Below are 57,671 nucleotides of genomic sequence, written 5' to 3' on the forward strand. Positions count from 1 at the left end.
GGTGCATTGTCAATACCATCAAAGGCAACGGCTGCACCGCCCCATACTTCAGCACATACGCGTGTCAGCGCCGCTGTCAGGGTTGTTTTACCGTGGTCAACGTGGCCAATGGTTCCTACGTTGACGTGCGGCTTGTTACGTTCAAAAGCTTTCTTAGCCACGGCTAAATCCTCTTAATCAAGTAATTGCTAAATCAATTCTGTTTAGAAACAGCATCGGCTATGTTCTGCGGCGCTTCACTGTAGGAATCAAATTCCATAGAGTAGGTTGCCCGACCCTGTGAAGCAGAACGAAGATCAGTTGCATAACCAAACATCTCGCCCAGCGGTACCTGAGCATTGATGACTTTGCCGGACACGGTATCTTCCATACCCTGCACCAGACCACGGCGACGGTTAAGGTCACCCATCACGTCACCCATGTACTCCTCAGGAGTTACTACTTCAACCTTCATCATCGGCTCAAGCAAACACGGGCTTGCTTCCTGGGCATACTTTTTCAGCGCCTGGGATGCAGCGATTTTAAACGCCATTTCGTTGGAGTCAACCTCATGGAACGAACCGTCATACAGGCGTGCTTTCAGGCCGATCAGCGGATAGCCGGCGATAACACCGTTCTTCATCTGCTCTTCGATACCCTTCTGCACCGCCGGGATGTATTCCTTAGGAATAGCACCACCTACGACTTCGTTAATGAATTCCAGTCCTTCTTCTTCACTCGGGCTGAACTCGACAATAACATGGCCATACTGACCACGACCACCAGACTGGCGCGCAAACTTATGGTTTGCAACAACAGACTTACGGATCTTCTCACGGTAAGCAACCTGTGGCTTACCGATATTGGCTTCCACCTTGAATTCACGACGCATACGATCAACGATGATATCCAGGTGCAACTCACCCATACCAGAGATGATTGTCTGACCGCTCTCTTCATCGGTAGCGACGCGGAAAGAGGGATCTTCCTGAGCCAGCTTGCTCAGCGCAATACCCATTTTTTCCTGATCAGCTTTGGACTTGGGCTCAACAGCAACCGAGATAACCGGATCCGGGAACTCCATGCGCTCCAGAACGATTTTGTCATCCAGGCTACACAGGGTATCACCTGTAGTCACATCCTTCAGACCGATAACCGCCGCGATGTCGCCAGCAAGAATCTCTTTGATCTCTTCACGTGAGTTAGCGTGCATCTGCACCATACGACCCACACGTTCTTTTTTCTCTTTGACAGAGTTATACACACTGTCACCGGATTTCAGAACGCCCGAATAGACACGGATAAAGGTCAGCGTACCCACGAATGGGTCGGTAGCAATTTTAAATGCCAGCGCTGCAAAAGGCGCACTGTCATCTGCTTCACGCGTTGCCACTGTACCGTCTTTATCGTCCAGCTCACCCTCGATCGCCTTAACTTCTGTCGGCGATGGCAGGAATTCAATAACGGCATCCAGAACAGCCTGTACACCCTTGTTCTTGAATGCGGAACCGGCCAGCATCAGCACGATATCATTCGCCAGGGTACGGGCACGCAAGCCTGCCTTGATTTCTTCAATGGTAAGTTCTTCACCACCGAGATATTTTTCCATCAGCTCATCATTGCTTTCTGCTGCGGCTTCGATCAGTTGCTCACGCAACGCTTCCGCCTTAGCCTGCAGATCAGCAGGAATTGCTTCCAGGGTGAAAGTCATACCCTGATCAGCTTCATTCCAGATGATTGACTTCATTTCAATCAGATCAACGACGCCTTTGAAATCATCTTCAGCACCGATTGGGAAGTTGAGAACAACCGTATTTACATTGAGACGCTTTTTCAGCTGCTCTTCAACACGGAAGAAATCTGCTCCAGCACGGTCCATCTTATTGACGAAAACCATGCGAGGCACTTCGTACTTGTTAGCCTGACGCCAGACTGTTTCAGTCTGCGGCTGAACGCCTGAAGAGGCACACAGCACCACAACTGCACCATCAAGAACGCGCAAAGAACGCTCTACTTCGATGGTGAAGTCAACGTGCCCAGGGGTATCGATGACGTTGATACGGTGTTCTTCGAACTGTTTGCCCATACCACTCCAGAAAGTGGTGATAGCGGCAGAGGTGATAGTAATACCACGCTCCTGCTCTTGTTCCATCCAGTCTGTGGTAGCGGCGCCATCATGCACCTCACCCAGCTTATGAGACAAACCTGTATAAAATAATACACGCTCCGTAGTGGTGGTTTTACCAGCATCTACGTGCGCACAGATACCAATGTTACGGTATCTGGATAGCGGTGTTTTACGAGCCACGACGTTATCCTCTGAAGTTTAGAAGCGGTAGTGAGCAAAAGCTTTGTTAGCTTCAGCCATACGATGCACGTCTTCACGTTTCTTAACGGCTGCGCCGCGCCCTTCAGAAGCGTCAACCAGCTCTCCAGCCAGACGCAAGGCCATGGATTTTTCACCACGCTTACGCGCAGAGTCGACCAACCAACGCATAGCCAAGGCCATACGACGTGAAGGACGAACCTCAACAGGTACCTGATAGGTGGCACCACCGACACGACGGGATTTTACTTCCACAACGGGCTGAACCGTTTCAAGTGCTTTATCAAACAGTTCCAGCGGATCCTGTTTAGTACGCTCTTGTACTTTATCCATTGCGCCATAAACTATGCTTTCTGCAACAGATTTCTTGCCACTGACCATCAGATGGTTGATGAATTTTGCCAGTGTGATGTTACCGAACTTGGGATCCGGCAGTATTTCGCGCTTTGCAGCTATGCGTCTTCTAGGCATGATAAGCCTCAATCAATTAAAAGGTCTTCAGGTTTAGCCAGGATGTCTTTGACACCTGCCCTTACTCTTATCGTCAGTTCGGTTTAGCGCAACAGCATGCGTTTTTACAAAAGCGTGACTGTGACAACTTTGCCGTTCAACGACTTATTACGACTTAGGACGTTTGGTACCGTACTTGGAACGAGCCTGTTTACGGTCATTAACACCGGAACAGTCAAGCGCGCCACGTACTGTGTGATAACGCACACCCGGCAAGTCTTTTACACGACCACCACGAATCAGAACAACGGAGTGTTCCTGCAGGTTATGGCCTTCACCACCGATATAAGAAGACACTTCATAGCCGTTGGTCAGACGTACACGACAGACCTTACGCAATGCCGAGTTAGGCTTCTTCGGTGTGGTTGTATAAACACGGGTACATACACCACGACGCTGAGGACAAGCTTCCAGTGCGCGAACGTCACTTGGCTGTACTTTGCGCTTACGCGGCTTACGTACCAACTGGTTAATTGTTGCCATTCAGCAAACTCTCCACCTTTGGTTTTAACATATAAAAAGACTGAGCATTCCTACTCAGTCAACAAGAGGGCGGGAAGTTTACCTAATTCCCGCCCCTATCGTCAATTACTGTCTGTTTTTTAATCAGAACCAGACATTGACGCATTCAGTGCTTTGGTCAGTGCCTGCTGGACTTCTTCCGCACTCACTGTACCACTTTCAGAGCCAACACGACGCTTGCGCTTGCGCTCACTGTGGTAGGCCAGACCCGTACCCGCTGGTATCAGTCGACCCACTACAACGTTTTCTTTCAGACCACGCAGGTAATCGCTCTTGCCATTCACGGCGCCTTCGGTCAATACACGCGTAGTTTCCTGGAAAGAGGCTGCTGAGATAAACGACTCTGTTGCCAGCGATGCTTTGGTAATACCCAGCAATACACGTTCGAACCTGGCCGGGAATTTACCTTCTTCGACCAGACGCGCATTTTCATTACGCACGGCGATGTATTCAACCTGATCACCCTGAATAAAGTCAGAGTCACCGGAATCAATAATCTCAACCTTACGCACCATCTGACGCACAATCACTTCAATATGCTTGTCGTTGATGCCCACGCCCTGGAGACGATATACATCCTGAATTTCAGCAACGATGTACTTGGCCAACTCATTAACGCCGAGGATACGTAAAATATCATGCGGGTTAGATGGACCATCGGAAATGACCTCACCCTTCTCAACCGACTCACCTTCGAAGATGTTCAGGTTACGCCACTTCTGGATCATGATCTCAACCGGATCACTGCCATCAGTTGGTGAAATCACAATACGGCGTTTACCCTTGGTTTCCTTGCCAAAAGTCACTACACCTGAAATTTCTGCCAGAATGGCATACTCTTTCGGCTTACGTGCTTCAAACAGGTCGGCCACGCGTGGCAAACCACCGGTGATGTCTTTGTTAACCGTACCTTCCTGCGGAATACGCGCCAGAACGTCACCGATCTGTACTTCAGAGCCATCATTCAGGTTTACAATCGCTTTTGGCGGCAGCAGATACTGCGCTGGCATCTCTGTACCCGGGTAGCAGATATCTTTACCGTCAAAATCAACCAGCTTGATCAGCGGACGAATATCTTTACCCGCCTGAGGACGATCCTTGCCTTCGAGAATTTCAATAGTAGACAGACCCGTCAGGTCATCCGTCTGACGCTTGACGGTGATACCATCTTCCAGACCGGCAAATACGATCTTACCCTGAATCTCAGATACGATTGGATGCGTATGCGGATCCCAGTTGGCGACTATAGCACCGGCTTCAACCGTAGAGCCTTCACGGACTTTAATCATGGCACCGTAAGGCAGCTTGTAACGCTCGCGCTCACGCCCATGCTCATCCGTGATACCCAGTTCACCTGAACGCGATGTAGCTACCAGATTACCATCAGTACGCTCAACGTATTTAAGGTTATGCAGGCGTACGATACCGCCATTTTTAACCTGGATACTGTCAACGGCGGCTGCTCGTGATGCGGCACCACCGATATGGAACGTACGCATGGTCAGCTGTGTACCTGGCTCACCGATTGACTGAGCCGCGATAACACCTACAGCCTCACCCTGGTTAACCAGGTGGCCACGTGCGAGGTCACGCCCGTAACAGCTGGCACAAACACCCTGGTTGGCATCACAGGTGATGGCTGAGCGCACCAGCACTTCATCAATCTTGCTGAGCTCTTCATCTGTGTGCAGACGGTCAACCCAGGCCTCATCGATTAGAGTACCCTTCTCGATTAATACATCACCCGTGACCGGACTCAATACATCTACCGCAACAACACGACCCAGCAACTGCTCACCCAGACTGACGATAATATCGCCGCCTTCAATGATCGGCAGCACCAGAACACCGTTCTCGGTACCACAATCCACTTCAGTGATAACCAGATCCTGGGCGACGTCAACCAAACGGCGGGTTAGGTAACCGGAGTTAGCTGTTTTCAGCGCCGTATCGGCAAGACCCTTACGCGCACCGTGTGTAGAGATAAAGTACTGCAGTACGTTCAGACCTTCACGGAAGTTGGCAATGATCGGCGTTTCGATGATCGAGCCATCCGGCTTGGCCATCAAACCACGCATACCGGCCAGCTGACGTATCTGTGCCGCGCTACCACGAGCACCTGAGTCAGCCATGATATACACGGAGTTAAACGATTCCTGCTCAACCTGATTACCATTAACGTCGGTTACCAGATCAACTTTCAGGTTGTCCATCATGCGCTTCGCCAGTACTTCGTTGGCACGCGACCAGATATCCACTACCTTGTTGTATTTTTCACCGTGCGTGACCAGACCTTCAGCGAACTGACGTTCAATTTCGGTCACTTCAGCCTCAGCTTCAGCAATAATGCGCGGCTTTTCATCCGGAATAACGAAGTCATTCACACCGATTGATGCACCAGACAGCGTCGCCTGACGGAAGCCCATGTACATCAACTGATCGGCAAAGATAACCGTTTCTTTCAAGCCACAGCGACGATAAGCTTCGTTTAGCAGCGTGGAGATGGCTTTCTTTTTCATTGCCTGATCAACCAGCGCAAATGGCAGGCCATCTGGAACGATGTCAAACAACAATGCACGACCTACAGTGGTATCGCGAACCGCTGTAATCTCTTCAACATTGCCATGAATATCACGAATCATTTCGCGAATACGTACTTTCACTCGCGCCTGCAGATGTACCTTGCCAGCACCATGTGCACGGGTCACTTCTTTAATGTCACTGAACAGCATACCTTCACCGGCGGCGGCAACACGCTCACGGGTCATGTAATACAGACCCAATACCACGTCCTGCGATGGTACGATGATCGGCTCACCGTTAGCGGGTGACAGAATGTTGTTGGTGGACATCATCAAGGCACGGGCTTCAAGCTGAGCTTCGATGGTCAGTGGCACGTGAACAGCCATCTGGTCACCGTCAAAGTCGGCGTTGTAGGCCGCACACACCAGAGGATGCAGCTGAATCGCCTTACCTTCAATCAGTACCGGCTCAAATGCCTGGATACCGAGACGGTGAAGTGTTGGTGCACGGTTAAGCAGTACCGGATGCTCACGGATAACTTCGTCGAGAATATCCCAGACCAGCGCTTCTTCACGCTCAACCATTTTCTTGGCGGCTTTGATGGTAGTCGCATGACCACGCAATTCCAGCTTAGAGAAAATGAACGGCTTGAACAGCTCCAGTGCCATTTTTTTCGGCAAGCCACACTGATGCAGACGCAGCGACGGACCTACCACGATGACCGAACGACCTGAATAGTCGACACGTTTACCCAGCAGGTTCTGACGGAAACGACCCTGCTTACCCTTGATCATATCGGCCAGGGATTTCAGCGGACGCTTGTTGGAACCCGTAATGGCACGACCACGACGACCGTTATCCAGCAGGGCATCAACCGATTCCTGCAGCATACGCTTCTCGTTGCGCACGATAATATCGGGTGCATTCAGGTCCAGCAGACGCTTAAGACGGTTATTACGGTTAATCACGCGACGGTACAGATCATTCAGATCAGACGTAGCGAAACGCCCCCCATCCAGCGGCACTAACGGGCGCAGATCGGGTGGCAGAACCGGCAGTACATTCAGAATCATCCACTCCGGCTTGTTACCGGATTTGAGGAAGGCTTCCATCAGCTTCAGGCGCTTGGACAGCTTCTTCAGCTTGGTCTCGGAGTTGGTCTGCGGAATTTCTTCACGCATACGATGACACTCGCTTTCGAGGTCAATCGAGCCCAGCAGCTCCTGAACCGCTTCAGCACCCATGCGCGCATCGAATTCGTCGCCGAACTCTTCCAGGGCTTCAAAGTACTGCTCATCATTCAGCAGTTGACCACGCTCCAGGGTAGTCATACCCGGATCGATCACCACAAAGGATTCAAAATAAAGCACGCGCTCAATATCACGCAGCGTCATGTCCATCATCAAACCGATACGGGACGGTAAGGATTTCAGGAACCAGATGTGAGCAACCGGTGAAGCCAGCTCAATATGCGCCATACGGTCACGGCGCACTTTGGTCATGGTCACTTCAACGCCACACTTCTCGCAGATAACACCGCGGTGCTTCATGCGCTTGTATTTACCGCACAAGCACTCGTAATCCTTGATTGGGCCAAAGATTTTGGCACAAAACAAGCCATCACGTTCCGGCTTAAAGGTACGATAGTTAATGGTTTCCGGCTTCTTAACTTCACCGTAAGACCAGGAACGGATCATATCCGGTGATGCCAGGGTGATACGGATCGAGTCAAACTCTTCAGTTTTACCCTGATTCTTGAGCAGATTCAGCAAATCTTTCATTGTCTATAGCTCCTCACGGAGTTCTCTGGGGAAGCGCCCGCGAGGGGCGCCACCTGATGTGATCAGTTTAGGTCTCAATCGCTTTCAAGTTCGATATCGATACCGAGAGAACGAATTTCCTTGATCAATACGTTAAACGATTCTGGCATGCCAGGTTCCATACGATGGTTGCCATCCACAATGTTTTTATACATTTTGGTACGACCATTGACGTCATCTGACTTAACCGTGAGCATTTCCTGAAGTGTATAAGCGGCGCCATACGCCTCCAATGCCCAGACCTCCATCTCACCGAATCGCTGTCCACCGAACTGCGCCTTACCACCCAGCGGCTGCTGTGTAACAAGACTGTAAGAACCGGTAGAACGTGCGTGCATCTTATCATCAACCAAGTGGTTGAGTTTGAGCATGTACATGTAACCAACGGTTACCTGACGGTCGAATTTATCACCGGTGCGGCCGTCATACAGCGTCACCTGACCCGTATCATTCATGTCGGCCAGACGCAGCAAGGCTTTGATTTCACTTTCCTTGGCACCGTCGAATACTGGCGAGGCCAAAGGCACGCCCTTACGCAGGTTATTGGCCAATTCCATAATTTCGGCATCACTGAAGCTTTCCAGATCTTCACGACGACCCAGCGGCAAGCCCGCGTGTTCGGCGTTATACACCTGACCCAGGAAGTCACGAACGTCTTTGACCTTTTCAGCCTTGGCACGTTCAATATCCAGCATGGCATTAATCTTACGACCCAAGCCTTTGGCTGCCGCACCCATATGAGTTTCCAGGATCTGACCGACGTTCATACGTGACGGTACACCCAGCGGGTTGAGCACGATATCGATCGGCTCACCGTTTTCGTCATATGGCATATCTTCAACCGGCATGATGACCGAGATAACACCCTTGTTACCATGACGCCCTGCCATTTTGTCACCTGGCTGGATACGGCGCTTGGTAGCGACATAAACCTTGACGATTTTGAGCACACCGGGCGCCAGATCATCGCCAGTTTGCAACTTGCCTTTTTTGTCTTCGAAACGCTTATCCAGATTTTCGCGACGCTCTTCAAGCTGCTTTTGTGCCTGTTCCAGCATCTCCTGTACTTCAGAATCTGCAAGACGAATCTTGAACCACTCAGAATGCTTTAAGCTGCTAAGGAATTCTTCTGTGATCGTTTCGCTCTTCTTCAGTCCGGCACCACCTTCGGCTTTCAGACCGACCAGCGCTTTAGTCAGACGCTCGAAAGTCGCATCTTCAACTATGCGGAACTCATCGTTAAGGTCCTTACGGATGTTATCCAGCTCAGTCTTCTCGATGGAAACTGCACGGGCATCTTTTTCCACACCATCGCGGGTAAACACCTGCACATCGATAACCTTACCGATAGTGCCGCCCTTCACACGCAAGGAGGTATCTTTTACATCAGAGGCTTTCTCACCGAAAATCGCACGTAGCAGTTTTTCTTCCGGTGTCAGTTGGGTTTCGCCCTTAGGAGTAACCTTGCCAACCAGAATATCGCCTGGGCCTACTTCAGCACCGATATGTACAATACCGGTTTCGTCCAGCTTGCTTAGCGCGGCTTCACCAACATTAGGAATATCCGCTGTGATTTCTTCGGATCCCAGCTTGGTGTCACGAGCCACACAGGTCAGTTCCTGAATATGGATAGTGGTAAAACGATCTTCTTCAACGACACGCTCGGAGATGAGGATGGAATCCTCAAAGTTGTAACCATTCCAGGGCATGAAGGCGATGCGCATATTCTGCCCCAGGGCCAGCTCACCCATGTCCACCGAAGGACCATCGGCGAGAATATCGCCACGGGTTACACTTTCGCCCGGGCGCACTATGGCGCGCTGGTTAATACAGGTGTTCTGGTTAGAACGCACGTATTTAGTCAGCGTATAGATGTCGACACCGGCATCACCGACGGCGGTTTCATCGTCGTTGGCGCGTACCACGATACGGCTGGCATCAACAGACTCAATCACACCACCACGGGTTGCAACCACACAGACACCTGAGTCCTGCGCTACGCTACGTTCAATACCTGTACCGACCAGCGGCTTCTCGGCACGCAATGTGGGTACGGCCTGACGCTGCATGTTCGAGCCCATTAACGCACGGTTGGCGTCATCGTGCTCAAGGAATGGAATCAGTGCGGCGGCCACGGATACGATCTGACGCGCCGACACGTCCATATACTGGACCTTGTCACGCGGCATAACGGTAAATTCGTTGGCATGACGTACTTCAACCAGATCTTCTGCCAGGCAGTTTTTGTCATCCAGCTTGGCGGATGCCTGCGCGATAACAAAGTTGTTTTCTTCAATTGCCGACAAGTAATCTATGTCATCAGACACCTTCCCATCCAATACACGACGGTAAGGCGTTTCCAGGAAGCCATAATCATTAGTACGGGCATAAACAGCCAGGGAGTTGATCAGACCGATGTTCGGACCTTCAGGGGTCTCGATCGGACAGACACGACCATAATGCGTTGGATGCACGTCACGGACTTCAAAACCAGCGCGCTCACGGGTCAGACCACCTGGGCCTAACGCGGATACACGACGCTTGTGAGTAATCTCGGACAGCGGGTTGTTCTGATCCATAAACTGGGACAACTGGCTGGAACCAAAGAATTCCTTAACAGCCGCCGCAACCGGTTTGGCATTGATCAGATCCTGAGGCATCAGGTTATCAGCTTCGGCCATGCTCAAACGCTCGCGTACCGCACGCTCAACACGCACCAGACCAACACGGAACTGGTTTTCAGCCATTTCACCGACAGAGCGGATACGACGGTTACCCAGGTGGTCGATATCATCGACAATACCCTTACCGTTACGAATACCGATCAGGGTTTTCATGACATCCAGAATATCGGCTTTTTCCAGGATCGAACTACCGGTTTCAGCATCACGACCCAGACGACGGTTGAACTTCATCCTACCAACGGCTGACAGGTCATAACGGTCTTCAGAGAAAAACAGATTCTCGAACAAACCTTCTGCAGACTCTTTGGTAGGTGGTTCACCAGGACGCATCATACGGTAGATTTCGACCAGGGCTTCAATCTGATTGCGAGTGGTATCAACACGCAGCGTATCGGAAATATAAGGACCACAATCCAGATCATTAGTGTAAAGCGTTTCAAAACGCTCTATACCAACTACCTGCAGACGGGTAATTAACTCGTCGGTGATCTCGGTATTGGCTACTGCAATGACTTCACCTGTCGACGGGTCGGCCATATCTTTTGCCAATACTTTGCCTGTCAGGTATTCCGCTGGAACCTGCAACTGCTTCATACCTGCCTGGGTCATCTGACGCGTGTGACGCGGCGTAATACGACGACCGGCTTCAACAATCACATTGCCTTCGGGATCTTTGATCTCAAAAGACATGGTTTCACCGCGCAGGCGCTCAGGCACCAGATCCATCCAGATCTGCTCACCTTCAAAGTTCCAGCCGGTATTTTCGAAGAAGATTTCCAGAATTTCTTCAGTACTGTAACCCAGTGAACGCAACAGCACCGAGGCCGGTAGTTTACGGCGACGGTCGATACGTACAAACAGCGCATCTTTTGGATCGAATTCGAAATCCAGCCATGAACCACGGTAAGGAATAATTCGCGCAGAATAGAGCAATTTACCCGATGAATGGGTCTTGCCTTTATCGTGATCAAAAAACACACCCGGTGAGCGGTGTAGCTGTGACACGATTACACGCTCAGTACCATTAATAACAAAGGTACCGTTATCTGTCATCAGGGCATTTCGCCCATGTAGACTTCCTGTTCCTTGATATCTTTAACCGCTTTACTTGACGATTCACGGTCATAGATTACCAGACGCACTTTGACACGAAGTGGCGCGGCATAAGTGATACCCCGCTGCATGCACTCCTTGACATCAAAAACGGGTTCACCGAGGCGGTAACCAACGTATTCCAGTGCCGCATTTCCGGAATAGGAAACAATTGGAAAAACAGAATTAAATGCTGCCTGGAGTCCGGTCTCGTCGCGCTGTTGCGCGTCCGCTCCCTGCTGCAGAAACTTGCGGTAAGAATCCAGCTGTGTAGCAAGCAGGAATGGAACGTCCATTACCTGGTTCAGCTTGCTGAAATCCTTACGAATACGTTTCTTTTCAGTATATGAATAAGCCATCAGTGTTCCCCAGCATGTGCACCTAGTTGAGAAGCCAGCCCAGAAGGGGATCTTCCAGTCTGTAGATCCGTTATCTGTTTGCTGTCATTCAATAACGGAAAAAGGCCGGTGGCTCGCGGCCACCAGCCATACGCTTTCAAAGCAGTTTACGCTGCCTGCAGCGCATTAAAGCGATTACTTGAGCTCAACTTTAGCGCCGGCTTCTTCCAGTGCTTTCTTGAGTTCTTCAGCTTCGTCTTTAGAAACGCCTTCCTTGATCGTAGCAGGCGCTCCGTCAACCAGTTCTTTAGCTTCTTTCAGACCCAGGCCTGTAGCGCCACGAACAGCTTTGATTACGTTAACTTTCTTATCACCAGTTTCAGCCAGGATGACGTTGAATTCAGTCTGTTCTTCAGCTACTTCAGCAGCCGCAGGACCCGCAGCTACTGCAGCCGCAGCAGATACACCGAATTTTTCTTCCATAGCTTCAATCAGAGTAACGACGTCCTTTACAGACATTTCAGCTACTGCGTTGATGATATCTTCTTGAGTCAGAGACATTATATAGATTCCTGAATTACTTTCGGGCTTAGCCCATTAAACGCTTAATCAGACAGCTTGCCGTTAGGCAATCAGGCTGCCTGCTCTTTCTGATCGCGAACGGCTGCCAGTGTACGTACCAGCTTGCCAGCAGAAGCTTCCTTGAGGACGCTCATCAACTTGGCAATTGCTTCGTCGTAAGTTGGCAGGCTTGCCAGCAGGGAGATGTCAACTTTCTCACCCTCAAAGGCTGCAGCTTTCAGCTCAAACTTCTCGTTACCCTTGGCAAATTCTTTCAGAATACGTGCACCCGCACCCGGATGCTCTGTAGAAAATGCAATGATAGAAGGCCCTACAAAAGTGTCTTGCAGACACACGTAGTCGGTTCCTTCAAGGGCACGACGTGCCAGTGTGTTACGAACCACACGCAACCAGACACCGTTTTCACGGGCCAGCTTACGCAACGCAGTCATATCTGTTACAGATACACCGCGAGAGTCAGCAACAACAGCAGACACAGCTGATTTAGCAGCTTCCTGGACTTCAGCGACGATCGCTTTTTTGTCTTCGAGTCCTAATGCCACGATTTACTCCTGGATTGAGTCTTTCGACCATTTACCAAACCAAACACCTGAACCTGTTGATTCAGGCGGTGAGTACGGTGGTACTGATTCGTTTGAATCTTCACCGTCTGCGCAGGCCGGTTAGACCATTAAGAGGAACAACCTGGGTTATTCCTCACCTGCGGTCTTTGACGGTCTTCGTATTCTGTCTGACAGGTCACGAAGACCCTCAAAAACGTTACAGTTAAATCAGCCTAATGAAGACTGATCAACTGCTATACCCGGGCCCATAGTAGTGGACAGGGTTACTTTCTTTACGTAAACGCCTTTAGAGGCAGAAGGCTTAAGCTTCTTCAGATCCGCTACCAGCGCTTCAATATTTTCTTTGATGGCATCAGCCGCAAAGCCAACTTTACCCACTGAACAGTGGATAATACCGTTTTTATCAGTACGGAAACGTACCTGACCGGCCTTGGCATTCTTAACAGCCGTAGCAACGTCTGGTGTTACTGTACCAACTTTCGGGTTAGGCATCAGACCACGTGGACCGAGGATCTGACCCAACTGACCGACAACGCGCATAGCGTCAGGCGTGGCGATAACCACATCAAAATCCAGATTACCGGCTTTAACCTGCTCAGCCAGATCGTCAAAACCGACGATATCAGCACCTGCAGCTTTAGCTTTTTCGGCATTTTCGCCCTGCGCAAACACAGCAACACGAACATCTTTACCAGTACCGTGTGGCAATACAGTAGAACCACGGACAACCTGATCCGATTTACGCGGATCAACACCCAGGTTTACAGCCACATCGATAGATTCAACAAATTTAACTGTAGAAACTTCAGCCAGCACAGCAACTGCATCCTGAACCGGGTAGAGTTTGCCAGCTACCAATTTCTCACTGATCGCCTTCTGGCGCTTAGTTAGCTTAGCCATTACTCTTCACCTTCTACAATAATACCCATTGAACGCGCACTGCCTGCGATAGTACGTACAGCAGCATCCATATCAGCAGCGGTCAGATCCGGCATTTTAGCAGTTGCGATCTCTTCAACCTGAGCACGAGTCACAGTAGCAACCTTCTCAGTGTTAGGACGCGCAGAACCGCTTTTCAGACCCGCTGCTTTTTTCAGCAGGATTGAAGCTGGTGGGGTTTTGGTGATGAACGTAAAGCTGCGATCACTGTATACAGTAATAACTACAGGTGTAGGCAGACCTGGCTCAATACCCTGAGTTGCTGCGTTAAACGCTTTACAGAACTCCATGATATTAACACCATGCTGACCCAGAGCCGGACCGACTGGTGGACTCGGGTTAGCCTGACCGGCTTTAACCTGCAGCTTGATATAAGCATTAATTTTCTTAGCCATTAAGCTACTCCTTTGGGTACAAGCGCCTTACGGCTCCCCGTCGTTACACAAAACTGCCCGGTCATAACAGACCAGGCATCATAAAAACAGACTCAGGCTTTCTCAACCTGACGAAACTCCAGCTCTACCGGGGTTGAGCGACCAAAGATCAGCACAGCCACCTGCAGGCGGTTTTTCTCGTAATTAACTTCTTCAACCACACCGTTAAAGTCAGCAAAAGGCCCTTCGGTGACACGCACCATCTCGCCCGGCTCAAATACTGTTTTCGGACGTGGCTTATCGGCACCACTTTCAACACGCTGCAGTATTTCGTCTGCTTCGCGTTCGGTGATTGGCGCTGGCTTGTCGGCCGTACCACCAATAAAACCCAGCACCCTTGGCGTACTTTTCACCAAATGCCAGGTCTCATCATTCATAACCATATTCACCAGCACATAGCCGGGATAAAACTTACGCTCGGATTTACGCTTCTTACCGTCGCGAATCTCTACCACTTCTTCGGTCGGCACCAACACATCACCGAAGAGATCTTGCATACCATGCAATTCTACGCGCTCTTTAAGACCGCTCATGACCCGCTTTTCGTAGCCGGAATAGGCATGCACAACATACCAACGCTTTTTTTCTTCAGTACTCATGCGTGACCCCTAGCCAATCGTGCTGGAAACTATCCAGCCGAAGAATGTATCCATGCCCCAGAGCATAAGCGCAACCACCAACACCGCAGCTAACACCATCAGCGTAGTTTGCAATGTCTCCTGACGCGTCGGCCATACTACACGCCGCATTTCACCCTTGGCATCTTTAAACAACTTATACCAGGTACGACCTTTCGCGGTCTGTAACGCAATAAACCCGGCTGCAACGGCAAGCACCAGCAACGCCAGCACCCGATACAACAGAGACTCGCCAGAGAACATAGAGTTCCCGACCACACCTGCAACTACAATCGCTACAACAGCTACCCACTTAAGGCTGTCATATTTAGATTCTTCAGCTTGTACTTTTGTGTTCACGCTAAGAAGCCTCGGCTTAAAAAGGTAAGCTTACGCTATGTGACGCCACTTCCGACTGGAGGTGGCAGGCAGGAGGGAATCGAACCCCCAACCTGCGGTTTTGGAGACCGCTGCTCTGCCAATTGAGCTACTGGCCTACTGCATAATAGGGAGGCACATTATAGTGACCTCCCCAACAGCTGGCAAGGAAAATTCTACTAATTAGTCAAGAATTTTCGCAACAACACCCGCACCCACTGTACGACCGCCTTCACGGATCGCAAAGCGCAGGCCTTCTTCCATTGCAATCGGGTTGATCAGCGTAACAGTCATCTGCACGTTGTCGCCCGGCATTACCATCTCAACACCTTCTGGCAGTTCACATGCGCCAGTGATGTCTGTGGTACGGAAGTAGAACTGTGGACGGTAGCCTTTAAAGAATGGCGTATGACGACCACCCTCTTCTTTGCTCAGCACGTACACTTCGCCTTCGAACTTGGTGTGTGGTGTGATTGAACCTGGCTTGGCCAATACCTGACCACGCTCAACGTCATCACGCTTGGTGCCACGCAACAGCGCACCTACGTTCTCACCTGCACGACCTTCGTCCAGCAGCTTACGGAACATTTCAACACCGGTACAAGTGGTCTTGGTCGTTGGGCGTACACCCACGATCTCGATCTCTTCACCCGCTTTAACAATACCACGCTCAATACGACCAGTTACTACAGTACCACGACCGGAAATAGAGAAAACGTCTTCAATAGGCATCAGGAACGGCTTGTCAATCGCACGCTCAGGCTGTGGAATGTAATCATCCAGCGCCTCAACCAGCTTCTTGACAGCAGTAGTACCATTTCGTTGTCATCTTTACCTTCCAGCGCCATCAGCGCAGAACCGATGATGATAGGTGTATCGTCGCCTGGGAAGTCGTACTGATCCAGAAGTTCGCGAACTTCCATCTCAACCAGTTCCATCAGCTCTTCATCATCAACCATGTCCGCTTTGTTCAGGAACACAACGATGTAAGGTACACCAACCTGACGTGACAGCAGGATGTGCTCACGCGTCTGCGGCATAGGGCCGTCAGCTGCTGAACAAACCAGAATCGCACCGTCCATCTGTGCCGCACCGGTGATCATGTTTTTAACATAATCAGCGTGTCCTGGGCAGTCAACGTGCGCATAGTGGCGAGACGGTGATTCATACTCTACGTGGGACGTAGAGATAGTAATACCACGCTCACGCTCTTCCGGTGCATTGTCAATACCATCAAAGGCAACGGCTGCACCGCCCCATACTTCAGCACATACGCGTGTCAGCGCCGCTGTCAGGGTTGTTTTACCGTGGTCAACGTGGCCAATGGTTCCTACGTTGACGTGCGGCTTGTTACGTTCAAAAGCTTTCTTAGCCATATTGAGTTCCCAATCTTTCAGGTTGACCACAGGTCGTTAAATACAACAAAGGGCAGACATATCGCTATATCTACCCTTCATAAATACATGGAGCTCATGGGCGGAATTGAACCGCCGACCTCACCCTTACCAAGGGTGTGCTCTACCCCTGAGCTACATGAGCGAATACTGGAGCGGGTAGCGGGAATCGAACCCGCCTCTTCAGCTTGGAAGGCTGAGGTAATAGCCACTATACCATACCCGCCGAAGTCAGCTGATTGAGATGGTGGTGGGAGGTGGATTCGAACCACCGAAGCTCGCGCGTCAGATTTACAGTCTGATCCCTTTGGCCACTCGGGAACCCCACCACACACTTCGCGATCTCAACTGGTGCCGGCACGAGGAGTCGAACCCCGGACCTACTGATTACAAGTCAGTTGCTCTACCAACTGAGCTATACCGGCGTAACCGTCGAAGTGGTGCGTATCTTACTGATAGCTAATGACCGATGCAAGCCCTGTTTTTTAATTTTTTACATTTTTTACATTTTCTCACTGCCCCTGCAACTCCTGCAGCGCTTCAGGCAAGTTTTCGGCTAACGGCAGACGATTCTGACTGGGCAAAGGTGATACCACTGGATGTTCTGCTCCAGAGTACTGCTGGGCATACCAAAAAAACACCAGTGCATTAGCCAGAAACAGCATCACCATAACCCAGCGCCACATCACTCCCTCCTCAGCCACTGCAACCCATCCAACACCAGCGTTTTTTGCAACTGCCCGACATGGGTATGACAGTGCAACTCAGCGGCATCACCACCTGTCAGAAAGATATGCCCAATAGCATACTCCTCACAGTCAGCCTGCACTCGTTGCAGCAGAGCCGACAACAGATAGTTACCACCATTTCGCACACAGGCCGCTGTTGAGTCGCCGGGCCGGACGGAACAACTATCCGGTAGCTCTGCCCAACGAACTCCCTGTGTAGCCCCCAGCAAGCTGCTATGCAACAACCGCTGACCCGGGACTATATAACCACCCAAATGCACCCCTTTGGCATTCACAAAATCAACAGTAATTGCACTACCGGCATCCACAATACAAACACCTTGGCGCACTTGCTGCCAGGCCGCCAGCATGGCTACCCAGCGATCAACGCCCATCTGCTGCGGATTTTCATAGGCATTTGTCAGTCCACACAACTGCGCAGAAACCTGGACAAAATCAACCGGGATGCTCAAATCGGTCAATACGGCTTTGAGCCAATCATTCACAACCCCACCAGCAACAGAAGCTACCATCGCCTGCCTTGCCAAACGCCAGTCATGGGGCACCTCCACTCGACCCTCACGCACTTCGGCAGTGGCTAGCCGCCGCACTTCGGATACCCCTCCCTGGCTGCGCAAACGCCACTTTAAAAAGGTATTGCCAGCGTCTATCTCCAGTTGCCTCATACGCGTCTCAGACTAACCTCACCACCGTGCAGCGTGCGCAATTCCTGCTCTGTCTGCAGCAACAGCGCCCCGGTTTCAGTCACACCCGCAGCAATACCGTTTATATATGCCTCTGCACCGGTTTGCACCCGCACCTGCTGATTGCGAAATACATCGGCTGTGAGCCATTCATCCCTAAACGCCCTAAAGCCTTCTTGCTCAAACTGCTGCAATACCGGAATCAACTCAGCTAACAATGCTACCAGCAACTCAGTGCGGTCATGTGACCGACCTTGCTGGCACAGATCGGCCAGTGCTGATCGATACAACCCGTTTCAGCCTCTCTTAACGCTGTATTCATACCTATACCAATCACTAACTGAGACTCAACAGCTGTGTCACCCGTGACTTCAATCAATACACCGGCCAGCTTTTTACCATTGACCAGCAAGTCATTAGGCCACTTCACTCCTATGTCTGCATAACCCGCCTTATCCAGCACCCGTTTCAACGCCAGTCCCACAGTAAGACTCAGACCTTCAAGCGCTGTCACGCCACAGCGAAAACGCCATGCCAGCGAGAAATACAAACCTGATGCAAACGGACTAACCCATTGACGCCCACGACGCCCTCGGCCAGCCGTCTGCTGCTCGGCCACATAAAGCCCACGATGCACGCCATGCCGCAACCCCTCCAGAGCCAACTCATTAGTTGAGCCAGTAGACAAACGCAGATCCACCTCCTCCAAAAAAATGGATGAGGTGGATTCCAACAGGCTTTTTAACCTGTCTAAATCGATTAAATCAACGCCACCGGGAATACGGTAACCGCGTCCGCGTATACTGAACACTTCAAGCCCGAGAGCTTCCAGCGCTTTAATCTGCTTCCATACCGCGGTACGGCTAATTTGTAAAGCTTCGCCCAACTCACGCCCGGAATGAAACGCTCCGTCAGACAGCAAGGTCAGTAGTGTATATCGGGTCACTGCACAGCCTCTGCGTTATCGGCACGTTGATAAACGATAAAGCTATAATCATAAGGGTTAGGCCCATCCGCACTAAAGTCCTGACGCAGCATTTCCTGCCACTGATCTGCTTCCAGTACAGGAAAGAACGCATCACCCGCTATACTGGCATGTACTTGGGTTACATACAGACGATCGGCCTGTGGTAGAGCCAGCGCATAAATTTCTGAACCACCGATCACCAACACCTCTTCGGAGCCATCCACCAGAGCCTGCTGCTCAGCCAGCTCCAGCGCCTGATCCAGCGTATGCACAACTTTAATACCCGGCAACTGGTAACTGCTATCACGCGTGATGACTATATTGGTACGCCCAGGTAAGGGACGTCCGATAGATTCATAGGTTTTGCGCCCCATGATAATCGGCTTTCCCTGGGTAATTTGTTTGAAATATTTTAGATCTTCAGGCAAATACCAGGGTAGTTTATTGTTGACGCCAATCACCCGATTTTGCGATTGAGCCACGATGATGGATAACAGCATAATTCTCCTTAAATCGCTATGGGTGCCCGTATGCCGGCCTGAGGCTGATACCCTTCCAGCTGGAAATCTTCATAGCGGTAATCAAACAGTGAAGCTGGGCGCCGTAGAATGCGCATTTCAGGCAACGGCCCAGGTGTCCGAGAAAGCTGCTCAGCTACAATCGCTGGATCATTCAGGTGGTTAGAGTAAAGGTGCACATCACCAAATGTCAGCACGAATTCTCCCGGCTCCAGATCACACTGCTGTGCCAGCATCATCGTCAGCAAGGCATAGGAGGCAATATTAAACGGCACACCCAAAAAATAATCAGCACTACGCTGATAGAGCTGACAGCTCAAACGTCCTTTGGCAACATAAAACTGAAACAACGTATGACACGGAGGTAAAGCGGCCTTTCCCCGTCGTACATTTTCCTGAGGGCTTAACGACTCATCCGGCAGATCCGCCGGGTTCCAGCCACTGACAATCAAACGACGCGAGTCCGGTTTAGTACGGATCATCTCTACCAGGCTGCTGATCTGATCGACACTACGGCCATCCGGACAAGCCCAGGAACGCCACTGTTTTCCGTACACGGGTCCTAAGTCACCATCTTCCAGCGCCCACTCATTCCAGATGCTGACACCACGCTCTGCCAGCCAGTTGTTATTCGTATTACCGGAAAGAAACCACAGTAGTTCATATATAATCGACTTCAGATGCACTTTCTTTGTTGTCAAAAGCGGAAAACCCTGTTGCAGATCGAAACGCATCTGTCGTCCAAATACCGACCGCGTTCCGGTTCCGGTTCTATCACCCTTATCCACACCGTTATCGACAATATCCTGCATAAGATCGAGGTATTGCTGCATCAGCCGATCACCTTTTTACTCTATATTGATCAAATATGTCCATTTTAGCGCTTAATACCCCGATAGGCATAGAGCAGCATAAATGCACCAGCCAACCACATGGGTAAAGATAATACCTGCCCCATAGTCAACCAATCGAAGGCAACAAAACCAAGTTGCGTATCAGGCTCACGTACAAATTCCACCAGCATGCGGAAGCTCGCATAAAGCAGCAGAAACAAACCGGAAACAGCCATACGGGGTCGCGGCCTGGATGAAAACCACCAAAGCAGAGAGAATAATACTACCCCTTCCAACAGCATCTGATAAAGCTGTGACGGATGGCGGGCCAAACCATCTCCTGCCGCGGGAAAGATAACACCCCAGCTCTGATCGGTGGCTCTCCCCCAGAGCTCTCCACCAATGAAATTACCCAAACGCCCGGCCCCCAGACCAATTGGTATCAGGGGGGCCACAAAATCTCCCATATCAAACAGATTTTTCTGATAGCGGCGTGAAAAAATAATCAGAGTGATAATGACGCCGATCAATCCCCCATGAAATGACATCCCGCCTTCCCAGATGGCAAACAACCAGAGTGGATTGGTGAGGAAAAAATCGAAATTATAGAAGAGCACATACCCGGCTCGCCCTCCCAAAACCACACCCATTGCACCCCAAAAAATAAAATCCGACACCTGTTGCTCAGTCCAACCTGAATCAGGCTTGGCGGCACGCCGGTTACCTAACCACCAGGCCGCCGCAAAACCTATGACGTACATCAGACCGTACCAATGAATCTGAACCGGACCCAATTGCAACGCTACCGGGTCAATCGAATGCATCCACATAGAATAACCGCTATAAATTACTTAAAAGAAATCGCAGACCTACCAGCAGCAGGAATACGGCAAAACATTTTTTCAACACAGTCTGCGGCAGGGTATGTGCCAAGCGTGCGCCAAGCCTGGCAAAGGGCGTACTACTGATAACAATCCCTGCAAAGGCCGGCAGGTAAACATAACCTAAACTCCAGGCCGGGAGTTCAGGATGATCCCAACCCACCCACACATTGGTCATAGAACCCATTAACGCAATAGGCAGACCGCAAGCGGCGGAAGTCGCTACTGCGACACGCATTTCCTGACCCCGCCAGCTAAGATAAGGAACGGTTAACGTACCACCACCTATACCGAAGATGGAAGAAGCCCAACCAATAACACCACCGGTCAAAACCAACTCCTTATTCTGAGGTGCTGCTGGCCCTTGGGGTGGTTGAAGGTTAAAGGCCATCTGCACAGCTACCAGGATAACAAACACACCCAGGGTTATTTGTAACAGGTAACCCGGTAGCATTACGGCGGTATTCACACCGAACACCGCCCCGACAAGGATACCTAGGCAAGTGGCTTGAACAGCGGCCAAGCAACAGCACCGCGTTTCTGATGTGCCCGCACTGAGCTAACCGAGGTAATACAAATTGTGGCCAGTGACGTAGCTACCGCCATGTGCGTTAGTACGGCAACCGACTCGCCCTGAAGTTCAAAGCTGAACACCAGCACTGGCACAATCAACAAGCCTCCACCAATACCAAATAAGCCAGCGGCCAGACCGGCAAAAGCCCCCAGCACCAAATACAGGATCAAGGTCATTAACATTTATTTATCCTTAGCAGGAAGGGGTTTTCTGATCCGGCATAAGCGGCCGTGTCAGACGCGTCAGGCCAAAAGCTTTCAGTGATTGGCGCAACTCTTGATGTATCTCTTCAGCATCATGCAACGAGCGCACAGACAACAGCAACTGGCGGGCACGCGCAAAGCTGACACTACGAATAGCAAACTTAATTTTTGGCAGATTGTTGGCATTCACTGACAGCACATCATAACCCATGGCCATGAGTAACAATGCACCCCCTGGATCAGCCGCTATTTCACCACAAATGGACACATGTTTACGTTCTTTGTGCGCTTCATGCACAATAAAATCCAGGGCTTTCAGTACAGCCGGGTGATAAGACGCATAAAGTCCAGCAACCCGGGGGTTGTTACGATCGACCGCTAACAAATATTGTGTCAGATCGTTAGAGCCCACCGAAATAAAATCGACTAAGCGTGCAAAACGACGCGTCTGATACACCGCAGCAGGCACTTCAATCATCACACCAACCGGTGGTTTGTTGATATGATAACCTTCTTCGCGCAGCTCTTCACATGCCCGATCAATCTGCCGTAGCGCTTCATCCACTTCACTCACACTGGTCACCATAGGCAACATAATGCGCAGATTATTCAACCCTTCTGATGCCCTTAGCATTGCCCGAACCTGCACCATAAATATTTCCGGATGATCCAGAGTGACGCGAATTCCGCGCCAGCCGAGCGAAGGATTTTCTTCTTTAATCGGAAAATATGGCAGTGCTTTATCCCCGCCTATATCGAGTGTGCGCATGGTTACCGGCATAGGTGCAAACGCCTGTAACTGGGTACGATAACTTTCCAGCTGCTCCTGCTCACTGGGAAACGAATCACGAATCATGAAAGGAATTTCAGTGCGGTACAAACCGATCCCTTCCGCCCCCTGTTCCAGTGATCGCGGCACATCAGCTGCAAGACCTGTATTTACCCACAGGGGTAAACGATAGCCATCTTTGGTAATTGCTGGTAAATCCCGCAGCACTCGCAGCTCATCTTCCACCACTTTTTCATCTACCACGATGCGGCTGAATGCTTGTACCAGTTCAATAGATGGGTTGATATAAATTCGACCACTATAGCCGTCAACAATTACCGCCGCGCCATTAAGACGCCGGTAGGGCAGATCCACCACACCCATGACGGTCGGTATCCCCATCGATCGAGCCAGAATCGCCGCATGTGAGTTACCTGAACCTGTGATAGAGATCAGTCCGGAAAGCTTACCCTCCGGTACCAGGCCCAGCATCGCCGGTGTCAGCTCATCCGCCAGGAGTACGGCATTCTCAGGGTATTCCAGATTACGACCATTATTGTCTTCCTGCAGGTGCTGTAAAATCCGCTTACCCAGGTCTTTAATATCCGTAGCACGCTCACTCAGGTAGGGATCATCCATCGCCGAAAACGCGCGGACATGCTCCAGAATGACTTCACGCAAGGCGCCCTGTGCCCAGCTCCCCTGTTGAATTTTGGCACGCATTTCCATTGGCAGGCCGTTATCATCCAACATACGCAGATAAACATCGAAGAGTGCTCGTTCATCCTTGCTGAGTCGTCCAGCCAGATTTTCAGCCACCAGACCTATCTCTTTGCGAACGGCAATCAGTGCTTGCTCCAACTGTTCCAGTTCCAGCGCCACATCATCAGATTGCTTATCCGGCACGCTATCCAGATCAGAGGGCAATGAAGCCACCACTATCTCACCGATTACCACCCCACCAGCGGCAGCCACACCATCGTAGCGCAAATCGTTGCGCAACTGCTTGGCTACGCCTTTTTCACCGGCCATCTGAATAGCACCGGTAGCGTGTGCATGCGCAATAATACCAGCCAGCTGTGCCGATAGCGTTACCAAAAAGGCTTCTTCACTTTCATCAAAACGACGCCGTTCCTGCTGCTGTACCACCAGCACCCCCAATACTTTGCGCTGATGCATAATGGGTACACCCAGGAAGGCGTGAAAAAGCTCTTCACCCGTTACATCCAGATAGTGGAAGGCTGGATGGCTTGAGGCATCTTCAAGATTAATAGGTTCAGCACGCTTGGCAACCAAACCAACGATGCCTTCATCCTTTGCCAGACTGACCTCATCAACCGCGGCGGCATTTAACCCCTTGGTTGCACGCAATACATAGCGCCCACTCTCCTGATTGAACAAGAACACCGAACAGACCTCGGTTTTCATGGCTTTCTGTACACGCCCCACAGTGATTTGCAGCACGGCATTCAAATCAGGTGCCGTACTGACATCCTGTACTATCTGTCGTAACACCTTAAGAATGCTCATACTTAAACCTACCTGACTGGATCTGAGTTAACTACGGCTGCAATACTTTTGACAGTTTAGGCGATAATTCTTTCATCGCTTTTCGATAGACTTCACGCTTGAACGAAACCACCTGCCCTAATGGATACCAGTAGCTTACCCACTGCCAACCATCAAACTCAGGTTTTTCGGTCTGATCAATCCTCACCGCACTGTCATGACTCAGCATACGCAACAAATACCATTTTTGCTTCTGCCCAACACACATAGGTAGCGAGTTGCGCCTGATCATGCGTCGCGGCAAACGATATCTCAACCAGCCTCGCGTTACGGCCAAAAGCTCAACATCGGTTGATTGCAGCCCTACTTCTTCTTCTAATTCCCGGTACATCGCCTGTTCGGGTGATTCATCCTGCTGGATCCCGCCCTGGGGAAACTGCCAGGCATCCTGCCCAACGCGTCTTGCCCAAAGCACCTGCCCCAGCGAGTTCACCAGAATGATACCGACATTTGGCCGAAACCCCTCTGCATCAATCACAATCTACTACCCGACTCATCATTCTGTTGGCTTTTATTGTTCCACAGTTAGACGCTCGGGCAAATAGCCAGTTTCGACTGATTGCATCCACAATGGACTTCAGATTAAGCTATCACGCTTTCATTCAGGTTACACAGGAGCATTAGGCGTGAGACTGGCGATTTTTGATTTGGATAACACTCTGTTGAACGGCGACAGTGATCACGCCTGGGGGGAGTTCCTCTGCGATGAGGGGCTGGTTGACCGCGAGGCTTACCGTGAAGCCAATGATCGCTTTTACCAGCACTACCAGCAGGGCACACTGGATATTGAAGAGTTTCTTGGCTTTGCACTGCATCCCTTAACCCGCTTTTCCCGCGAACATCTGCAACAACTACATGATCGCTTCATGCAAGAGCGCATTGAACCCATGATGTTGCCCGCAGCTAAGGCGCTGCTGGACCAGCATCGCCAGGCGGGCGATTTTTTGCTGATCATTACCGCCACCAACAGCTTTATTACCGCCCCTATCGCCAGAAGACTGGGTGTTGATGATCTATTGGCAACCGAGCCCCAAGAAATTAATGGAGAGTACACAGGTCATGTTGCAGGCACACCGTGCTTTCGCGAAGGCAAGGTAGTGCGCTTGCAGGCCTGGCTTGAACAAACCTGCAACTCACTCAAGGGGAGTTATTTTTACAGTGACTCCTGTAACGATCTGCCTTATTGGAAGCCGTAGACCATCCTGTTGCCGTTAACCCAGATGAAACGCTACTGGCCGTTGCCCAAGAGCGCCACTGGCCAGTACTGGATCTGCGCTGATCTCTGCCCCAGGCTATCAGCCTGCAGGCAATACGCGCAAAAAGCAGGCTTTCAGATATTCAGTTTCCGGAATGGCTGGATGGATCGGATGGTCGGCACCTTGATGCCCTTGGGTAAACAGCTGTGCTGAGCGGTCCAACTCACGCGTGTTACCGCGCAGTATGTCCACCAGGCTTTCACGCGTCAGATGCATGGAGCAGGAGCCCGCAATCAGCACACCATCACGACCCAGCAACCGCATAGCAAAGTTATTAATTCGGGAATAAGCACGCTCGCCATTGCGGATGTCCTTACGCTTCTGAATAAACGCCGGGGGATCGGTAATCACAATATCAAAGCGCTCACCTTCAGCAATCAACGCTTTGCAGATATCAAACGCATCACCACGCAAACCCTTGAAGCGCATTTCACCCGCATTAAGACGCGCATTTTCAGCGGCCACATCCAGTGCTGTCTGTGACGCATCGACACAGACCACTTCCGCCGCACCCGCAGCCAGCGCCTGGGCACCCCAGCCACCGACATAACTGAACAGATCCAGCACACGCTTGCCTTTGGCCAGTTGCATCATCCGCGCACGGTTGTCGCGGTGGTCATAAAACCAACCGGTTTTCTGTCCATCCAGTACTGGAGCTACCAGGTTAACCCCATTTTCAATTAATGGCGCAAACTCCGGCACTTCGCCCTGCAGCACTTCAACATAACTATCCAGCCCCTCCATCGCCCGCATTTTACCGTCATTGCGAAACAGGATTGCCTGAGGCTGGAACACCTTATTCATCGCATCAACGATCTCGTCACGCACGGCTTCCATACCCGCCGTAGAGATCTGCACCACAAAGATATCAAAAAACCGGTCAATCACTAATCCCGGCAAGCCATCTGATTCACCATAAACCAAACGGTAACAAGGCTGTGAAAAATGCATTTCACGTAGTCCAAGCGCGACCTTTAGACGATGCACCAACAGTGAGCGATCCAGCGGATAACGAATATCACGACTGACTAAGCGACCACAGATCAGGTTTGACGGGTTAAGATAAGCAATACCCAGCGCCTTGCCCTTGGCATCCTGAACCACGACCTGCTCGCCAGCCTCGTAGTTTTTCAGTGGCGACTGACGGGTGTCAATTTCATTGCTGTATATCCATAAATGGCCGGCTTTGAGACGACGCTCAGATCCAGCATTTAGGATCACTGACTGAAAGTTCATTAAAATTACTTATCCAATAATGACGACCCCGGCTGTTGCCGGGGATCTGGGTGGGCAAAAAGCGTTAGAGAGGCTCAGCTTTCCGCTTCACAATGCTCAGCATAACCATCGGCATCCAACAGATCGGTCAGCTCTTCAACATCAGTCAAACGCAAGCGTATAAACCAGCCATCGCCGTAAGGATCACCATTCACCAGTTCCGGAGCATCCTCAAGATCCTCGTTCACAGCAATCACTTCGCCCGTCAGCGGCGCATACACATCCGATGCGGCCTTGACCGATTCCACCACACCAATATCATCACCGGCAGAGACCTGATCACCCACTTCGGGCAGTTCAACAAATACGACATCGCCCAGAAGTTCCTGGGCATGATCCGTAATACCGATAGTGACGGTGCCGTCACCTTCATTGCGGATCCATTCATGACTGGCAACGTAGCTGAGTTCGTTCGGAATATTGCTCATGTTTTCCTACCTGTTTCAGGAATAAACTTTTTGACCTTGGCGGACAAAAGGCGGCTTGACGACGCGCACTTTGACCCGTTTCCCACGCATATCCACCTCGGCTTCACCGGATGCAGCTGCGGGTATTCTTGCTAAAGCTACAGCATAGCCCAGCGTGGGTGAAAAACCACCACTGGTTATACGGCCTTCAGCATCAGCATCGGTAATCACCGACTGACCATTACGTAATACACCCTTGCCCTGTTCCAGCGCCAGACCAACCAACTTAGTGGCTGGGCCTGCTGCACGTTCTGCAGCCAAGGGATCACGACCAACAAACCAACGCTCTTCAGGTTCCCAGGCGACGACCCACCCCATATTGGAAACCAGCGGACTGACATGTTCATCCATATCCTGGCCATACAGATTCATGCCCGCCTCAAGGCGCAAAGTGTCGCGCGCCCCCAGACCACAGGGAAACACACCGACTTTAGCCAAAGCTTGCCAAAAGACTTCAGCCTCTTCCTCAGGCAACATGATCTCCAGGCCATCCTCGCCGGTATAACCCGTACGGGCAATAAACCAACCTTCCGATTCCTGCCCCTGAAACACCTTCAGGCCATCAATCAGGCTTTTACGAAACTCACTGACAACCGCTTTAACCTGCGATAAGGCTTGCGGCCCCTGAATAGCGATCATCGCCAGATCCGGTTGTTCCGAAAGTGCCACATCCATTTTCATTACCTGATCGGACATCCAGCGCAGATCTTTTTCACGGGTTGCGCAGTTGACCACAACCCGAAACCACTCGCCAGACACGCCCGGATCGGTCATCAAATACACAATCAGATCATCAATAACACCACCCTGCTCATTCAGCATAGCACTGTAGAGTGCCTTGCCCTTGTGCATCAGCCGGGCAACGTCATTGGTGAGCAGGCGGCGCAAGTAATCCCGCGCATCCGATCCGGTGATATCAACCACCGTCATGTGCGAGACATCAAACATACCGGATTCACGGCGCACCCGATGGTGTTCTTCAACCTGGGAGCCGTAGTGCAGGGGCATATCCCATCCGCCAAAGTCGACAATTTTGGCGCCCATGGCGAGGTGTTGATTATAAAGAACGGTTCTATTACCCATTGGAAAGCTCATCTATACAACATTCAGCAGGCGAAACAGAGACACAAACGCCTGAATGCAAAAAAAGGGAACCTAATGTAGCGACAAACTCTGATCAGTTCAATGCCTGTCTGATCCTTTACGCAGCAGAATTATCACGTCGGGCCATACGCGGCAGATCAGAATCCAATCCCATCGCCATACTTGCCAGATGATTTTTCAACGGCGACAAGTGATTAACCAGATTCATACCACTGCCACGCAACAAACGAATCGGCGCAGGTCGCTCACCAAATAAGCGCCGAAACATCTCCATGGTGGCGGACATGCGCAAATTATCACTGCGACGCATACGTTGATAGCGGCGCAACACACTCAGATGACCCAGTGTTTCACCCTGAGCATGAGCATCGATAAGCACTTCAGCCAGCGCCGCCACATCGAGAAAGCCCAGATTGACACCCTGCCCTGCCAGCGGATGAATGGTATGTGCCGCATCACCAGCCAACACCACACCCGGCACAACATAACTATGCGCATGACGCTGGCGTAAGTTGATCGCCTGACGCGGATCAGCCGCAAGCACACGACCCAGGCAGGTATCAGAAGCCCGACTCAATGCATCACAAAACGCTTCATCGTCCAGTGCCAGCAGAGCGCGCGCATGCGCAGGTGACGTTGACCAGACAATCGACACACGGTCAGGCGTTTCTGATGCCAACGGCAGGAAGGCCAGCGGCCCATCCTCTGTAAAGCGCTGCCAGCACTGCCACTGGTGTGAAGCTTCGGTGGTGACGCTAGTGACCAGTGCGTGATGACCATAATCCCAAGCCGTTGCGGGGATACCGGCCAGTTGACGAGTAAGTGACTCTGCTCCATCAGCCCCTATTAACAAGGGCGCATAAAGTGGCTCACCCTGGCTTAGCGTCAACCAGCGACCTCCCAGAGCATCTGGAGCCGACAGGGCTGTCATCTGCACAGCATTACGCACTTCAATACCTGGCTGCATCAATAAACACTGGTACAGTGCGGCCAGCGTCACCCGGTTCTCAACAATGTGTCCCAAATAAGGTTCATGCAGATCAGCAGCACTGAAATGAATATGTCCGCGACCCAAACCATCCCACACTTCCATCCCTTGGTACGCGGCTGCCCTTGTCGCTTCGATGACTGGCCAGGCACCGATATAGGACAGCAGCGCCTGGGATGCCAGAGTCAGCGCACTGACTCTGGCATCATAGCCCTGTGACTGTAACTCAGGAAGCTCATCCAGCAGTTGTTGTGGGGCTTCAGTACGTGGTTCAAGCACAACAACACGCATACCAGCTTGCGCCAGCAGGCACGCCAGAGCGGCACCGACCATCCCCGCTCCGTTAATTACTACATCGACACTATTATCTTCAGGCTGCTGCATCAAAGAATCCTCTATCGGGGCAACTGCAGAGCTGGCGAATCCAGCCCCATAGCCGTGCGCGCAAACAGGGTTTTGCCCAGCGGACAAACATCCAGCAACTGCAACCCCATTGAACGACCCAGACTTAATAACGGGTTAGGATTGGAAAACAAGCGCATGGTTTTATCACTGAAGCCAATGGTACGTAACTGATCAGCCTTACGCCGCTGCTCGTATAATTGTAAGCGTGCAAGATCCCCAAGGGACACACCCATCTGCCGTGAGGCAATCAGGTTCTCAGCCAGATCCGTAACGCCACGTAACGCCAGGTTATAGCCCTGCCCGGCAATCGGATGCAAAGCGTGTGCGGCATTACCCAGCACCACTAGCCCTGCACGCACTTGCTCCTGGGCCAGCGTCAACTTCAGGGGATAATGGTAGCGTTCACCAACCCGCACAAAACGACCGGCACGGTAACCAAATACCTGCTGCAACTGCTGTAAAAAGGCCGCATCACTCAGCGCCAGCACGCGCGCGACCTCATCGTCCGGCAAGGTCCAAACCAAACCGCAGCGATACTCTCCATCCAGTGTTTCACCGGGTAACAATGCCATAGGACCAGAATCAGTGAAACGCTCATAAGCAATGTGTTGGTGGGGTTGGTCGAGGCTGATATTGGCGACCAGGGCATGCTGGCCATAGCTATGTTCATCGCAGGATATACCCAGCGCTTCTCGCAAGCCTGAACGTCCACCATCAGCAATTACGGCAAGCTCCGTTTGCAGCTCCAACGGCCCATCAGGGGTCTTCACACTCAACAGACTGTAATCTTCACAGGGTGTGAACGACTGAATCTCAGCCGGACAGATAAAATCAAGACAGCCTGAGTCATCCTGGCGAATATGATCCAGCAACACCTGGCCCAACCAGTGATTCTCAACCACATAGCCCAGAGCGGCGACCTTCTCATCAACCGCATGCAGACGCGTAACACCAAAGCGCCCACGATCAGAAACATGAATATGCTCAATCGGTGTCAGGTGTTCACGCAATCGCTGCCATACACCGGTGGCCTGATAAAAGGAACGCGCACCATAAGCCAAAGCGGTGGAGCGTGCATCGTAACTGGGCTGGAAACGGTTTTCACCCGGTGGAGGCAAGGGCTGCAATTCAACCAGGGCGATTTTAAGTTGCAACGCCTGAGCTACCGGCAACAAGGCACAAGCCAGACTCGCTCCCACCATACCACCACCCGCAATCACCAGATCATAGTGTTTTCTCATTCACCGTCTCCACGGCGCATCAGCGCCTCAATCCCGGCTATTGATTTGGGCACTCCGGCAGTCAGCACCAGATGCCCGGATTCAGTTACCACCACATCATCTTCAATACGTATGCCTATACCACGCCAGCAGGAATCAACCTCTTGATTGTCAGGAGCAATATACAATCCAGGTTCCACAGTCATGACCATACCCGGCTGCAAAGGCCGCCAGGCATCGGCATCTTTGTAGCGCCCGACATCGTGCACATCCATACCCAGCCAATGGCCGATACGATGCATATAAAAAGGTTTGTAAGCTTCAGACTTAATCAGAGCGTCTAGCTCACCTTGTAACAAGCCCAGCTGCAGCAACCCCTGAGTCAGCAGCCGCACCGACAACTCATGAATATCACCCCAGGGCACACCTGGACGGATAGCATCAATACAAGCTTCCTGTGTATCCAGCACCAACTGATACAGCAGTTTCTGTGCCTCACTAAAATGTCCATTTACCGGAAAGGTCCGGGTGATATCACTGGCATAATTATCCAGCTCACAACCCGCATCGATTAATACCAGATCGCCATCCTTTAGCACGGCATTATTATCAATATAGTGCAGAATACAGGCATTAACACCGCCACCCACAATCGGGGAATAAGCCTGAAAGCGCGCACCTGCCATAGCACAATGCTGCTGAATGATAGCCTCTAACTGATACTCCATCATTCCGGGGCAGCATAGCTGCATTGCGCGACAATGGGCTTGAGCCGACAGCTCTGCCGCTTGCTGCATCACCTGTAACTCGGCCTCTGATTTGAATAAGCGCAACTCATGCAGCCACTTATCCAACACCAGAGTTTGCTCCGGCAGACTGAACCCCAACCTGACCTTGGCACGCAACGTATTCAGCCAGCTCGCCACTTTTGCATCCAACCCGGCATCACTGCCCTGAGCATAGCATAGCGCCGCCTTGCCATTGATCAATGCCGGCATCTGCTCATCCAGCTGATCCAGGTTAAATGCCTGATCCATACCAAAATCATGAATACAGCCTTCGGGGCCAGCACGGTAGCCGGTCCATATCTCCATGGTGGCATCACGCGGCGGGCAAAATAAAATCGACTCACCCTCTGAGCCACCCGGCATCAACACTAACAAAGCATCCGGTTCATTAAATCCGGTAAGGTAATAAAAGTCGCTATCCTGTCGAAAAGCATACTCCGCATCCCGATTGCGGGTTTTCATGCTTGCTGCGGGCACCAGGGCAATGCTGTTTTCGGGCAACTGCCGCAGCAGTTGTTTGCGGCGCTGACGAAACTCATCTATGCAAATTTTCATTATTACCTACTCACACTCGGGTGATACTCAATGTAACTGTTTACGCTTATCCGCTGGATCAGGGTCAACATCAGGATTGCATTCAGCGAATATATACAAAGCGGCCATACGCACATACTCTTGCAATTCCAGCAATCCAGACTCATCTTCATCATCCAATTCATCCGGATCTGTCGATACCTGGGCTATTTCAGCAAAATCCTGCAGCCCTTCTTTAAGTGCATCAGACATAGGCTGTTCACCAAGATACATACCAAAGCCGGCCAAAAAGCCACTACACCAGCTGCTTAAAGCATCAACTCGCTGACTGATTTCCTGCTCATCATCCGGCAGCAACAAACGAAAGCCAAGATCTTCATCCAGTAGCTGCGCCAGCGTTATATGATAGAGTGATGCAAATAGCAGCTTGCCTTCATCTTGCACCAACTGATCGACGTTCATCAATTCACACAGCACACGCAGGAGTGTATCCGTATCAAAACGCGCACCGGCAGACAATTGACCGGCCATCAGCCCGTGTAGCTCAGCCGGTGATAGAGTCAACACCCCTTCACTGATCATCAGGTCAGCAATGGCATCAAAATCAGGGAGGTCAGGCAGCGTTTTTTCAGCAGTCATTTCAATATCCATCAGAGAAATAAATAAATCAGAGGCTGGCTATGCTAGCATTTACTGTAGAGGGTATGAATAGCCTGTCTAAATGACCAGAATGCGCGTCAAGCTCGGTAGTTTATCCGCAAAGGATGTCAAGGTTTGCCACAGGCTGTTAATATAAAACATGATGGTTGTCAGGAAGCGCCCGGACATGAGTGAACATCTTTTTAATGCACTGGAACACAAAGTTGATCAACTGATCGCTCGACTCAACGAACTGGAAAAAGAAAATAAACGCCTGCACGAGTCAGAACAGCGTTTAAAAGAAGAGCGCACCCAGCTGATGCAACTGAACACACAAACCCAAAGTAAAATTGAGGCCATGATTTCCCGGTTGAAATCCTTGGAGCACGGATCATGACAACAGCGAGAAGTGTTACTGTCAGACTACTTGATAAAGAATACACTATCAGCTGCCCAGATGGCGCTGAAGCTGAACTGTTGGCATCAGCCGATTATCTGAATGATAAAATGCGCGAGATCAAAAACACCGGGAAGATTGTCGGGCTTGAACGCATTGCAGTGATGGCTGCACTGAACATGTCGCACGAATTGTTGAAAAACAAGGAATCTCAGCGGCAGAGTGTGGATACACACTTGCGCCACCTTGGCAGTAAAATTGATAATGCATTGAACACATCCAGCTCGGGTAGCTGACAATCACGGCTAATCTGGTATAATGCAATTGTCTCCTGAGGTGTTTGAGAGCTGGTTAAGTCCCTCGAGCCTATATCCTTCTAAACGGGAGTGTCACTTTGATGTTGTGTGCATGTCCGCTTGCCGGAAAGCCTAATATGTCAGAAACTGCTCCCTCTCTGAACCTCACGGTTCAGGGCCAGAACCAGTAAACGGCACCTTGGGAGACCCTCATCATGCCAGATGACCGTAAAGCCTTACGCCAACAAATCAGACGCCAACGCCGATCACTCTCCGCCACAGAACAAAAACAGCACGCCAAACAACTTTGCCTCAACCTTAAACAACAACTCTGGTTTCGACGTGCGCGAAAAATCGCTCTCTATTTGCCCAATGATGGCGAGATCAGCCCGAACCGCTTATTCGCTTATGCTGGCAATTAGGAAAAACTGTTTACCTGCCGGTACTTCATCCGATACATCACAACCGCTTATGGTTTTTACCCTACAGGGTAGACAGCCCCATGCGCTTGAACAGCTACGGTATTTCCGAACCTAAACTACAACACACACCCAAGACACCTGCCTGGGCGTTGGACCTGGTTTTTCTTCCACTGGTAGCTTTTGACACTGAAGGTGGGCGACTAGGGATGGGGGGCGGCTATTACGACCGGACTTTCGGCTTCAAGCTGCGATCCAAAGGAGTCAGAGGACCAAAACTAATAGGCCTGGCACACGAATTACAAAAAGTGAGCAGCCTGGCAATGCAAAGCTGGGATGTTCCGTTAACAGGTATCGTGACAGAAACAGGTATTTATCGCTTCAGCTATTAAAGACCTGCTGAACTACAGCAGCAAACTCAATACCACTCTGAGATACACCAGTCATTACAGTGCCAACTACAAATACCAGCACTAACACCAGCACCAGATCAGGACTCCGTCTCATCTTGTTTATCTCTTTTATTAATTGATTGCAGTGTATTAGTTAAACAGTCATTTAAGCTGACTATAAAAACACCAAACGGGTGTTTACCACGCAAGCACAGTGTTTCATAAATAGAAAATATTTCAAGTCTATTACAAGATTTTTTTTGTTTTTTTACTGGATGTTATATGACTGAGTTAAGCCCATATCTTGAACAACCATCCAAACCCTATGAATTAAATGTATTTTCACAGCAGTAACATCAGCCAAAATGGGATAGTTAACATAGATAATAAGGTTTGCGCAGTAATGATAGCCGCCATAAGTGACGCATCACCACCCAGCTGGCGCGCAAGAATATAGGCAGATGTAGCTGTAGGGATGGTAGCAAAGGTAATAAATACCCCCGCTGCCAGGGTCGATAAACCCAACAACAGCGCAATCAGCGCAGCAAATAAGGGGAAGATCAGTAGTTTAATCACAATAGCAAAGAGCATCCCTCGCCCTGAACGACGCAAGGCCGACAGGTTCAGAGCGGCTCCAACCGACAGCAGCCCCAGTGGCAGCGCCATTTGTGACAAGAGCACAAAGAAGGGCCGCATCATCTCAGGCAAGCCCCCCGCCAGGTTAATAATGACACCCAATACTGATGCTAATATCAGTGGATTTGTCAGCAGTGTTTTCAGCACACCACCGAATGTTGGCTGGCGATCTGCATTATGAGCGAACACCAACACACAGAGCAGATTCAGCACAGGAATCATTACCGCTGCTACCACGGCGGCTAACGCTATCCCGGCAGAGCCAAACTGGGCCGAGGAAACCGCCAGGGCCACAAACGTATTGAAACGCATACTGCCCTGATAAAAGGACGTAAAAGCCGCACTCTCCAACTGCAAGAAACGTCGCAGAGCATAACAAACCAGCGTTCCTGCACTCAACAACAGCAGCACGGCCAGCATCAATACCAAAGACTCCTGACCTGACAATGAAGCCTGGCTCAGACTGTGGATCAGCAAAGCTGGAAACAAAAAGTAGTAAGTCAAGCGCTCAGCTGGCAGCCAAAACCCATCACCAGGGAAGCCAAAACGACGCATGCCCGCGCCGGTAAGCAAAAGTGCAAACACCGGCCAGAGCACCGTTACTACTGATAACATAAGTATTCCTGATATTTTTAAGACCAGCAGCAGCTGATTGACATTTGTCCAAAGTACAGTTTTATAATCTTATAAAATGTGCTTGAATTAAATTAACAATAACTTAATTAGAAAGCAGCCGGATACCCGGTTACTGGCTCAAGGACCTCTGTCAATGCTGAGAAATATACGCATATCCATCCGTCTTTCGTTGGGTACAGCCATCATGTTGGCATTGGTCATTGCCATCATTATTCCCACCGTCCTGAACCTGCTAAGTAATATCACACAACGCGCCGAAAGCCGTCAACTCGAAGATCTACATAACGCACTGCAGGCATCCATTGATCAAACAGCCGAACAGGCGTTACGCATCACCACCGCCGCCACAAGTGGCGTTGGTATTTCTGAAGCCTTCGCTAACCGCGACAGAGCACTGCTACAACAACTGACACAGCCGGTGTTTGAAGCGCTACAAGAAACGTATAACATCCGCCAGTTTCAATTCCACCAGCCACCCGCCACGTCTTATCTGCGCCTGCATCAATTGGATAAATATGATGATGACCTCAGCAGCTTTCGCCTGACAGTACTTGAAGCCAACCAGCAGCAGCATGCTCAAAGCGGTCTGGAAAGCGGTGTTGCTGGCATCGGTCTACGTGGTGTCATTCCTGTCTATCATCAACAACGCCATATAGGCTCAGCTGAAGTTGGGCTTTCATTTGGCCAGGACTTTTTTAACACCTTTACTGAACGTTTTGGTGCACAGGCCGCACTGCATATCCCAGCCGACAGTGGCTTCAATACCTTCGCCACCACGATTGAAAATAATACTTCCCTGTCTCAGACACAACTAAATCAGGTTATGCAAGGTCAGGTCTACACTAGCAAAGTCGACAGAGGTGAACAGAGCTGGGCTGTTATGGCGCGCCCGATCATGGACTTCTCTGGCAAGCCCTTAGGTGTCGTTGAACTGATGATTGACCGTACTGAATATGTGCAGGGCTACCAACAGGCACTGATACGTATCGTCGTAATCGGCATAGTGTCAGTCTTGCTGGGCCTGCTGATGGCAACATTACTGGCTCGCAGCATTATCAAACCTTTGAAAACAACGGCTGACAGCTTACGCAATATTGCCGCTGGTGATGGTGATCTGACTGCACGTCTGGATGAAACTGGCCGTGATGAGTTGGCAGACCTGGCCAGTTCATTCAATCATTTTGTTGAACATATCCACAGCCTGATCAAACAGGTTGGTGCTGCGACAGTTCAACTGTCTGCCGCAGCCGAAGAGCTGTCAGCCTCCAGTACAGACACCTCACAGCAAGCTAAAAAAGTGCAGTCTGAAACCCTGCAAGTCGCTACCGCAATGAATGAGATGACCGCCACAGTCACCGAAGTTGCCGACAATGCTGACCAGACTTCGCATGCCGCTGGCGCAGCCAATGAACTGGCCTTGTCTGGCAAACAAAAACTGGTTAACACCCAACAGTCGATTCAAGGGCTGGCTAGTGACATCGAGGCAGCCGCTCAAATCATAAATCACTTGTCTAATGATAGCCGGGAGATTAGTAAAATTCTCGATGTGATTCGTGACATATCCGACCAGACCAACCTGCTGGCATTAAATGCCGCCATTGAAGCCGCACGCGCTGGTGAACAGGGACGTGGATTTGCGGTGGTGGCCGATGAAGTACGCAGCCTCGCCAGTCGTACCCAGAACTCAACGGTGGATATTCAACACATGATTGAACGTCTGCAATCCGGAGCCGAAAAAGCGGTGAATTCAATGGAGTTAAGCCGTAGCAAAGCCACCACCAGTGTGACCAGTTGCAACGATACCAATGAAGCACTGAGTAGTATTGCTGGCGCGATAGAGACCATTAACAGCATGAACATTCAGATTGCTGAAGCAGCTCGTCAGCAGTCCCAGGTTGCCGATGAAATAAACCACAATATCAGCTTTATTACCGATGCGGCTGAAATGACCTCAAGCAGTACTGATCAAGTCAATACAGCAGCGGACGAACTGGCCAAGCTCGCCAGTGACCTCCAGGGCCGGATTGGACGTTTCAAGGTTTGACTATGCACCGGGGCGGGTTAACTAACGACTAACCCGCCCCGGTTAAGTTTTTTCTATACCTGTAGAAATCAGCTGTGCTGATCTCGGCCAGACAATAACTGCTGACCAACTGCAACGGCTTTACGAACTTGATCCGGCGCAGTGCCACCGATATGGTCTCTGGCGGAAACAGAACCTTCCAGTGTCAGTACACTAAACACATCCGCTTCAATCACGCCCGAGAACTGCTGTAATTCAGACAGTTCCATCTGCCCAGATCCTTACCCATGCGTATACCATAAGCCACCGACAAGCCGACAACTTCATGCGCATCACGGAAAGCAACACCTTTACGCACCAGATAATCGGCCAGGTCCGTAGCTGTAGAGAAACCACGCAAGGCCGCCTCGCGCATAACCTCTTTACGCGCCTGCAGAGCTGGCACCATATCGGCGAAGGCACGCAAACACCCCTTGACCGTATCGACAGTATCAAACAGCGGCTCTTTGTCTTCCTGATTATCCTTGTTGTATGCCAGGGGCTGAGACTTCATCAATGTCAGCAAGGAGAACAGATGGCCATACACCCGACCACTTTTCCCGCGAACCAGCTCTGGCACATCCGGATTTTTTTTCTGCGGCATAATCGACGATCCGGTACAAAAACGGTCGGGCAGATCAACAAAATTGAACTGTGCCGACGCCCAGAGCACCAGTTCTTCTGACATACGGGTCATATGCATCAACAAAACACTTGATGCGGCACAGAACTCTATAGCGAAATCTCGATCCGACACTGCATCTAAAGAATTACCCGCTGGTGCGGAAAACTTCAGCAGTTCAGCGGTATAGTGACGGTCAATCGGGTAGGTAGTGCCCGCAAGAGCTGCTGCGCCCAAGGGCAAAATATTAATACGCTTACGGCAATCGACAAAACGCTCATAATCACGGCTGAGCATTTCAAACCAGGCCATCAGATGGTGTCCGAAGGTCACTGGTTGCGCCGTTTGCAGATGAGTAAAGCCTGGCATAATGGTATCCGCTTCGCGCTCAGCCAACTCCAGCAACCCCTGCTGCAATCGCGACAGTTCATCCAGAATCAAATCGGTTTCATCGCGTAGATAGAGGCGTATATCCGTCGCCACCTGATCATTACGTGACCTGCCGGTATGCAGCTTTTTACCGATCACACCGATTTTGTGTGTCAGCGCCGCTTCGATATTCATATGGACATCTTCTAACGCCACCGACCACTCGAACTCACCCCGCTCTATTTCAACACGAATTTCACCCAGCCCACGCAAAATGGCATCACACTCTTCCTGAGTGAGTACACCCACCTGTGTCAGCATTCGCGCATGAGCAACGGAACCCTGGATATCTTGTTTGTAGAGACGCTTATCGAAATCCACAGAGGCGGTAAAACGCGCCACAAAGGCATCGGTCGGCTCGGAAAAACGGCCGCCCCACTGCTGATTGGTTTTGTTGCTCATACTGATACTCTCCATGAACAGGCCATGAACTGGCGAATGGCTGAAAATCCCGCCATTATACCAAGCTTGGCCACGGATTACCGTGGGGTTTATCGCCCGTTGGGGTTAATCTGCTACAATCTGTGTCTGATTTTTTGCACTCACGGCAACAGGACTCCATTATGAGCAGAACCATCCGTATCGCAACACGCCGAAGCCTGCTGGCTCTCTGGCAGGCTGAATATGTCAAAGCTGAACTTGAAGCGCACCACCCGGCATCCAGATCGAGCTGGTCACTATGGTGACTCAGGGCGACAAAATTCTGGATACGCCTTTAGCAAAAATCGGTGGTAAAGGCCTTTTTGTTAAAGAACTGGAAAATGCCATGCTGGAGAATCGCGCTGATATTGCTGTGCATTCGATGAAAGATGTTCCTATGGAGTTCCCTGAAGGGCTGGGACTTGCCGTGATTTGTCCACGCGAAAAACCCACTGATGCCTTTGTCAGCAACCACTTTGACTCACTGGATGATCTACCTCAGGGCGCTCATGTCGGCACCTCATCATTGCGCCGTGAAGTACAGGTGCGCGAGCGCCGCCCTGACCTGAAAGTCAGTAGCTTGCGTGGCAATGTGCAGACTCGCCTGGGCAAGCTGGATGCGGGTGAGTTCGATGCCATTATCCTGGCGACCGCTGGTCTGGTAAGGCTCAAGCTGGAAAGCCGCATTCGTAAAGAGATGCCAGCTGAAGAGTGCCTTCCAGCAGGTGGGCAGGGTGCAGTCGGTATTGAATGCCGAAGTGATGATCAGGAACTGATCGACCTGCTCCAGCCACTACACGACACTCAAACAGCCAGTCGCGTACTGGCAGAGCGCGCTATGAATCGCCGTCTGGAAGGTGGATGCCAGGTACCTATCGGCTGTTATGCGGTGCTGCAGCAGAATAACACCCAGCTTTGGCTACGTGGATTGGTCGGTCTGCCGGATGGCAGTCGCGTACTACGGGATGAAATCACCGGACCGGTAGAATCAGCCGAAGCCTTAGGCATTCAACTGGCAGAGCAACTGCTTGCAGCGGGTGCTGATGACATATTAAAGCATGTCTATACAGAACGCGGTTAATGGCCTGCAGGGGCAGCGCTTACTGGTAACACGAGCGCTGCATCAGAGTCAGGCACAGCAGACTTTGATTCAGTCGCTCGGCGGTGAAGCCGTTTGTCTGCCGCTTATCCAGATCGAGCCGGTCAGTGAATCAGATTCAGTCTATACTGACACCAAGCAGCGCATCCTGGATCTGGATCTGTATCAAAAAGTCATTTTTGTCAGTCCTAATGCTGCCAGGCTGGGTGTTGAGCTGATTGAAGACTTCTGGCCGCAGCTGCCAGTGGGTATCGACTGGATAGGTATCGGTCGACAGACAGTCAAGCAGCTTGAACAGCAGGGTATTCGTGCCTGGTCCAGCGATCAGGGCTATGACTCCGAGGCACTGCTGAGTAGCGACAGGTTTCAGCAGGTCGGAGGTCAACGCATTTTGATACTGCGGGGAAACGCTGGTCGTGACCTGATGAGAAGCACGCTGACAGAACGCGGGGCCAAAGTTGACTATGGTACAGTTTACTATCGACGCCTGCCCAGTTATTCTGAACAGACATTAAAGCAGAAACTGCTGGATGAACCCTTATCGGCGCTGCTCATTACCAGTGGCGAAAGTCTGCTGAACCTGCAGACCCTGATTACAACCCATTCAGCAGACCGGTATCAAGCGCTGCTCAACACGCTTTTAATAGTGCCCAGTGAACGCATTGCTGTCATTGCACGGGAGCTGGGATACAGGCGGGTCAGAGTTGCTCAGGGACCGGATGATGACTCAATGGTCCGGGCCACTCTCCCCGGAAATGACTTGGAACAGCTGGCATGACAAATAAATCTGATAAAACCGACCAGAATAGCAATCCTGAAACGCCTGTACCTGAAACTGAACAATCTGCGACGGAAACTTCAGTTGAAGCTAATACAACCAGTGCGATGGACAGTCCTGCTGCCGAAAGCAGAGCAACCGAAAGCACGGCCACTGAAAGCACAGCCACTGAACCCGAGATCAACCAAGCCACATCCGCTGCAGCCTTGAACAGCCCCGCACCAGAGGAGGCACCACAACCGCCGTCTCCCTGGCCTGCAAGAGCCGCACTGGTGATCGCTCTGGCCGCATTGGGCTTATCCGGCTATCTGTTTTATCAGAATCAACAACTGCAGAATTCAACCATTAATTTGGCCGCCGAGGTCGAAACCCGACTGGCCAGCAATGCCACTGAGGTTGCTCGCACGGTTTCGTCTGTTAGTGAGCAGGCCGCCAACATTAATCAGCAACTGGGCCAACTGCAGGAGCTAACTGCTGCCAGCCAGCGCAATGTTGACGGCTTGCAGGAACGCTTGACCCAGAGCATACGTCAGGTTCAGGCACAGCAGGTCATTTCTGAAAAAGACTGGTTACTGGCCGAAGCTGAGTACCTGCTACGCCTTGCCAATCAACGTGTGCTGATGGAACAGAGTGCTACAGGCGCGCTGGCCCTGCTCAGGTCCGCCGACGAAATACTCCGACAGGCTGATGACGCTGCACTCTATCCTGTACGTGAGGCACTGGCACAGGACATCGCCGCACTGGATGCCGTCCCGCGCCTGGATACAGAAGGTGTATTCTTGCGCCTTAGCGCATTGAATGCACGAGTGTCTGACCTGCGCATGACGCCCGTATCAGATCGACGCCAATTACCTGACATGTTAGAAGAAATGACACCTGAAGCGGTGCGTGACACTTGGGGTGCCGGGGCCAAAAACGCACTATCCAATGCCATGTCCAAGCTGGACCAACTGGTTGTGATCCAGCAGCGTGATGAACCGGTTGAACCCTTACTTTCCCCGGAACAGACCTACTACCTGCAGCAAAATCTGCACCTGATGCTAGAACAAGCACAGCATGCACTGCTGCAGCGCCGCCAAGGGGCTTATTCGCATAGTCTGGAAAAAGCCAGTCAATGGATAGCGGACTACTTTGAGCCCAGTGATGCCACCACCCAGTCATTGTTGCGCGGCTTAGATGAACTCAAGCAGATTGACGTTGCCCCCGAGGTGCCTTCTATCAATGCCTCACTGGATGCCTTGCAAACCCACATCAGTGAACTGCGCCGCCTGAAGCGTGAAGGAGGCAACTGATGAAACGCCTTTTTATCCTGTTACTGCTGGTATTGGTGGTTGGTGCCTGGACCGGTCAGATGATGGTAACCGATTCAGGTTATGTTTTACTGGCCTATAACAACACCACTGTTGAAACCACTCTCTGGGTCTTTCTGATTGGTCTGTTGATCGCCTTTTTACTCTTACACGTAATTTTCAACCTGATCTTCAACACTCGTCTGCCCAGCGGACGCTTTCGCCAATGGCGTGTTACCAGGAAACAGCAGGCCGCACGTAAAAAAACCCTGCAAGGCCTGCTGGCTCTGTCTGAAGGCGAGTGGTATAAAGCACAGAAAGTGCTGACCCGCAGTGCCGAAGACTTTGATCTACCAGCAATCAACTACCTTGCAGCTGCTCGAGCCGCACATGAAAACGGCGACCAGGCCGGTGCAGATGACCTGCTGAAAAAAGCACTGAAAACCACGCCTGAAGCCGGTCTGGCGGTAAGCATTACCCAGGCCCAGATTCAGGTTGCCCGTGGACAATTAGAGGCCGCTCTGGCCAACTTATTAAAGTTGCGCCGCAAACAGCCGCAAAACAAACAAATTTTAGCTCTATTGGCTGATGTCTCGACCCAGCTGCATGACTGGCAGGGTGTTGCTGATATTCTTCCAGATCTACGCCGCAGTAAAGCACTACCGCTGGAAAACCTGAATCGCCTTGAGCGAGAGACACTGTTACATCTGCTGTACAAACAGAAGACGCCAAGCGCTGGAGGCTCTGTACCAGAACCTGAACAACAGGTTCGTCAACTGCAAAGTATCTGGGTCAGCATGCCTGAAACTGCATCGGGTTACGATGAGGTGGTGGCAGAGTATGCCCATCAGTTGATGGCTGCAGGCGGCCATAAGGCTGCTGAGTCGCTGCTGAAAAAGCGTTTGGAGTCTCGCTGGAGTGAAGCGTTGATTCCTCTGTACGGCCTGATTGACAGTCCCAAGCCGCGTAAACCATATCAGCAGGCACAACAATGGTTATCAACTTATGAACAGAGCCCCGGGCTGTACATCGCCCTGGCCAGACTGGCAGCAAAGTGCCAGCTATGGAGTGAAGCCGTTGGGTTTTATGAGCAGAGTCTGAGTCTTGATCCTGATCTGGACACCTGTGCCGAGCTTGCCCGCCTGCTACGACAGCTGGATCAACCCGATAAAGCGATGCAAGTCATGAATCAGGGTATCCGTCAATTAACCGAGAAGCTGCCTGATCTACCCCTGCCACAACCGGCACTCAAGGCAGATTAATCCCCACAATAGCCCAGGGTTGTATCTGAATACATCAGATACAACCCTGGATCTACACCTCTACCTGGGTATAGAAATATCAGCCGGTCGCTTTGGGGCGAGGTGCGTAGGCGAATACATCGGCATGTATCTGGCGTTCACTAACACCCTTGGCTTCCAGTGCATCCACTAGGCATATACCATACCTGGTGAACCACAAGCATAAATATCTGTTGTAGCAGCTGCTATTAAATCAGCCGCCACAACGTCGGGTAACAGCCCACAGCGACCCTGCCAGGTATCCTCCGGTTCGGACAATACAGCGGTATACTGCAGGTTGGGGTACTCGCTGGCCCACTGGCGCGCCAGACTATCCAGGTAAAGATCATCAGCAACACGTCCACCCCAGTAGACATGGATAGACTGCGTCACCTGATTCACCAACAGATGTTCAACCATGCTTTTGATTTGGGCAAATCCGGTACTACCGGCAACAAAAAAAAGGGTCCGCTCTGGCACTAATGCAGTCGCAGAAAGATGGCATTGACCCATGGCCATGCACAGCTCCACTTCCGACGCCTGCTCCAGATGGGCAACGAGTGCACAGTTCATTTCACTATCCGGCATATGACGGATATGTAACTCTAATGCATCAATATTCTCTGGAGCTGATGCGATAGAAAAGAACGCACTGCGACCATCCGGCAAAAACAACTCAAGATACTGACCGGCACGAAAAGTTACTGACTCAGCAGCTGACGCTTGCAGCGCAATCCGAACCCGATAGACATCCCGGTTCAGGCGTTCATTACTGATTATTTTTGCCGTATATCTATTCAAAATTCTCTCCAGGCACTATGCCTAAACTGTCCCATATTTCATCCACATGTGCCTTGACCTCTGCAGACATCTGAATCGGCTCCCCCCACTCACGCTGGGTTTCACCCGGCCACTTGTTGGTTGCATCCATGCCCATTTTTGATCCCAGACCGGAAACTGGTGACGCAAAATCCAGGTAATCAATTGGCGTATTTTCGATCATGACCGTATCTCTGGCAGGGTCCATACGTGTAGTCATAGCCCAGATAACATCCTGCCAGTCTCGCGCATTAATATCATCATCACAGACAATCACAAACTTGGTGTACATAAATTGACGCAGAAACGACCATACACCCAGCATCACCCGTTTGGCGTGGCCAGGGTACTGTTTTTTCATCGTCACCACAGCCAGGCGATAGGAGCAACCTTCAGGTGGCAGGTAGAAATCCACTATCTCGGGAAACTGTTTCTGCAGAATTGGTACAAATACTTCATTTAGTGCTACACCCAACACCGCAGGTTCATCCGGTGGTCTACCGGTATAGGTACTATGGTAGATTGGATTTTTACGATGCGTAATACGTTCCACGGTAAAAACCGGGAAGTGATCCACTTCATTATAATAGCCAGTGTGATCTCCAAACGGTCCTTCTGCGGCAGTTTCATCCGGATCGATATAGCCTTCCAGAATAAACTCAGCGCTCGCCGGTACCTGCAGATCATTGCCAATACACTTCACCAGCTCGGTCTTTCCACCACGCAGTAAGCCAGCAAAGGCATACTCTGACAGCGTGTCCGGAACCGGTGTTACCGCCCCAAGAATGGTGGCAGGGTCTGCACCCAACGCCACAGCAACCGGAAAAGGCTGTCCGGGGTGCTGCTGTTTCCACTCGCGAAAATCCAGCGCGCCACCACGGTGTGCCAACCAGCGCATGATGAGTTTATTTCTACCAATCAATTGCTGTCGGTAAATACCGAGATTCTGACGACTTTTATTCGGTCCACGGGTAATGACCAACGGCCAGGTCACTAAGGGTCCGGCATCGCCTGGCCAGCAGGTTTGAATTGGCAAACGATACAGATCAACGGCATCACCTTCGGTGACCACCGCCTGACAAGGTGCGGATTTAACCAGCTTCGGCCCCATATTCAGTACTTGCCTGAATACTGGCAGTTTATCCCAGGCATCCTTGAAGCCCTTGGGCGGCTCAGGTTCTTTTAACTGCGCCAGCAATAGACCCACATCTCGCAGGCCGATACAGATTCTTGCCCCATACCCAAAGCCACCCGTTCCGGGGTACCGAACAAGTTTGCCAGCACCGGGATATCAAAGCCGATGGGATTCTCAAACAACAGCGCAGGTCCGCCTGCACGCAGAGTTCGATCCGCAATTTCGGTCATCTCCAGCACAGGGCTGACAGGCTGGGTAATGCGCTTGAGTTGGCCTCTGGCCTCAAGCATCTGGATAAAATCACGAAGGTCTTGATATTTTGGCGTGGACATAACTAGGTCTTACCGGACACTGACACCCAGACAGCAAAGCTGCCTGGGTGTCTGGGTGAAAGAGTTCTAACTGATACGCTAAACACTCTTTTGCAGATCGTTTACTTACGCTTCATCGACTGGAAAAACTCATCATTGGTCTTAAAGTCTTTCAGCTTGTCGATCACAAACTCTGTAGCGGCGGAGTCATCCATCGGATCCAGCAATTTACGCAAAATCCAGATACGCTGCAGCTCATCTTCTGTGGTCAACAGATCTTCACGACGCGTGCCTGAACGGCGGATATTAATCGCCGGGAACACGCGTTTTTCAGCAATACGACGGTCTAAATGTACTTCGGCATTACCGGTACCCTTAAACTCTTCGTAGATCACTTCATCCATTTTTGAACCGGTATCCACCAGCGCTGTTGCAATGATTGTCAGGCTGCCACCTTCTTCGATGTTACGTGCAGCACCAAAGAAACGCTTGGGGCGCTCCAGCGCGTGAGCATCAACACCACCTGTCAGCACTTTACCGGAAGATGGAATCACGGTGTTATATGCTCGGGCCAGACGGGTAATGGAGTCCAGCAGAATGACGACATCTTTTTTGTGCTCTGTCAGGCGCTTGGCCTTTTCCAGCACCATTTCTGCTACCTGTACGTGACGCGAAGGCGGTTCATCAAAGGTTGAAGCAACAACTTCACCGCGCACAGTACGCTGCATATCAGTCACTTCTTCCGGACGCTCATCTATCAACAACACAATCAGGTAACAGTCTGGGCTGTTGCGGGTAATGCTGTTGGCAATATTCTGCAACATCAGCGTTTTACCAGCTTTAGGTGGCGATACGATCAACGCACGTTGACCCTTGCCCATAGGCGAAACCAGGTCGATAACGCGGGCGGTGATATCTTCAGTACTGCCATTACCGACTTCCATGCGTATGCGCGACTGGGCGAATAGCGGCGTCAGGTTCTCAAACAGTATTTTATTCTTGGCATTTTCAGGACGGTCAAAGTTGATTTCGCTGACTTTCAACAACGCAAAATAACGTTCACCATCTTTCGGTGGCCTGATTTTTCCAGCGATGGTGTCGCCTGTACGCAGATTAAAGCGACGAATCTGGCTGGGTGATACATATATATCATCGGGTCCGGCCAGGTACGACGAATCAGCCGAACGTAAAAAACCAAAGCCATCTTGAAGTATTTCAAGAACGCCATCGCCATATATATCTTCACCACTGACAGCATGCTTTTTCAGGATGGCAAAAATCACGTCCTGTTTGCGGGAACGGGCCATGTTCTGGATGCCCATGCTGTTTGCTATTTCCAGTAGGTCTGGAACACTTTTGAGTTTTAATTCAGATAGATTCATAGTTTTTTAGGATGCAGCCAAACGAAGGCTGATTATTGAATGGAAAGCCGGAGGATTTAGTTGGAAAGAGATTGTTTCAGTAGATCAACAGATCGCACTGTAACACCCTGCCGGGATCTGACAGGATCATCAGCCAAGCACAGAATGAATATAAAGTGTTTAACGACGCCTGTCCAGTATCCTTGGATATTATCCTTAAGCAGTTGATCCAGAGCAATCTCATTGAAAAGGGTGGATAGCTCCAACCCTTTCACCGTGATGCTCACTCAGAGATTAGCATCGATAAATGCAGAAAGCTGGGACTTGGACAAGCACCCACTTTAGTCGCTTCCACACTGCCGCCTTTAAACAGCATCAGCGTGGGGATACCACGAATACCAAACTTGGGAGGGGTGTCATTGTTTTCATCGATATTGAGCTTGCAAACTTTTAACTGCCCAGCATACTCTTTGGCAATCTCTTCTAATACAGGGGCAATCATTTTGCAGGGGCCACACCATTCTGCCCAGTAATCTACCAGAACGGGGCTGTCTGCTTTTACCACTTCTTCTTCAAAAGTGGCATCGGTGACATTGATAATGTTTTCACTCATGTCTCTGTTTCTCCATTGCACCGGGTGCTTTGTAATAGCTGTTATATGAGGATCATAACACCAGCCGTGTATACTTGTGAACTTATCCGCATGGCATAGATACGCCAAGAAAAGTATTTTTCGGCTTCTTATGCGCCAGCACGTCTGGCAAAATAACGGCCATTCGCTATAAAAATGTGACGTGGAGCGCTTAATGGAAGTATACGAACAGCCGGACCGGCCCGATCAACCCGAAGAGGGGGCTCTGCTGGCGGCAATCGATATAGGCTCCAACAGTTTTCATATGGTGGTTGCCCGACTGGTAGACGGAGAGTTAAAACCCGTCGATGTCATGTCAGAAAAAGTTCAACTGGCTGCCGGACTGGATGAAGCCGGCACCCTCTCAGAGGAAGCCCAGCAACGCGGGATCGATTGTCTGCGACGTTTCGCTGAACGGGTCAAAGAGCTGCCCCGATCAGCCATACGAGCCGTTGCCACCAATGCCCTGCGTGAGGCCGCTAATCGCCACGAGTTTGCCAACCGTGCCGCCGCCGTAATGGGACTGCCCCTTCAGGTTATTTCCGGCTATGAGGAAGCCCGTCTGATTTATCTTGGCGTGGCGCATACCCTGGCTGATGATACCGGGCGGCGACTGGTCATCGACATAGGCGGCGGTAGCACTGAATGCATCATCGGTGAGCGCTTTGAGTCACGATTACTTGAAAGTCTGCAACTGGGCTGTGTCAGCTTCTCTGAAGAATTTTTTCCCGGCGGACAGTTAACCGACAAGGGATTCCAACAAGCCAAAATGGCCGCCATGCAGGAGTTGCTGTCAATCCGGCGCAACTATCGCCGCATGGGCTGGCAAAGCTGTGTCGGCTCATCCGGCACGGCTAAAGCCATCAAACAGGCCTGTATAGAACTTGGCTTTTCCTCAGGCCCTATCAGCGCCGAAGCGCTCAATCAGCTCAAAGCCTATCTATTGAAGTTCAGCCATACAGATGAAATCAGCCTAAACAGCATCAAACCGGAACGCAAAGCGGTATTGCCTGCAGGCACGGCCATCATGTGCGCGATTTTTGAGTCACTGGATATTAGCACCATGGAATATTCAGACGGTGCACTTCGCGAGGGTGTACTTTACGATATGGCTGGTCGCCTGCGTCATGAGGACGTACGCGAGCGCACCATCAATGCACTCATGAAACGCCATCATATTGACAGCCGCCATGCCGCCAATGTTGAAGCCACTGCACTGATCTTGCTAGCCCAGGTGAGTGACAGCTGGCAGCTTCAGGAACATGAGTTTCACGACATGCTCTGCTGGTCAGCACGTACACATGAAATCGGCCTGACAATTTCCCACAACCGTTTTCATCGCCACAGCGCCTATTTACTGCAAAACTGTGACCTGCCTGGGTTCAGCAACACAGAACAGCAACTGCTCGCCTTTTTGGCCAGAGCCCACCGCCGCAAACTACCCAAGGATGAGTGGAAACTTCTACCTGAAGATAAGCAATTGCCTTACATACGCTTGAGCCTGCTGCTTCGCCTTGCAGTTATCCTGCACCGCAGTCGCAGTAAAGCCCGCTTGCCCGCATTCAAACTGCAGGCCGATAATCAGAAAATCACCTTGTCATTCCCTAATGAATGGCTGCAGCACCACCCCCTCACTCAGACAGACCTGGAGAGCGAAGTGGATTATCTGAAGAGCATCGACTACAAACTGAAGTGCAGTTGAGTTCCAACCAGGGGGCTTGCAGATATAAAAAAAGGGTGATCAGTCGATCACCCTTTTTTTATATACCGGAGTTACGTCAGCCGCGTGCGCATGAGTGGGCAGAAGCGACGATGTTACAGAGTAATACCCTTACAGTTCAGGACCCGCTTTAACGATCTCTTCTGAAATACCGTTAAACTTGGTGAAATTATTCACAAACTGCCCAATCAGATCTTTCGCAGCCGCATCATAAGCCGCCGGATCAGCCCAGGTTTCACGTGGATTCAATAACTCACTGTTTACACCTGGTACAGCGACAGGCACAGCCAGATTGATACCCGGTAACTGCTGAGTTTCACAGTCTTTCAGCGCACCACTTTGAATCGCACTGATAATAGCCCGGGTTGTCGGGATACTGAACCGCTCACCGGTACCATAAGAACCTCCGGTCCAGCCCGTATTGACCAGATAAACCCGTGAGCCATAATCGCTGATACGCTTCATCAGCAGATCAGCATAAACATGGGCCGGACGCGGGAAGAAGGGCGCACCAAAGCAGGTTGAGAAGGTGGATTTAATCCCGCCACCTGAACCCATTTCGGTAGAACCAACCAGGGCCGTATAGCCTGACAGAAAATGGTAGGCGGCGGCTTCCTTAGTCAGTACCGACACAGGTGGTAGCACCCCTGTCAGGTCACAGGTCAGAAACACAATTGAATCCGGCTCTTCCCCCATATTGGTTGCAGAGCGTTTATCAACATGCTCCAGCGGGTAGGCACAACGACCATTTTCAGTCAGCGACGTGTCGTTATAATCAGCTTTGCGGCAAGCGTTCAGGGTAACGTTTTCAACGATGGCACCAAAGCGAATCGCATCCCAGATAATCGGTTCGTTCTTTTTGCTCAGATTGATGGTCTTGGCATAACAGCCACCTTCAATATTAAACACAACCCCCTTGCCCCAGCCGTGCTCATCATCACCTATCAGGTAGCGCTCAGGATCGGCAGACAGCGTGGTTTTACCGGTACCGGACAAGCCAAAGAACAGCGTAGTTGAACCATCTTCACCTATGTTAGCTGAACAATGCATCGGCAGCACATCATGCTCTGGCAGCAGGAAGTTCTGTACCGAGAACATGGCCTTTTTCATTTCACCTGCGTAACGCATACCGGCGATGAGCACTTTGCGCTCAGCAAAGTTGAGTATGACGCAACCATCACTATGGGTACCATCACGCTCCGGATCACAGACAAAGCCTGCCGCATTAATGATCTGCCATTCAGGCTTATCTTTAGGGTTGTACTGATGCGGACGGATAAACAGGTTCAGGCCGAACAGATTCTGCCAGGCCGTCTGTGTAGTCATTTTGACTGGCAAGTAATAGTTGTGGTCAGATCCAACGTGAACCTGAGAGACAAAGCGCTCTTCGCCTTCCAGCCAGTTTTCCACGCGCTGCCAAAGGGCATCAAACTTGTCAGCATCAAACGGGCGGTTAACCTGCCCCCAGTCGATAGAGGCCGACGTAGAGGGTTCCTTAACAATGAAACGATCCATCGGTGAACGACCGGTACGTTTTCCGGTAGTTACGACCAATGCACCGGTATCAGCCAGTACGCCTTCCTGGCGCTGCAGAGCACGCTCCACCAGTTCAGCAGGGCTCAGATTCTGATGTGCAATTGTGACAGTGTCTGTAGTCATTACGCTTTCCCTTGGCTTGATGCCAACAAATTACTGAATAGCAAATGCGAGCCCTGATCGGATACGCCACAGGTATCTGAGGTACGTCGCAGTGTTAATATACCGGCTTGCATAAATTATTATTGCTTATAAGGACGCCTATTATTGCATAAAAAAACCGCTATGTGGACAACCGGAAACGCTTCGCATTAACAGTTTTACTAAAGTCGCAACGTTACGTAATTCAGTGCAGGGTTTCTCCAGCCGGACGCTGATCTTCAGTTAATGCCAAAATATCCTCACGATCAAACTGATAGATCGCATTACAAAACTGGCAATCAACACTGATATGGCCACCCTGCTCCCCCGCCGCAGCCAGTAATTCATCACGACCGACCAGTTGCAGTGCCCGCCCACAGCGCTCACGAGAACAATCACAATAAAACTCCAGACTCTGTGCATCATAAAGACGGCACTTCTCCTGATGAAATAAGCGGTACAGCATTGACTCATTATCCAGTGTCAGCAGTTCTTCTTGTGTTAACGTATCAGCAAGTACACTAATACGGTTCCAATCTTCTTCACTTTCACCTCCCGCCGCCGGCAACACCTGTAACAGCATACCCGCCGCACGTTCACCATCACACGCCAACTGAATACGGGTAGGTAGTTGTTCTGAGCGACTAAAATAGTCTTCCAGGCAGGCTGCAAGTGACTCTTGCTCCATCGGCACAACACCCTGATAACGCTTCCCATTGGCAGGTTCAATCGTCAAGCCCAAACGCCCCTGAGAAAAAAGCTCAGCAAAACTCTGCGCATCGGGCAACTCACCGTCAATCCGCGCAATGCCGCGAACCTGCTGATGGTGACTACACTCAGCCATTAACAGGCGTAGAGCCCCTTCCCCTGGGCCTGCAATATCAGGCGACCATCAAACTTTAGCGTTGAGCTTAGCAGAGCGACGGCAGCCAGCATTTCACCCAATAGCTTCTGTACTTTTAGTGGGTAGGTGTTGCGCTCCATCACCGCTGCATAACTAGTCTGCAAACCGGCCACAACTCCGCGAACGTCGGCTTCATCAAAAAGGACTCGCTGGATTTTATCCGCTGAACTCATAGACTATTTTCCACTCTTGCTACGACGCCAGACTTTTAGCTGACATCTATGACTGTTACTATAGAATTTGATTTTATCACAACCCAGAAAGATAAACGCATGACATCACCCCCCCTGTGTTTGGCAGTCAATGGCGTCCGGCTCCATTGATTTTAATGCATTTAGCGGCCTTACTGCTGATACTCAGCTTTATATATCCCGCTGGTTTTCAACTATGGCGACAAGTTGACAACAGTGTTTTTTTTGCGCTCAACGGCACCCTGTCAGAGGGTGGCACCTGGGCGTGGATCTGGGCGTGGGCCAATACACGCTACAAAGATATGCTCTTGGCCGTAGTCATGCTGCTATTCCTTGTATTCCCCGGGTTCGGCTTCAAACGGTCGCAACTGCAGCAAGCGTTGGTAGGTTTTCTGGTGCTGATGTTTGTACTGGTGCCTTTGCGTTATTTTTTCTACGAATTTGCTAAACAACTGGATCTAAGCGGACCCAGTCCCTCTATGGTGCTATCTCCAGCTTACTTACTCACTGAACTGTTTCCAGTCATACCGGCCAAGGATGGTTCCAGTCGCAGCTTTCCAGGCGATCATGCCACCGTGCTGATTCTCTGGGCAGCCTACCTGATCATGAATACCCGCTGTCTTGGCAGCTATCTCGCTGTACTGCTGGCTACCCTGATGATCTTGCCACGGATGGTCGGTGGCGCTCATTGGTTCAGTGATGTGGCGGTAGGTGGATTTGCTGTAGCCTTACCTGTGCTTGCCTGGGCCTTCTACTCCCCGCTCTTACTGGGACTCACACGCTGGATGGAGAAAGCTTTTCTGCCGCTATTCCGTCTGCTCGGCCGAATACCCTTGCTGAATCGGCTGCCATTTTTCAATCCTTGATTAAAGGATCTAATCCCAGCTGCCCTTGATACGCAATAATTCACGGCGGCTCTTTTTGTCGGGGCGGTGTTCAGGGGCGCTGCCAAGCATCTTACGCTGTGCGGCATGCGCCTCACGCTGAGCCACGCTCTGCTCTGTTTCACGATAGAGTGCCTGCGCTTCAGCGGCACCACGACGCTGATCTGACAAGGCCAGCACAGCCACCGTTTTTTCTTCATAGCCTTGGCGCAAGGTAATTTCCGCTCCCACTTCAACCATTTTGCTACTTTTAGCGCGAACACCATCATAGTGCACCTTTCCGCCCTCAATCATCTGCTTGGCCAGCGCCCGTGTTTTATAAAAACGCGCAGCCCACAACCACTTATCCAGGCGAATTTTCTGATCGGAATGAGAATAGTGTTGGGTCATTTTTCGGGCATAACCTCGATAAAGTGATCTATAAAAGGAAACTCTGTAATAGCACGGGGTTCAGACTGACTGTCTGGTTGTACAATGGATAGTAAATAACGAATGCCATAGGTCTGAGCTGAACGCAAAACCGCCAGACTATCATCTACTAAAAGTGTACGCTCGGGGTTAAACGGCTCTACTTGCTGTAACTGATGCCAGAAGGCCTGATCCTCTTTAGGATAACGAAAATCATGAGAGCTGATCACGCGATCAACCAGGGTATCAATAGCCGTTTTTTCAATTTTCAACGACAGGCTCCCCCGATGGGCATTGGTCACTATCACCGAACGGATACCCGCATGACGTACAGCCAGCAAAAAGTCTTCGACATGCGGCCTGAAACGGATACGCTCAGCTATTTCACGTTTCAGGGCGGTGATGGGCACACCCAGTTGCTCCGTCCAGTAATCCAGGCAGTACCAGTTTAGTGTTCCCTGCTCCTTACGAATACGCTCATGCAACCAGGCTCGCGCCTCGCCCGCCTCAAGCTGATGTATTTCAGCGTAGCGCAGCGGCAAAAACTCCAGCCAAAAGTAGCTATCAAAGTGCAGATCCAGCAGTGTGCCATCCATGTCCAACAGCAAGGTATCAATTTCTTTCCAGTCCAGCATCATCCCGCCTGTTTCTCTTTTATACTGTTTAGAGTATGAACGCTTGCCTGGCGCTTTTAAAGTCTACGACCCATGCATTACTAATAGGAACACCATGTACCACACACTCTTACCGTCTCTGAAACAGTTAGCCTGTGATGCTGGCGATGTCATCATGCAGATCTATCAGGATCAAAACCATTGGAATACACAACAGAAAAGTAATGACACACCGGTAACAGCCGCCGACCTGGCCGCACACAAGCTATTGGTGCAGGGCCTGCAACAACTCACCCCCGACATACCGATACTCAGTGAGGAAGCTGAAATTCCTGACTGGCAACAACGGCAACACTGGTCTCGCTACTGGTTGCTCGACCCGCTTGATGGCACCCGGGAGTTTTTGCAACGTAACGGTGAATTTACTGTCAACATCGCTCTTATTGATGCCGGCCAGGCACAACTTGGGTTAGTGTATGCTCCCGACAGCGAAACTCTGTACTGGGGGAGCGCCGCTACCGGAGCGTGGAAAAGCCAACGTTCAGGACCCGGCTTGGCGATCAATACGCGCCCAACTGCAGATAAACTGACGCTATTGACCAGCCGCCGTCACAGCCAGCATGAGTCAGCCGCCATTGCCCAACTTTTGCCAGCCGACTCAACCAACAACATAACCACCCTATGCCTCGGCAGCTCGCTAAAGCTGTGCCGAATTGCCGAGGGGCAAGCCGATTTATACTTACGCTTATCCCCCACCAGCGAGTGGGACACAGCCGCAGGCCAGGCCATACTGGAAGCAGCCGGTGGTGAATTGCTGCAGTTGCCTGAACTCAATCCACTGCCATACAACAGCAAAGCGTCATTGGAGAATCCCGGCTTTATTGCCAGCGGCCAAAAGCGCTCTAACTGGCGGTCTATATCCCTGCCCGACTGAGGAGCACTTTAGGGTCATCCCTTGAATTTCACAGACTCACCCCAAGATAAAAGAGTGAAGGTAGGTGATTAAAGACCTATTCAGCTTTTGTGGTTCACACCTTTACAGCACAAAATACACACTTTTTGTATCATGATAGATGCAAATTTCGGTGCTATGATTAAGCAACATTAAGCCACATTGATTTAAACCTGTCAGATAATAAGGTACATATATTATGAGTTTCGAACTACCCGCACTTCCCTATGCCAAAGACGCACTGGAACCCCACATCTCTGCTGAGACCCTGGAATACCACCATGGCAAGCACCACAACACCTATGTGGTCAAACTGAATGGACTGGTTCCCGGTACAGAATTTGAAGGCAAGTCACTGGAAGACGTGATCAAAGCTGCACCAGCCGGCCCTGTTTTTAATAATGCTGCGCAGGTTTGGAACCACACCTTCTACTGGAACTGCCTGTCTCCAAACGGTGGCGGTGCTCCAACGGGTGCTTTGGCAGATGCCATCAATGCCAAATGGGGTTCTTTCGAGAAGTTCCAGGAAGAGTTTAATGATCGTGCGGTTAACAACTTCGGTTCCAGCTGGACCTGGTTGGTTAAAAATGCCGACGGATCACTGGAAATCGTCAACACCAGCAATGCCGGTACGCCGATGACCAATGGCCAGACCGCCGTGCTCACCGTTGATCTGTGGGAACACGCCTACTATATCGATTACCGCAACCTGCGCCCTGACTACCTGAAAGGTTTCTGGGCTCTGGTTAACTGGGATTTTGCCAACCAGAACTTTGCTGGCTAATCACAACAGAAGGTGGATTCAAGACCGCGCCTGGCGCGGTCTTTTTGTATATGATGACAGGTAACTCCAGACAGGTAACTTCTGCACAGCAGGACTGCCACCCAGAGCTTTTGCAGTTGGTGGAGCGCCACCGCAAACATCAATTTCAAAAACCAATCGCCGACTTTAATCAGCGTGCTTTCCAGCAGGCAGAGCAGCAATGGCTTGCGCATGGCGGACCGCTAATTCTGGATTCAGGCTGTGGTGTCGGTGACTCTACACGTTTTCTGGCTGAGCAGCATCCGGATCACCTGGTCATGGGCCTTGACCGGTCTGTACATCGCCTGCAGCGTCAGCGTCCTGACTTGCCTGCTAATGCGCTACTGCTACGTACTGATCTGGTAGACTTCTGGCGTCTTGCGGCCTCGGCCGGCTGGCAGCCCGACAGACATTTTCTCTTCTACCCCAACCCCTATCCAAAACCCTCTCAGTTAAGCCGCCGCTTCCATGCACACCCAGTATTTCCGGCTATGGTCACTCTGAGCAAGCAGCTTGAAGCGCGCAGCAACTGGAAAATTTATTTGCAGGAACTTCAGACCGGACTAGCCGCCTATGGCATCCACAGCCTGATCGAGCCCATAGAGGCTGACAGCCCTGCCGTATCCGCATTTGAGCGTAAGTACCGAGCCAGTCAGCAACCTCTATGGAAGCTGATTACTCAATCTTGACACCCGCCAGGCGCTGTTCAATCAGACTCATACGCTGACGCGTCTGAGCGATAAACATATCGGCGGCATGATAAGAGCCAACATCACCGCCACCATTACGGTTAAAGGCTTCACTGACCGCTTCCTGACGTGTATCCAGCCAGGTATTCTGCTCATCGATTTCTCTTACTCTCGCCATATCGGGCAAATAGTCGAGGAACTCATGAAACAGCACATAGAGTTGCGCATCATATAGATAGGCAATATTGGTGATGGTACGCCCCATCTCCCGCTCATCAGACTGTTCACGCAACTGCGTTTCCAGATAACGGATAGGCTGAGTGTAATTTGGCGACCAGTCCAGTGATGTAATTAAGGGTGGCTCCGTCACTTGCGCTGTTGCTGCTGATGCTGTGGGCTCAGGAGCACTTCGGCCAAAGCCGGGAACCTGTATGTTACTGCAAGCCGAAACCAGAAACATGGCTGTCAGCAGACTGCCTGTCCGGATAAGTGAAGCCGGTGTTTTCATACTAAGAAATCCATAATACCAAGAGATTAGGTGCCATCCGCGCCAAGCATCAGCAGCGGTTCCAGATAAGGCCAGACATTGTCCAGAATCAGTGGCTGTGCCGCCGCATTGGGATGATGCCCATCAGACTGCATCAGATTCCAGTCCAGTGCAACATTTTCAAGCAAAAAGGGAACTCTGGGCACCG

General features: G+C 50.9%; 47 protein-coding genes, 5 tRNA genes, 1 other RNA gene and 10 pseudogenes (1 of these 63 running past the window's edge). 15 read left to right on the top strand and 48 right to left on the bottom strand.

The features are described 5' to 3' along the window. The 28 genes and pseudogenes from LH51_RS20235 to LH51_RS17395 all read right to left on the bottom strand — a co-directional run. Positions 1 to 161 (bottom strand): GTP-binding protein (locus LH51_RS20235; protein WP_235263814.1); only part of this gene is annotated, 161 nt, incomplete at its 3' end. Positions 162 to 193: 32 nt separating this feature from the next. Further along, positions 194 to 2,287: an elongation factor G gene (gene fusA, locus LH51_RS17275; RefSeq protein WP_036524669.1), complete on the bottom strand. Its 2,094-nt coding sequence runs from the start codon at positions 2,285 to 2,287 to the stop codon at positions 194 to 196. An 18-nt stretch (positions 2,288 to 2,305) separates the two neighbouring features. Then, a complete protein-coding gene (gene rpsG, locus LH51_RS17280; protein ID WP_036524672.1) occupies positions 2,306 to 2,776 on the bottom strand; it encodes a 30S ribosomal protein S7 in 471 nt (156 codons plus the stop codon). Positions 2,777 to 2,923: 147 nt separating this feature from the next. Continuing rightward, positions 2,924 to 3,298 (bottom strand): 30S ribosomal protein S12, encoded by a 375-nt coding sequence (rpsL, locus tag LH51_RS17285; RefSeq protein ID WP_036524675.1) that lies wholly within the window; start codon positions 3,296 to 3,298, stop codon positions 2,924 to 2,926. Between the two features lie 119 nt (positions 3,299 to 3,417). Further along, positions 3,418 to 7,641, bottom strand: coding sequence for a DNA-directed RNA polymerase subunit beta' (gene rpoC / locus LH51_RS17290; RefSeq protein ID WP_036524678.1), 4,224 nt, complete (start codon positions 7,639 to 7,641; stop codon positions 3,418 to 3,420). Between the two features lie 74 nt (positions 7,642 to 7,715). After that, positions 7,716 to 11,815, bottom strand: a pseudogene (gene rpoB, locus LH51_RS17295) (DNA-directed RNA polymerase subunit beta). Positions 11,816 to 11,989: 174 nt separating this feature from the next. Continuing rightward, entirely contained in the window at positions 11,990 to 12,355 is a 366-nt protein-coding gene (rplL, locus tag LH51_RS17300) for a 50S ribosomal protein L7/L12 (protein WP_036524681.1), read from the bottom strand. 71 nt (positions 12,356 to 12,426) lie between these two features. Beyond that, positions 12,427 to 12,918, bottom strand: a complete 492-nt coding sequence (rplJ, locus tag LH51_RS17305; RefSeq protein ID WP_036524683.1) for a 50S ribosomal protein L10 — start codon at positions 12,916 to 12,918, stop codon at positions 12,427 to 12,429. A gap of 228 nt (positions 12,919 to 13,146) precedes the next feature. Next, a complete protein-coding gene (gene rplA, locus LH51_RS17310; RefSeq protein WP_036524686.1) occupies positions 13,147 to 13,839 on the bottom strand; it encodes a 50S ribosomal protein L1 in 693 nt (230 codons plus the stop codon). Beyond that, positions 13,839 to 14,273, bottom strand: coding sequence for a 50S ribosomal protein L11 (rplK, locus tag LH51_RS17315; RefSeq protein ID WP_036524689.1), 435 nt, complete (start codon positions 14,271 to 14,273; stop codon positions 13,839 to 13,841). Before rplK ends, rplA begins: the two co-directional genes overlap by 1 nt. A gap of 92 nt (positions 14,274 to 14,365) precedes the next feature. Continuing rightward, positions 14,366 to 14,911, bottom strand: coding sequence for a transcription termination/antitermination protein NusG (nusG, locus tag LH51_RS17320; RefSeq protein ID WP_036524692.1), 546 nt, complete (start codon positions 14,909 to 14,911; stop codon positions 14,366 to 14,368). A gap of 9 nt (positions 14,912 to 14,920) precedes the next feature. Then, positions 14,921 to 15,289, bottom strand: a complete 369-nt coding sequence (gene secE, locus LH51_RS17325; protein WP_036524695.1) for a preprotein translocase subunit SecE — start codon at positions 15,287 to 15,289, stop codon at positions 14,921 to 14,923. A 62-nt stretch (positions 15,290 to 15,351) separates the two neighbouring features. Beyond that, a tRNA-Trp gene (locus tag LH51_RS17330) sits at positions 15,352 to 15,426 on the bottom strand. Between the two features lie 64 nt (positions 15,427 to 15,490). Next, positions 15,491 to 16,683, bottom strand: a pseudogene (tuf, locus tag LH51_RS17335) (elongation factor Tu). Positions 16,684 to 16,771: 88 nt separating this feature from the next. Continuing rightward, positions 16,772 to 16,846: transfer RNA gene (locus tag LH51_RS17340), tRNA-Thr, on the bottom strand. Positions 16,847 to 16,852: 6 nt separating this feature from the next. Continuing rightward, positions 16,853 to 16,927: transfer RNA gene (locus LH51_RS17345), tRNA-Gly, on the bottom strand. A 19-nt stretch (positions 16,928 to 16,946) separates the two neighbouring features. Beyond that, a tRNA-Tyr gene (locus LH51_RS17350) sits at positions 16,947 to 17,030 on the bottom strand. A gap of 20 nt (positions 17,031 to 17,050) precedes the next feature. After that, positions 17,051 to 17,126 (bottom strand) — tRNA-Thr (locus LH51_RS17355). Positions 17,127 to 17,213: 87 nt separating this feature from the next. After that, positions 17,214 to 17,387 carry a hypothetical protein gene (locus LH51_RS20930; RefSeq protein WP_160173756.1) on the bottom strand — a complete coding sequence of 58 codons (174 nt, stop codon included), beginning with the start codon at positions 17,385 to 17,387 and terminating at the stop codon, positions 17,214 to 17,216. Then, positions 17,387 to 18,115, bottom strand: coding sequence for a type III pantothenate kinase (locus LH51_RS17360; protein WP_036524696.1), 729 nt, complete (start codon positions 18,113 to 18,115; stop codon positions 17,387 to 17,389). Before LH51_RS17360 ends, LH51_RS20930 begins: the two co-directional genes overlap by 1 nt. Further along, positions 18,112 to 18,363 carry a hypothetical protein gene (locus LH51_RS23135; RefSeq protein WP_235263806.1) on the bottom strand — a complete coding sequence of 84 codons (252 nt, stop codon included), beginning with the start codon at positions 18,361 to 18,363 and terminating at the stop codon, positions 18,112 to 18,114. The genes LH51_RS17360 and LH51_RS23135 overlap by 4 nt, the downstream gene beginning before the upstream one ends. After that, the gene (locus LH51_RS17365) at positions 18,354 to 19,079 is read right to left on the bottom strand and encodes a biotin--[acetyl-CoA-carboxylase] ligase (RefSeq protein WP_235263807.1); all 726 of its coding nucleotides are present in this window, start codon (positions 19,077 to 19,079) and stop codon (positions 18,354 to 18,356) included. Before LH51_RS17365 ends, LH51_RS23135 begins: the two co-directional genes overlap by 10 nt. After that, positions 19,076 to 19,600, bottom strand: coding sequence for a dihydrofolate reductase (locus LH51_RS17370; RefSeq protein ID WP_200882060.1), 525 nt, complete (start codon positions 19,598 to 19,600; stop codon positions 19,076 to 19,078). The genes LH51_RS17365 and LH51_RS17370 overlap by 4 nt, the downstream gene beginning before the upstream one ends. Before the next feature lie 8 nt (positions 19,601 to 19,608). Next, complete coding sequence (locus LH51_RS17375; protein ID WP_036524699.1) at positions 19,609 to 20,451, bottom strand: thymidylate synthase; 843 nt, start codon at positions 20,449 to 20,451, stop codon at positions 19,609 to 19,611. A 44-nt stretch (positions 20,452 to 20,495) separates the two neighbouring features. Then, a complete protein-coding gene (gene lgt / locus LH51_RS17380; protein ID WP_036524701.1) occupies positions 20,496 to 21,281 on the bottom strand; it encodes a prolipoprotein diacylglyceryl transferase in 786 nt (261 codons plus the stop codon). 10 nt (positions 21,282 to 21,291) lie between these two features. Next, positions 21,292 to 22,088 (bottom strand): annotated as a pseudogene (locus LH51_RS24960) (sulfite exporter TauE/SafE family protein). A 10-nt stretch (positions 22,089 to 22,098) separates the two neighbouring features. After that, complete coding sequence (gene ptsP, locus LH51_RS17390; RefSeq protein WP_235263808.1) at positions 22,099 to 24,408, bottom strand: phosphoenolpyruvate--protein phosphotransferase; 2,310 nt, start codon at positions 24,406 to 24,408, stop codon at positions 22,099 to 22,101. 31 nt (positions 24,409 to 24,439) lie between these two features. Continuing rightward, positions 24,440 to 24,925: an RNA pyrophosphohydrolase gene (locus tag LH51_RS17395; protein ID WP_036524704.1), complete on the bottom strand. Its 486-nt coding sequence runs from the start codon at positions 24,923 to 24,925 to the stop codon at positions 24,440 to 24,442. A gap of 148 nt (positions 24,926 to 25,073) precedes the next feature. Between LH51_RS17395 and LH51_RS17400 the strand changes: the two are divergent. Next, a pseudogene (locus tag LH51_RS17400) lies at positions 25,074 to 25,726 on the top strand (HAD family hydrolase). 16 nt (positions 25,727 to 25,742) lie between these two features. Here the strand turns inward: LH51_RS17400 and LH51_RS17405 are convergent. The 7 genes from LH51_RS17405 to LH51_RS17435 all read right to left on the bottom strand — a co-directional run bounded on the left by LH51_RS17405 (position 25,743) and on the right by LH51_RS17435 (position 33,123). After that, positions 25,743 to 26,939: a class I SAM-dependent rRNA methyltransferase gene (locus LH51_RS17405; RefSeq protein WP_036524706.1), complete on the bottom strand. Its 1,197-nt coding sequence runs from the start codon at positions 26,937 to 26,939 to the stop codon at positions 25,743 to 25,745. A 74-nt stretch (positions 26,940 to 27,013) separates the two neighbouring features. After that, complete coding sequence (gcvH, locus tag LH51_RS17410) at positions 27,014 to 27,406, bottom strand: glycine cleavage system protein GcvH (protein ID WP_036524709.1); 393 nt, start codon at positions 27,404 to 27,406, stop codon at positions 27,014 to 27,016. 15 nt (positions 27,407 to 27,421) lie between these two features. Continuing rightward, positions 27,422 to 28,528 (bottom strand): glycine cleavage system aminomethyltransferase GcvT, encoded by a 1,107-nt coding sequence (gene gcvT, locus LH51_RS17415; RefSeq protein WP_036524819.1) that lies wholly within the window; start codon positions 28,526 to 28,528, stop codon positions 27,422 to 27,424. Positions 28,529 to 28,646: 118 nt separating this feature from the next. Next, positions 28,647 to 29,921, bottom strand: coding sequence for a UbiH/UbiF/VisC/COQ6 family ubiquinone biosynthesis hydroxylase (locus tag LH51_RS17420; protein ID WP_036524711.1), 1,275 nt, complete (start codon positions 29,919 to 29,921; stop codon positions 28,647 to 28,649). An 11-nt stretch (positions 29,922 to 29,932) separates the two neighbouring features. Continuing rightward, positions 29,933 to 31,183, bottom strand: a complete 1,251-nt coding sequence (gene ubiH / locus LH51_RS17425) for a 2-octaprenyl-6-methoxyphenyl hydroxylase (RefSeq protein ID WP_036524713.1) — start codon at positions 31,181 to 31,183, stop codon at positions 29,933 to 29,935. Then, complete coding sequence (gene pepP, locus LH51_RS17430; protein WP_036524715.1) at positions 31,180 to 32,505, bottom strand: Xaa-Pro aminopeptidase; 1,326 nt, start codon at positions 32,503 to 32,505, stop codon at positions 31,180 to 31,182. The genes ubiH and pepP overlap by 4 nt, the downstream gene beginning before the upstream one ends. Positions 32,506 to 32,532: 27 nt before the next feature. Beyond that, entirely contained in the window at positions 32,533 to 33,123 is a 591-nt protein-coding gene (locus LH51_RS17435) for a UPF0149 family protein (RefSeq protein ID WP_036524821.1), read from the bottom strand. A gap of 187 nt (positions 33,124 to 33,310) precedes the next feature. Between LH51_RS17435 and LH51_RS17440 the strand changes: the two genes are divergently transcribed. The 4 genes and pseudogenes from LH51_RS17440 (at position 33,311) to LH51_RS17450 (ending at position 34,627) form a co-directional block, all read left to right on the top strand. Next, positions 33,311 to 33,520, top strand: coding sequence for a TIGR02449 family protein (locus LH51_RS17440; RefSeq protein ID WP_036524718.1), 210 nt, complete (start codon positions 33,311 to 33,313; stop codon positions 33,518 to 33,520). Beyond that, positions 33,517 to 33,816, top strand: a complete 300-nt coding sequence (locus LH51_RS17445) for a cell division protein ZapA (protein WP_036524721.1) — start codon at positions 33,517 to 33,519, stop codon at positions 33,814 to 33,816. The genes LH51_RS17440 and LH51_RS17445 overlap by 4 nt, the downstream gene beginning before the upstream one ends. Before the next feature lie 29 nt (positions 33,817 to 33,845). Further along, positions 33,846 to 34,026: non-coding RNA, 6S RNA (gene ssrS / locus LH51_RS20240), on the top strand. Between the two features lie 5 nt (positions 34,027 to 34,031). After that, positions 34,032 to 34,627 (top strand): annotated as a pseudogene (locus LH51_RS17450) (5-formyltetrahydrofolate cyclo-ligase). On the opposite strand, the gene LH51_RS23750 reads toward LH51_RS17450, so the two are convergent. Together LH51_RS23750 and LH51_RS17455 are read right to left on the bottom strand one after the other, a co-directional pair. Further along, a complete protein-coding gene (locus LH51_RS23750; protein ID WP_268746595.1) occupies positions 34,617 to 34,742 on the bottom strand; it encodes a hypothetical protein in 126 nt (41 codons plus the stop codon). The pseudogene LH51_RS17450 and the gene LH51_RS23750 sit on opposite strands and share 11 nt — an antisense overlap. Positions 34,743 to 34,969: 227 nt before the next feature. After that, a complete protein-coding gene (locus tag LH51_RS17455) occupies positions 34,970 to 35,878 on the bottom strand; it encodes an AEC family transporter (RefSeq protein ID WP_036524724.1) in 909 nt (302 codons plus the stop codon). Positions 35,879 to 36,032: 154 nt separating this feature from the next. On the opposite strand from LH51_RS17455, the gene LH51_RS17460 reads away from it, so the two are divergent. Continuing rightward, a complete protein-coding gene (locus tag LH51_RS17460) occupies positions 36,033 to 37,943 on the top strand; it encodes a methyl-accepting chemotaxis protein (RefSeq protein WP_036524726.1) in 1,911 nt (636 codons plus the stop codon). A 68-nt stretch (positions 37,944 to 38,011) separates the two neighbouring features. On the opposite strand, the pseudogene argH reads toward LH51_RS17460, so the two are convergent. After that, positions 38,012 to 39,414, bottom strand: a pseudogene (gene argH, locus LH51_RS17465) (argininosuccinate lyase). A 161-nt stretch (positions 39,415 to 39,575) separates the two neighbouring features. Here argH and hemC point away from each other — a divergent pair. The 4 genes and pseudogenes from hemC (at position 39,576) to LH51_RS17485 (ending at position 43,860) form a co-directional block, all read left to right on the top strand. Continuing rightward, positions 39,576 to 40,513 (top strand): annotated as a pseudogene (gene hemC, locus LH51_RS17470) (hydroxymethylbilane synthase). Next, positions 40,491 to 41,309, top strand: coding sequence for a uroporphyrinogen-III synthase (locus LH51_RS17475; RefSeq protein ID WP_036524729.1), 819 nt, complete (start codon positions 40,491 to 40,493; stop codon positions 41,307 to 41,309). The pseudogene hemC and the gene LH51_RS17475 overlap by 23 nt, the downstream one beginning before the upstream one ends. Then, a complete protein-coding gene (locus tag LH51_RS17480) occupies positions 41,306 to 42,601 on the top strand; it encodes a uroporphyrinogen-III C-methyltransferase (RefSeq protein WP_036524732.1) in 1,296 nt (431 codons plus the stop codon). The genes LH51_RS17475 and LH51_RS17480 overlap by 4 nt, the downstream gene beginning before the upstream one ends. Continuing rightward, positions 42,601 to 43,860 (top strand): heme biosynthesis HemY N-terminal domain-containing protein, encoded by a 1,260-nt coding sequence (locus LH51_RS17485; protein ID WP_036524735.1) that lies wholly within the window; start codon positions 42,601 to 42,603, stop codon positions 43,858 to 43,860. Before LH51_RS17480 ends, LH51_RS17485 begins: the two co-directional genes overlap by 1 nt. Before the next feature lie 168 nt (positions 43,861 to 44,028). Here LH51_RS17485 and LH51_RS17490 read toward each other — a convergent pair whose 3' ends face one another. The 4 genes and pseudogenes from LH51_RS17490 to trxA form a co-directional block, all read right to left on the bottom strand. Next, on the bottom strand, positions 44,029 to 44,679 hold the full coding sequence (locus tag LH51_RS17490; protein ID WP_052063905.1) for an NAD(P)H-flavin reductase: 651 nt from the start codon (positions 44,677 to 44,679) through the stop codon (positions 44,029 to 44,031). Then, positions 44,672 to 46,164: pseudogene (ubiD, locus tag LH51_RS17495) on the bottom strand (4-hydroxy-3-polyprenylbenzoate decarboxylase). Before ubiD ends, LH51_RS17490 begins: the two are co-directional and overlap by 8 nt. 101 nt (positions 46,165 to 46,265) lie before the next feature. Continuing rightward, the gene (gene rho / locus LH51_RS17500; protein ID WP_036524738.1) at positions 46,266 to 47,525 is read right to left on the bottom strand and encodes a transcription termination factor Rho; all 1,260 of its coding nucleotides are present in this window, start codon (positions 47,523 to 47,525) and stop codon (positions 46,266 to 46,268) included. 266 nt (positions 47,526 to 47,791) lie between these two features. Next, a pseudogene (gene trxA / locus LH51_RS17510) lies at positions 47,792 to 48,117 on the bottom strand (thioredoxin TrxA). Between the two features lie 193 nt (positions 48,118 to 48,310). Between trxA and ppx the strand changes: the two are divergent. Then, positions 48,311 to 49,837 (top strand): exopolyphosphatase, encoded by a 1,527-nt coding sequence (gene ppx / locus LH51_RS17515; RefSeq protein ID WP_052063906.1) that lies wholly within the window; start codon positions 48,311 to 48,313, stop codon positions 49,835 to 49,837. A 129-nt stretch (positions 49,838 to 49,966) separates the two neighbouring features. Here the strand turns inward: ppx and LH51_RS17520 are convergent, their stop codons facing one another. Together LH51_RS17520 and hslO are read right to left on the bottom strand one after the other, a co-directional pair. Beyond that, a complete protein-coding gene (locus tag LH51_RS17520) occupies positions 49,967 to 51,514 on the bottom strand; it encodes a phosphoenolpyruvate carboxykinase (protein WP_036524741.1) in 1,548 nt (515 codons plus the stop codon). A gap of 223 nt (positions 51,515 to 51,737) precedes the next feature. Further along, positions 51,738 to 52,609 (bottom strand): annotated as a pseudogene (gene hslO / locus LH51_RS17525) (Hsp33 family molecular chaperone HslO). A 155-nt stretch (positions 52,610 to 52,764) separates the two neighbouring features. On the opposite strand from hslO, the gene LH51_RS17530 reads away from it, so the two are divergent. Next, complete coding sequence (locus LH51_RS17530; RefSeq protein WP_052063907.1) at positions 52,765 to 53,493, top strand: phosphatase PAP2 family protein; 729 nt, start codon at positions 52,765 to 52,767, stop codon at positions 53,491 to 53,493. A 9-nt stretch (positions 53,494 to 53,502) separates the two neighbouring features. On the opposite strand, the gene hslR is transcribed toward LH51_RS17530, so the two are convergent. Further along, on the bottom strand, positions 53,503 to 53,901 hold the full coding sequence (gene hslR, locus LH51_RS17535; protein ID WP_036524748.1) for a ribosome-associated heat shock protein Hsp15: 399 nt from the start codon (positions 53,899 to 53,901) through the stop codon (positions 53,503 to 53,505). Beyond that, positions 53,898 to 54,554 (bottom strand): GMP/IMP nucleotidase, encoded by a 657-nt coding sequence (gene yrfG, locus LH51_RS17540; protein WP_036524751.1) that lies wholly within the window; start codon positions 54,552 to 54,554, stop codon positions 53,898 to 53,900. Before yrfG ends, hslR begins: the two co-directional genes overlap by 4 nt. A 94-nt stretch (positions 54,555 to 54,648) precedes the next feature. Here yrfG and cysQ point away from each other — a divergent pair, with 94 nt between their 5' ends. From cysQ to trmB, 3 genes are all read left to right on the top strand, one after another. Continuing rightward, positions 54,649 to 55,467, top strand: a complete 819-nt coding sequence (gene cysQ / locus LH51_RS17545) for a 3'(2'),5'-bisphosphate nucleotidase CysQ (protein ID WP_036524754.1) — start codon at positions 54,649 to 54,651, stop codon at positions 55,465 to 55,467. 217 nt (positions 55,468 to 55,684) lie between these two features. Then, complete coding sequence (locus tag LH51_RS17550; RefSeq protein ID WP_036524756.1) at positions 55,685 to 56,269, top strand: superoxide dismutase; 585 nt, start codon at positions 55,685 to 55,687, stop codon at positions 56,267 to 56,269. A gap of 50 nt (positions 56,270 to 56,319) precedes the next feature. Then, a complete protein-coding gene (gene trmB, locus LH51_RS17555) occupies positions 56,320 to 56,976 on the top strand; it encodes a tRNA (guanine(46)-N(7))-methyltransferase TrmB (RefSeq protein ID WP_235263811.1) in 657 nt (218 codons plus the stop codon). Here the strand turns inward: trmB and LH51_RS17560 are convergent. Then, complete coding sequence (locus LH51_RS17560) at positions 56,963 to 57,484, bottom strand: hypothetical protein (protein ID WP_036524759.1); 522 nt, start codon at positions 57,482 to 57,484, stop codon at positions 56,963 to 56,965. The genes trmB and LH51_RS17560 overlap by 14 nt on opposite strands. Before the next feature lie 26 nt (positions 57,485 to 57,510). Next, a protein-coding gene (locus LH51_RS17565; RefSeq protein WP_036524762.1) for an arylesterase crosses the window boundary here: on the bottom strand, positions 57,511 to 57,671 show its end. 454 nt of this gene lie beyond the right edge of the window; 161 of the gene's 615 nt are visible here — the last part of the coding sequence; its start codon lies off the right edge, out of view; its stop codon occupies positions 57,511 to 57,513.

The sequence above is a fragment of the Nitrincola sp. A-D6 genome (assembly GCF_000764495.1).
Lineage (GTDB): Bacteria > Pseudomonadota > Gammaproteobacteria > Pseudomonadales > Balneatricaceae > Nitrincola.

Bases quoted from the DNA above. Each gene is read 5' to 3' on its own strand.
- gcvH (WP_036524709.1), bottom strand. From the start codon at position 27,406: ATGAGCAATATTCCGAACGAACTCAGCTACGTTGCCAGTCATGAATGG.
- LH51_RS17370 (WP_200882060.1), bottom strand. From the start codon at position 19,600: ATGCTGTTATCCATCATCGTGGCTCAATCGCAAAATCGGGTGATTGGC.
- rpsL (WP_036524675.1), bottom strand. From the start codon at position 3,298: ATGGCAACAATTAACCAGTTGGTACGTAAGCCGCGTAAGCGCAAAGTA.
- LH51_RS17375 (WP_036524699.1), bottom strand. From the start codon at position 20,451: ATGCAGCAATACCTCGATCTTATGCAGGATATTGTCGATAACGGTGTG.
- nusG (WP_036524692.1), bottom strand. From the start codon at position 14,911: ATGAGTACTGAAGAAAAAAAGCGTTGGTATGTTGTGCATGCCTATTCC.
- hslR (WP_036524748.1), bottom strand. From the start codon at position 53,901: ATGACCCAACACTATTCTCATTCCGATCAGAAAATTCGCCTGGATAAG.
- lgt (WP_036524701.1), bottom strand. From the start codon at position 21,281: ATGTGGATGCATTCGATTGACCCGGTAGCGTTGCAATTGGGTCCGGTT.
- LH51_RS23750 (WP_268746595.1), bottom strand. From the start codon at position 34,742: ATGAGACGGAGTCCTGATCTGGTGCTGGTGTTAGTGCTGGTATTTGTA.
- LH51_RS17435 (WP_036524821.1), bottom strand. From the start codon at position 33,123: ATGACTGCTGAAAAAACGCTGCCTGACCTCCCTGATTTTGATGCCATT.
- LH51_RS17560 (WP_036524759.1), bottom strand. From the start codon at position 57,484: ATGAAAACACCGGCTTCACTTATCCGGACAGGCAGTCTGCTGACAGCC.
- pepP (WP_036524715.1), bottom strand. From the start codon at position 32,505: ATGAAAATTTGCATAGATGAGTTTCGTCAGCGCCGCAAACAACTGCTG.
- LH51_RS17420 (WP_036524711.1), bottom strand. From the start codon at position 29,921: ATGCAGCAGCCTGAAGATAATAGTGTCGATGTAGTAATTAACGGAGCG.
- LH51_RS17550 (WP_036524756.1), top strand. From the start codon at position 55,685: ATGAGTTTCGAACTACCCGCACTTCCCTATGCCAAAGACGCACTGGAA.
- LH51_RS17480 (WP_036524732.1), top strand. From the start codon at position 41,306: ATGACAAATAAATCTGATAAAACCGACCAGAATAGCAATCCTGAAACG.
- LH51_RS17460 (WP_036524726.1), top strand. From the start codon at position 36,033: ATGCTGAGAAATATACGCATATCCATCCGTCTTTCGTTGGGTACAGCC.
- ptsP (WP_235263808.1), bottom strand. From the start codon at position 24,408: ATGAGCATTCTTAAGGTGTTACGACAGATAGTACAGGATGTCAGTACG.
- LH51_RS17440 (WP_036524718.1), top strand. From the start codon at position 33,311: ATGAGTGAACATCTTTTTAATGCACTGGAACACAAAGTTGATCAACTG.
- rplK (WP_036524689.1), bottom strand. From the start codon at position 14,273: ATGGCTAAGAAAATTAATGCTTATATCAAGCTGCAGGTTAAAGCCGGT.
- LH51_RS17445 (WP_036524721.1), top strand. From the start codon at position 33,517: ATGACAACAGCGAGAAGTGTTACTGTCAGACTACTTGATAAAGAATAC.
- cysQ (WP_036524754.1), top strand. From the start codon at position 54,649: ATGTACCACACACTCTTACCGTCTCTGAAACAGTTAGCCTGTGATGCT.
- LH51_RS17405 (WP_036524706.1), bottom strand. From the start codon at position 26,939: ATGAACTTTCAGTCAGTGATCCTAAATGCTGGATCTGAGCGTCGTCTC.
- rplA (WP_036524686.1), bottom strand. From the start codon at position 13,839: ATGGCTAAGCTAACTAAGCGCCAGAAGGCGATCAGTGAGAAATTGGTA.
- LH51_RS20930 (WP_160173756.1), bottom strand. From the start codon at position 17,387: ATGTGGCGCTGGGTTATGGTGATGCTGTTTCTGGCTAATGCACTGGTG.
- rplL (WP_036524681.1), bottom strand. From the start codon at position 12,355: ATGTCTCTGACTCAAGAAGATATCATCAACGCAGTAGCTGAAATGTCT.
- LH51_RS17485 (WP_036524735.1), top strand. From the start codon at position 42,601: ATGAAACGCCTTTTTATCCTGTTACTGCTGGTATTGGTGGTTGGTGCC.
- trmB (WP_235263811.1), top strand. From the start codon at position 56,320: ATGATGACAGGTAACTCCAGACAGGTAACTTCTGCACAGCAGGACTGC.
- rpoC (WP_036524678.1), bottom strand. From the start codon at position 7,641: ATGAAAGATTTGCTGAATCTGCTCAAGAATCAGGGTAAAACTGAAGAG.
- gcvT (WP_036524819.1), bottom strand. From the start codon at position 28,528: ATGGGTAATAGAACCGTTCTTTATAATCAACACCTCGCCATGGGCGCC.
- ubiH (WP_036524713.1), bottom strand. From the start codon at position 31,183: ATGAGAAAACACTATGATCTGGTGATTGCGGGTGGTGGTATGGTGGGA.
- rpsG (WP_036524672.1), bottom strand. From the start codon at position 2,776: ATGCCTAGAAGACGCATAGCTGCAAAGCGCGAAATACTGCCGGATCCC.
- rho (WP_036524738.1), bottom strand. From the start codon at position 47,525: ATGAATCTATCTGAATTAAAACTCAAAAGTGTTCCAGACCTACTGGAA.
- LH51_RS17360 (WP_036524696.1), bottom strand. From the start codon at position 18,115: ATGAGGCAACTGGAGATAGACGCTGGCAATACCTTTTTAAAGTGGCGT.
- LH51_RS17455 (WP_036524724.1), bottom strand. From the start codon at position 35,878: ATGTTATCAGTAGTAACGGTGCTCTGGCCGGTGTTTGCACTTTTGCTT.
- LH51_RS17475 (WP_036524729.1), top strand. From the start codon at position 40,491: ATGTCTATACAGAACGCGGTTAATGGCCTGCAGGGGCAGCGCTTACTG.
- ppx (WP_052063906.1), top strand. From the start codon at position 48,311: ATGGAAGTATACGAACAGCCGGACCGGCCCGATCAACCCGAAGAGGGG.
- LH51_RS17520 (WP_036524741.1), bottom strand. From the start codon at position 51,514: ATGACTACAGACACTGTCACAATTGCACATCAGAATCTGAGCCCTGCT.
- LH51_RS17530 (WP_052063907.1), top strand. From the start codon at position 52,765: ATGCATTTAGCGGCCTTACTGCTGATACTCAGCTTTATATATCCCGCT.
- yrfG (WP_036524751.1), bottom strand. From the start codon at position 54,554: ATGCTGGACTGGAAAGAAATTGATACCTTGCTGTTGGACATGGATGGC.